Consider the following 49950-nt stretch of genomic DNA (forward strand, 5'->3'; position numbering starts at 1 on the left):
GCATATGGATTTCGACGTTTCGATCACTTTCGAGCAAAAATCTTATTAAATTTAAAGTATAAAGAAATCGGAGTTCATTTGGGCTAACGTGCTGAAAGATTAGTGCACCCCAACATTTGACTTAGAACCAATATATCAAAATATAAGTGACGGATAGAACTCTAGGGGCGACGGAAATAACCCGAGTGACGGAAAGAATCGTCGAAGCGACGGACGGAACCCCCAGAACGATGGATACCCCGACACCTCAGCTCCCCACGTTATGCTGAGAAACCTAATTATAATTTTCAAACTAATAAAAGGAAAAACAATCAATCTATTAGCCGTGATAAAATGAAATAGACAGGAGGCGCAAAGAATGAAAATATTTCATACAGCAGATTGGCATTTAGGGAAGCTTGTACAAGGCGTCTATATGACAGAGGATCAACATTTTATTTTACAGCAATTTATGCTAGCCATAGATGAGGAAAAACCGGATGTTATCGTTATAGCAGGTGATTTATATGACCGTTCGATGCCCCCTATTGAGGCAGTGAATTTATTAAATGATACTTTGGCGGAAATTGTGCTTGAAAAAAAAATTCCTGTGTTAGCGGTTGCTGGGAACCACGATAGTGCAGGCCGATTGAACTTTGGCAGTAGTTTAATGAGTGATAGTGGCTTACATATTAAAGGCCAATTTACGAAAGATCATGCACCGATAGTTTTACATGATGAGTATGGTGAAGTACATTTTCATCTCGTACCTTATGCAGAGCCGGCTTCAGTACGGACTATTTTAGAGGATGATTCCATTCGATCTCATCAAGAGGCGATGGAAAAAATTATCAAACATATTGGGCAAAGTTTAGATCCAACAAAACGTAATGTTTTTGTTGGACATGCCTTTGTGACGAAGTATGGTGAAGAGGAAGCGAATACGAGTGATTCTGAACGACCTTTATCAATAGGAGGCTCGGATTGCATAAATGCAGCGCTATTTAAGCCTTTTAATTACACAGCACTTGGACATTTGCATAAAGCGCATTTTGTGTCGAATGAAACGATTCGATATGCTGGCTCTCCATTAAAGTATTCATTATCTGAGCACTTACATGAGAAGGGTTTTTTAATAATTGAGCTGGATGCACAGGGAGAAGTCACTGCCACAAAACGAAAGCTTTTAGCAAGACGAGATTTACGTGTCGTAGAGGGCTTAATGGATGATTTATTACAATTACCACCAAGTGATGATTATGTATTTGTACGCTTAACAGATACTACGTCAGTAACTTCGCCGATGGAACGTATTCGTACCGTGTTTCCTCATGCGATGCATGTTGAGCGAAAAGTAATACGCCAAGAAGTACCACATGAAATTCAGGCGGTAGAGACAGAGAAAATAGAAGACATCGATTTATTCCGATCATTTTTTACAGATATAATTGGTGTACAGCCAGATCAAGATACAGAGCGTCTATTTACAGAGATGCTGCAAGAATTATTAGATGAGGAGCGGGAAACAGTAAAATGAAGCCTTTAAAGTTAACGATTACTGCATTCGGTCCATATAAAAATACAGAGGTTATTGATTTTCAACAGCTTGGTGAGCATCGCCTATTTGCGATTTCCGGAAAAACAGGTGCAGGAAAAACGACGATTTTTGACGCTATATGCTATGCACTTTACGGAGCAGGTAGCGGTGAAGATCGCCAAGATACTGCTATGCTACGAAGCGGGTTTGCAGATGAGGATGTGTATACTGCAGTGGAGCTCGTTTTTGAAATGCATGATAGAGTCTATCAAATTTTACGTCAACCAGGTCATATTAAAGCAAAAAACAAAAGTGTCACTGGCAAGAAAATTGAACTGGCTGAAATCAAAGGAGACAAGCTTGATTATAGTATTGTAGAAAAGCAGCAAACGCTTGAGGTAGATAAAAAGCTACAGGATATAATCGGCCTCACAAAGGATCAGTTTAGTCAAATTGTTATGCTGCCACAAGGTGAATTTCGCAAACTGTTAACCTCAGATTCTACGAATAAAGAAGTTATTTTGCGCAAAATTTTTAAAACAGATCGCTTTGGTGCGATGACAAAAAGGCTTCATGCGAAACGAAAAGAAGCGGAAAGTGATTTACTACGTTCTAAACAATTAAAAGAGCATCTTCTTGGTCAAATTGCAGGGGCTTTACCACAGCGTTCGTCATCTTTATTTACTTGCATTACTAATAATAGCGAAAATATGCATCAGCTGAAGAAGGCTCTGGAAGAAGAGCAAACCTATTATACGGAATGTATACAATTGGAACAGCAACGCTATAAAGAAGCTTATACACATCATCAAAAAGAACAAGAGTTTTATAGTATGGCGAAAACACTGAATGAGCAATTTGATGAGCAAACTAATCGTCAAAATCGTCTGCAAGCATTGTTACAAGAGCAAGATGTATATAGCGCAAAAGAACATGAAATTGCATTAGCAGAGAAGGCGGAGCGTCTTGTCATACTTGAGCAACAATGCATCGATTTACGTGCTGAGCAAAATCGTAAAGATCAATCTTTTCAGCAAGCAATGACAGAGCAGCATAACGCTGAAGCTCAGTTAAAGATAGCACAGGAACAGTTTAACGTTGAAGAGGCGAAAGAACCTGAACGTCAACACGTTCTACAACAGGAATTACAGCTGCAAGCATTATTACCGACATTCGAGGCGTATGAGAACAATCTGCAGCAAATGCAAATAGCTGAACAATATGTTGCAACAGCAAAGCTAGCAGTAGATGATAATAGCAAAATCGTAGAAACAGGACAAATGCAAGTTCAGCAACTAGCAAAAACAATTGATCAATATGAAAAACAACTTGAGCCATATGAAAGTTATTTAGAACAGCTACCGAAGCTAAAAGAGCAAGTATCATTACTAGCGCAAGTTGAAAAATACACGAGAGCAGTTGCAATTGCTGAGCAGGATGTAGCCACTACTAATGTCCATTATCAAGAAAGTAAGCAGGCTCTTCAAAAGCTGGAGCAGCAATGGATTGCGAGTCAGGCAAGTATTTTAGCACAGCAGCTTAAGGAAGGAGAGCCTTGCCCAGTGTGTGGTAGTACAACACATCTCGAAACGCATTCTGAGCAATTAGAGATGATCGAATTAGCACAAGTAGAAGCTTTACGAGGAAAGGCTACTACTGATGAGCGCAAGTTTTTAGAGAAAGAAGCTTTATTGAATTCTACTAAGCATCTTCTACAAGAGGCGCTAGAACAGTTAGAGACGAATGAAATTGATCGATCGAATCAAGAACAAATTGTAGCTTCCTTACAAAATATAGAACAACAAATTACAATCTTAAAAGTAGTGAGTAATCAATTATCTGATGTACGCTTGCAACAAAAGGATCATCGTGCACGACTGGAGCAGCTACAAGAAAAGCACATAAAACTAGAGCAATATTTAGCTGAAAAGACGAAGGACTTGACTAAGCAACAAGCAATTTTGGAAGAGCAGCAAAAGCATATTCCAGAAAATCTTACGACGCTACAAGCATTAAAGCAGGCGATTGCTGATATAGGTTCACAAAAGGTTGCACTACAAACTGCGTGGAATAGCAGCCAACAAAGTCTGCAATCTGCCAAGGAAGTAGCGAATAATGCTAAAATGACCGTAGAAATAGCAAAACAGGCTTTTGAGGAATTAAAGCTGAAAATGGATGAAAAGCGCGAGCAATTTTCAGTAAGTATGAAGGAAGCAGGCTTTGAAAGCTATGAAGAATTTGCTACTGGGAAGCGAAGCGTGTTGCAAATAGAAGCTTTACGAAAGGCTTGCAGTGATTATGCATTGCAAATCCACACATTACAAGTACAAATTGCTGAGGGAACGAAGCATCTTAAAGGACAAGAGAAACAAGATTTAACGGCGATGGAAGAAAAGTTAGAAATGCTTCGTGTAACATATGAGGAAGCCTTTAAAGTATTACAACAGATAGAAGGATTTGCGAAAGCTTGCGGAGACTTTATCGAAAAAGTTGAGGAGACCGAACAGGAGATTCGCTTACTTGAAAAAGAGGCGGGACGAGTGAAGGAACTTTATGCAATGTTAAATGGACAGAATGCTAAAAAGCTGTCTTTTGAGCGTTATATTCAAATCAATTATTTAGATAAAATTACAGAGGCAGCGAATGTCCGGCTTTATCATTTATCCAACGGTCAATTTGAGCTCAGACGTTCAGATCGATTAGAAAAGCATGCCAAGCAAAGTGGGCTAGGACTAGATGTGTATGATGCCTATACGGATCAATTACGAGATGTGAAAACATTATCAGGGGGAGAAAAGTTTAATGCGTCTTTAAGTCTTGCCCTTGGTATGGCAGATGTCATTCAAAGTTTTCAAGGTAATATCCGCATTGAAACGATGTTTATTGATGAGGGCTTTGGTTCTCTCGATGAAGAAGCGTTAAATAAGGCGATTGATACACTTATTGATTTACAAGATTCCGGACGCATGATTGGAGTCATTTCACATGTTGCAGAGTTAAAAGCTACAATGCCCGCTGTGTTGCATGTCGAAAAAACAATGAACGGTCATAGTCAAACATATTTTGAAGTGAAATAACAAAGAGGCGTATCTCCGTTATAGGGAAATACGCCTTTTTGTTATTTTTTAGTTACGTTGGGATTTGTTCCTTTTTTTGCAGCGATTACTTTTTTTACAATCGGAATTACGATAGGTGCTAATTTTACAGCGGTTTTAACAACTTTAGATACTTTCACAAAATAACAGCTCCTTAAGTACTATCTGTTCAAGGGTGAAATGCAACTTATCGGATTACGCGAACAGCTTGAATAATATTCCAAATAACGACCCCTAATGAAACGAGAATGTAAATTGCGAATGAAGCAAACCAAATGATAAGAAAAGTATTACTATCTGAATTTAAGTCAAAATTGGTGCTGAATGTTAAAGTTGAGAAGATAAAGACTGCAAATAATATAATTCCGAATGCGACTGGGATTAAATGTGATATTAGTGCTCGAATAGAGTGCCTCTTTACGTCGCTATCTTTTGCAACAAAATAAACGACTAATGGCACAATAAAGGGTGCGAATAAAATACTGAGATAACTAAAGGCAGATAAAATTTTTTGATTCTCCATAGTTGTACCTCCTTTTTTAATATTTACGCATGAAAAACAGTAAAGTTTCAAAAAATAATGTGGAAGAGGTTGTAATCGTAACGGTGTTTGCGTAAAATGAGGTTGTTCAAATAAATTAAGATGTAACGACCACAAGGGGAGCTGATGATGTCAGCTGAGACTGGGCACTTAATGCCTTGACTCTTTGAACCTGTAAGTTAACACTTGCGTAGGGATGTGGATAGAAACCGACACTTTTACGATGTGAGGCTCTGTCCTGGCATCGTTTTTTATCTTTTGATGCCTGATGGGGACATATTTGCCAACTGTTTTCTATTCCTGCTCTTGTATCCTACATCGGAACAAAGGAGAGAATAATTTTATGGACAAAAAAAGACTTTTAATGCTTGTGGAGATTGCGATATTCGCAGCGATTGGCCTTGTGCTAGATCAGGTTTCCTTTAAAGTATGGGCACAAGGTGGCTCTGTTAGTCTAGTGATGGTGCCAATAATTTTAATAGCATTCCGCTGGGGTCTTATTCCAGGTCTGACAACGGGATTGCTTATTGGTGTTATGCAAACAATGTTTGGCGCCTATATTATTCATTGGCTACAAGGATTGCTTGATTATGGTGTTGCCTTTACAGTAGTAGGCTTGGCGGCCGTTGTTCGCCGACCAGTGCTCGAGGCTGCAAAAGATTTAAACAAAAAGAAAATGGCGCTTTATATTATTGCAGGAACTGTATTAGCGGGCTTTTTACGTTATGCAGCACATACCATTGCGGGCGCTGTATTTTTCTCAGAGTATGCTGGCGATCAAAATGCATGGATTTATTCAATTATCTATAATGGAACATACATGCTACCAGCAACAGTTTTAACGGCAATTGTCGGTGTTCTGTTATTTACGGCAGCCCCTCAATTAATGCAACGAAAATCATAACGATTATGCCCTTCACCTAAGTGGAGGGTTTTTATTTTTATTAAATTGAATGCAGGATCAAATTGTTTTTAGCTCATTCCCATAACGTGAGGTTGATTTCCGTTCCGACTGGGCGCTTTCCTGGGGGCGTCCGATGAGCCGCTTTTGTTGTTGCTGTCGCTACGCTTTCACACAGATAAAACATTTGCTGCCGCTACGTTAGCACTACGCTTTCGCACAGAAAACATCCGCTACGCTGTAGGGTCTCGGGCCAACACGATGTTGGTCACGAAGGCGTTATCACAGGATGTGATGGTTTTAGCCTTCGTTCCTTTATTGCTGATCCCCAAGGAGTCGCCCAGTCGAAACGAAGATCAACTTATATACAATGTATACTTTTCAACAAATGTATTCCCCGACTTTCGGTGACAAGCCTGTTTTTTCAGCACTTGACAATCTAGGTTAGCATATAATATTTAGAGCGTTTAGCGTTTTATGTATAAAAAGTTATGTTATATTAAATAGTAGATATTAGATGAAAGGGACGTTAAAAATGATTGTAAAAACGCAAGAAGAGATTGAAGCCTTTAAAAAAATCGGCCGTATTTGTGCTGAAATTCGTGAAGCAATGAAGGCTGCTACAAAACCAGGTGTAACAACACTAGAATTAGATGAAATTGCAGGTCGTATGTTTGCTGAAGCAGGAGCGATTTCTGGACCTAAAGGGGAATATGATTTCCCAGGATACACATGTATTAGTGTAAATGAGGAAGTCGCACATGGTATTCCAGGTAAACGTGTGATTAACGAGGGAGATATCGTAAATATAGACGTGTCTGGGTCACTTAATGGCTACTTTGCTGATACGGGCATTTCATTTGTAGTTGGTGATGGCTATGAGGATAAAGAAAAGTTATGTCGCGTAGCTAAAAGTGCTTTCGACCGTGCGATGACAAAAGTAAAAGCTGGATCAAAATTAAACCAAATCGGTAAAGCTGTTGAGCGTGAAGCATATGCCAATGATTTAACAGTGATTATGAACCTAACAGGTCATGGTTTAGGTCGTTCTTTACATGATGAGCCAAATCATATTTTAAACTACTATGATGCTTGGGATTCTACAATTATGAAAGAAGGCATGGTGCTTGCAGTCGAGCCATTTATCTCAGCGAAAGCGGAGCATATTGTAGAGTCTGGTGATGGCTGGACATTCATTACGCCAGACAAATCATTAGTTGCTCAAATCGAGCATTCAATTATTGTTACGAAAGACAAACCAATTATTTTAACTTCTTTAGATGAACAATAAAAAAGCTAAAAATCCTGCTAACCAATTTATTTTTGGTAGGCAGGATTTTTTTTAATAAATAATATACCGACAAGTAGCACTCCACATAAAAACAAGGCTGCCGTTGTCACAAGTAGCTCATCAAAACCATTATGTAATGCTACCCCAATATAGGACCAGATAAATACACTTGGATAGATAATATCAAAATAATGGAATCGGATATGTAGCGCTATTGCTACCCCAAGTGTCAGTGAAATAACTGCCCAAAGTGGATTACTAAGGCCAAAACCATTCCATTGATAAGATGTTAGCGTTAAGCTTATATTTGTCATCAGGCTAAATGTAATCCATGCGAAGTAAATCGAGAAGGGTATACGACCTGAGAGTGAATTATTGCTGAGAGGGTACGTTTTGTACAATTTTAATAAATACAGTACTAAAATGAACGTACTGACAATTGACACGATATATAGTTCGTGATGCCAAACAACAATCGCTAACGCCTGCATAATACATATGCTACTAAAGAGAACAGTCTGTTTCATAGTTGTCTTTTTTAGATTCATGACTAACCAATAACCAAGTAACATGTAAACCCCAATCCAAATCACATAACTAACATTAAAAGGTGCAAATATTACAGGAAAACGATTTGAAATCTCTAAAGAAGATTGACCGTTTATTTTCATGAAATAGGATGAAAAGGTTAGGATGAGTGAGACAATATAAGTGATTGTCATCAAAAAAAATCGAGGCATGTTTTCCTCTCCCTTCGTGTTAAATTGTATAGGGAAAAGACAAATAAGTATAGGACTGTAACATTATATTTCATTATAACGGAAATTTCCAACAATGTATCGCGTTGTTTCGTTAAAAATATCTACAATTTACCATTTGAATAGGCAGTCATATATTTCTTTAGTACAATAAGAATATTCAAATGTAAGGAGTGAAGTTTTAATGACTCAAAATTTAAATGATCTAGATTTATCAGTTAAACTGGATAAGAAAATGTATAAAAAGAAATTAAAAGTACTCCAATATGAAATGTTAAATGCTCAACAGTTTTTATTAAACAATAAAATTGGGCTAATTTTAGTATTTGAAGGTATGGATGCTGCTGGTAAGGGTGGCGCTATTAAGCGTCTAATTGAACGTGCTGATCCACGTGGCTATGTCGTACACCCAATTTCAGCACCTCAGCCTCATGAACTGCGCTACAATTATTTACAACGCTTTTGGAGAAAGTTACCACAGCATGGACAAATCGCTATTTTTGATCGCTCGTGGTATGGTCGTGTATTAGTTGAGCGTATTGAAGGATTTGCAACAACAGAAGAGTGGTCTCGTGCATACGAAGAAATTAATAATTTTGAAAAGATTTTAACAGCAGGAGATTATATTGTTATTAAGTTTTGGCTTCAAGTATCTGATGAGGAGCAGCTTAATCGTTTCAAAGAACGCGAGGAGGATCCATATAAGTCTTGGAAGCTAACAGATGAAGACTGGCGAAATCGTGAAAAAACACCTCAGTATATAGAAGCTGCAAATGAAATGTTTGAGAAGACCGATAAGAAAAGTGCGCCATGGGTTCTAGTACCAGGGGACGATAAACAATATGCTCGTGTACAGGTATTGCAAGAAACATTAGCACATATTGAACGTGAGGCAAAAAAACGTGGCCTTCATTTATCGAATGTATTAGGTAAAGCACATTTAGAAGATGCTGAATCATCTAGTCTTGAATTGCTAGAAGAGAAGCCTAAAAAACAAAAACAAAAAATGAAATAATGTTATGGATGCTGTAACAACAAGACAAAATGTTTTAGTTGTAGCAGCATCTTTTTTTACATACAATAAAGTAAAACTGCAATCAGTGGTGTTTTTCCCACTGATTGTTAGTTGAACCAATCGGGCTTTTACGGTCAGTTAATGGTCTACTATGACGACAGAATTTTAGTTTAAATTTGTGAAAGACATTTACTGACCGTTAAAGCGGGGTAAAGTAAAACTGCAATCAGTGGTGTTTTTCCCACTGATTGTTAGTTGAACCAATCGGGCTTTTACGGTCAGTTAATGGTCTACTATGACGACAGAATTTTAGTTTAAATTTGTGAAAGACATTTACTGACCGTTAAAGCGGGGTAAAGTAAAACTGCAATCAGTGGGTGTTTTTCCTATCGGTTGTTAGTTGAACCAATAGTGGTGGTTTCATCCATTAATAAAATGCATTAAAACGTGTTGATAATTATCGGAAGGTTAGTGTGGAAAAATGGTGCTTAAAATTTGGAGATTATTGAGGAAAAAGGGTGAAAATGTGGTATCAATTCAGGGTGGGAAATGCTACATTCGCACATTTTATGAAAAAGATGCACAAAGTTTAACCGATCTCGTAAGTCGCAATAAATACTTTTGGTCTACATACGAACCGTTACAACGACCGGAATATTATACAATTAATGCTCAATATAAAAAAATTCAAGAAAGCTTATACTTAATGGACTCAAAAAGAGAATTTACTTTCGGTATTTTTGAGCCAGGTACAAATAATCTAATAGGACATATTGCTCTTTATGCAGTAAAACGTTTACCGTATTCCAGTGCGTTTGTTGGTTATGCGATGGATGAAATTTATATTGGAAAAGGGATCGTGACAGAAGCAGTTAATATGGTCGTGCAATTTGCTTTCGAGCAAGTAGGCTTACATCGAGTAGAGGCTTATGTTTCAACACAAAATAATCCTTCTATCCGAGTCTTAGAAAAGGCTGGATTTCAGCGTGAAGGTCTTTTAAGAAAGCTGCTGTACATTAATGGTCAATGGGTGGATCATTATATGTATGCACGTTTAGAGGGCCAATAAAAAGAAGCGTCTATCTTTCACTGTTTGAAGGATAGACGCTTCTTTTTTTACTATTGTTTGCTACCGTCTATGATTAAATCAAGGCGACCTGTATTTGGATCAATTACTAATCCATGAACAGGCACGTCTTTAACCATTAACGGGTGATTGCGAATTGTATCGACGCTTTTCTTTACACTTGTTGCTACGTCGCCAAAGCCACGTAAAAACTCTTTTAAATCAAGACCTGAATATTCTACTGTTTTGATAGTCTCAGGGTTAATCCCTCTAGCAACCATTTTACTTAGCATTGCTTCTGGGTCAACTGCACTCATACCGCAGTCGTAATGTCCAACAACATACACCTCATCTGCTTGTAGTTCATAAACAGCTACAAGTAAACTACGCATAATCGCACCAAAAGGGTGACTAACTAATGCCCCAGCACTTTTAACGATTTTTACGTCACCATTGCGTATATTCATAGCTTTAGGTAACAGCTCTACAAGACGAGTATCCATACAAGATAACACAACGATGCGTTTATCAGGATACTTTGTTGTAATAAAAGGCTCATATTTTTTTTCTTGAACGAAATCTTCATTAAACTTAAGAATATCTTGTAACATTGTCATGAAAGATTGCTCCCTTCCCTACAGAAACATTTTAGAGCAAAACGATGAATATGCAAATAATAATGACAATATTCACGCAATTTTTTTCAAAAAAAAAGAAGTTTAGTAATTTATTTAGTGAATCGAAATAATTGAAAATATAATTAATTTCTCCTTGGCGCAATTCAAAATCCGTGATATCAGCCGAAGATAAATAAAAACAGCTACTAGAATGTAGCTGTTTTCAATGAAATTAAAATTTTTCGTTTGGTTTTGGATCTACAGTTACTGAAGACTTAGAATCTAAACCAACTTGTAGGTAGTGGATGAAGAATGCCAATGCAATTAGTAAAACGGCTGAAAAGCCTAGTACAGTCGTAATGAACATAATAAAAGCTCCTCTCTACAAAAATAATCTACAATATTATCTAAAGTAATTATACAATAGGTTACTAGGAAAATCTAAGGAGAATTTATGACATCCATAACATACCTAGTCTAGACTAATATTAGTAGGGATAAATTACTTGAATTGCCCAGTTCCTAATACAGGAGACAGGTTCTTTTTACTCATCTTTAGTAATGATGTTTATATTCATTTGCCTAAAGTAATTATAAAGTCATGTGGCAAGCTTTGGTTTAAGTTATAGTCAATACCCATCGCTAAATGATTAGAGACATTTTCATCAAATAATCTATTAAAAATATAATAAATCAGACCGTGAAATGGGTGATTGGTGTGTGGTACTAAAGCTATTTTTAATATGTGCACTTTATCTGTTGAAATAAGTGATTTTAAAATTTCTTGTCCTTGCTCATCCTCGACGTTTTTTGTAGTGAAAGCAAAGCGACAGCTCTCAGCCTTTAGTTGGTGAAAGTAGTTTTTTGTGCAAGCATAAAGCCGAATCCGGTCACAATTATACCGAGGCATAATTGATTAAATATGGGAAGAAATCAAATGAGTCTTTCGGAGTGTTTTTGTAGTGAGTGTGAAAAAAGTATATTGCTTGATGAATCAATAATATATTGTTTTATATCATTTTTTTGTTATTTTTTAGTAATTATCTGAATTGGTTGTGGATTATCGTTCGAACAGCTTATATGGAGGTGTTGATATTTTTGGATATTTTATCCTAATTTTACGGCTAGTTCAGCATATTTTAGTAATTTTGTGTCGAAGGATGATAACAAATTCTTAACTTTTTTCAAATAAAGACAATTTAGTGTATTATTCTTAATTCAATATAATCAAATATGGTCGAAAAGTGAATAAAAAGTATTTATTACATCGAAAAATTTGTGAAATACATTTATACTATATTATGTATTTAAAATATGGAAAAAAGGACGAAATAAAGTTTAATAGGAGATTTGGAGGTTCAAGAATGGATATATCGTCGATTGTAGGGTTAATTGTTGCGTTTGTAGCGCTATTAACTGGAATGGTGCTAAAGGGTGTAAGTTTAAGTGCATTTTATAACCCAGCTGCCATTCTAATTATCATCTTCGGTACAATTTCCGCAGTAACAATTGCCTTCCCTGTGAAGGAGTTAAAGCGTGTACCAAAGCTATTTAAAATTCTTTTTAAAGAAACAAAATTAGCGGATGATATTGAGATTATCAAGATGTTTTCACAATGGGCTGATTTAGCTCGCCGTGAAGGTCTATTAGCGCTTGAGAGTAAAGCTTCAGAGATAGAAGACCCATTTTTAAAAAATGGACTTACATTAGCAATTGATGGTCAGAATGCGGACTATATTCGTGATGTCTTAACAGAAGAAGTCGAAGCGATGGAAGAGCGTCATGCTAGTGGTTCTGCAATCTTTACACAAGCGGGTACATATGCCCCAACTTTAGGGGTACTTGGTGCGGTAGTAGGGTTAATCGCCGCATTAGCAGATTTGAATGACATAGAAAAGCTAGGACATGCTATTTCAGCTGCTTTTATGGCTACATTATTAGGTATTTTTACAGGTTATGTTTTATGGCATCCATTTGCGAATAAATTAAAACGTAAATCTGCTATCGAAGTTAAGCAAAAAAGAATGATGATTGAAGGCATCCTTTCTGTCTTAGAAGGGGAGGCTCCACGCGTTATCGAACAAAAATTATCTTCTTACTTAACAATGGAAGAACGTCGTCAAATTTCTCATGAAAGTGGGGCGGGCGGCCTTGGCAAAGAAAGCTAAGAAAAAAAAGCATGATGATCATATTGATGAGTCTTGGTTAGTTCCATATGCAGATATTTTAACACTGTTATTAGCTGTCTTTATCATATTGTTTGCATCTAGTTCAGTAGACCAAGAAAAGCTAGAGAAAATGTCAGCAGTGTTTAATCAAGTATTTGATGGTGGTACAAGCTTTTTAGATCAGCCTGCACCGGTAAAAAGTCCGAATGCAGAAAGTGATCAAACACCACAACAAGCACAACAAAACTCTGCGTATTTAAAGGATCAGCAGGAGTTAGCTCAAATTAAAGATAGTGTTGATAATTTCATCGCTGTTCATGAGATGGAAGGTCAATTCGCAACAGCGATGACTGATGAGGGGTTACTTGTTACAATTCGTGATAGTATCCTGTTTGATTCAGGGAAAGCAGACATTAAACCGGAGTACATGACAATAGCAAAAGAGCTTGCAGATGTATTGGTATCTAATCCACCGCGTAGTATTGTTATTACTGGTCATACGGATAATGTTCCAGCTGGTCCAAACTTTTCTTCTAACTTACAGCTCTCTGCGTTACGTGCAGTGAACTTCGCAGAAATTTTATGGAAGAGTAACTCGAAGTTAGATCGTCGAAACTTTAGTACACAAGGTTTCGGTGAGAACCGCGCCATTGCACCGAATGATACTAAAGAAGGGCGTGCGAAAAACCGTCGTGTAGAAGTGTTAATACAACCACTCGTAACTGAGGATGGTTCTGCTACGAAAGATAAAAAATAGAAAAAAGCTATTAGCAAACGGTTTTGGTGTCCCATTGCTAATAGCTTTTTATTTACAAAATCCTATTTATTTGCGTAATGCTCCTAATTCAGCAACGATGGCTTGCATTTCACTAGGACTAAATGTGTTGCGCTTCATGACCATTTCGTATAAATAGACTAGATCTTCGTAATTAGCTTCATCAAAATTTTCCGATTTCATTGCATCAACATTAACCATGCGAAGCTTGTCTTTCATTTGATCCACCATATAAATAACGTTCTCTTTTGACGGTACTGATAAATCCATTATTTAAACCTACCTTTCGTAATCCTCGAAAATATCATTTCATTGAATAAAAAAAATGTCAACACTGTATTTGGGCATTGCTTTAAAAATAGACGGTTATTGGGTAGAATAAGGGCAGTGAACAGTTTAACTTCTTTCAGCGGGTGTCCAAACATTCGCTGAAAGAAGTTAAAGCCTCCGGCGGATGTCACGAAATCGGAAAGGAGTTCTTTGTGCTAGCACAAAGCCGATTCCGGACGCAATTATGCCGAGGCATAATTGATTTAATTATTCTAAAATACATTACTTAAGCAGGGGGTATTTAATATGGGACGAAGTAAATTATTAGCATCCATCGTAGTTGGTGCCACAGTTGGTGCTGCATTAAGCATGTTTGATCGTACAACGCGTGAGAAAACAATAGCTTCAACGAAAAAGATGAAAGAAGCAATCTCGTATTATGCAGCCAATCGAGAGGAATTACAAGTACTTGTTGAAGAAAAAGTATTGGCGGCTAAAGTACTATGTGAAAACGTATCAGAAAATGTCAACACAATTGTTGACAAAGTTGATGAATTTAAAGGATTACCTTCTACAATCGAAGGCATGATTAATGACACAAAATCAGCCTTTTCTTTACCAGATAAAGAATAGTTGTCGTACAGGAGGAAATTTGTATGGAAGAGAAAAAAGCATCGATATATACAGCTGTCGGTCTGGTGAAATCATTTGTCTCACCAGACGAAGACACTGTAGATGTGATGACATCAAGGGGCTTCATGCAAGATTTAATGCTACGCATACAGCGAGTGGAAATATCAGCTCTTGCAGCGGAATTGGCTTATTTCTTTTTACTGTCTTTTTTCCCACTACTAATTTTTCTAGTTACATTACTACCGTATTTGAATATACAGTCGACGCAAGTGTATTCATTTCTAGTGAATATAATGCCGGACGAGGTATACAGGCTTATTGAAAATACCTTAGATGAAATTTTAACAAGCCGTAATAGCAGTTTATTATCCGTCGGGATACTTGGGACAATTTGGTCCGCTTCCAAAGGAATTAATGCATTGATTAGAGCGTTAAATAAGGCTTATGATACAGAAACTAGGGGGAGTCTATTAGATCGAGGATTGTCCCTTGCTTTCACCTTAGCATTTGTTGTTGTTATTGCTGTCGTTCTACTTTTACCGGTTTTTGGGCAACAAGTGGGGCATTTCTTATTTTCGATTGTTGGTATTGAGGAGCAGTTTGAAATACTCTGGTATAGAATGCGCTGGTCGATACCACCTTTACTTATTTTTATAGTTTTAATGGGGATATATAGATTTATTCCAAATACAAAGCCTCGTTTGAATTTAAAGGGAGTGTGGCCAGGGGCATTGTTTTCAACTCTTGCCTGGGTGGCAGTAACATATGCTTTCTCTTTTTATATTAATAATTTCGCGAATTATTCCGCTACATATGGCAGTATTGGTGGCGTTATTATTTTAATGCTTTGGTTATATTTCACGGGAATTATTTTAATTTTTGGTGGCATTTTAAATGCGACGATGCAGAAAAAAGTATTGCAAAAAGAACTTATGAAGCAGGAGACACTAACAAATAGTTAGAAATATTGAAAAGAACAGCCTCGCTATCACGTTTTGTGATACGAGGCTGTTTGTTTTTTAGGCGTTTTTATTAAGCATACGTAAACCGTTTAAAATAACTAAAATGGTACTACCTTCATGTCCGATTACTCCTAGAGGTAAATCGACGACTTGTAAAAAGTTTGAGGCAATTAATAAAACGATCACGCCGATAGAGAAGAAAATGTTTTGTTTGATGATGCGTTGCATTTTACGTGATAAACGTACTGCATAGGCAATTTTTGATAAGTCGTTTTTCATTAAAACGACATCTGCTGTTTCCAAAGCAACATCTGTTCCTTCTCCCATAGCAATTCCGGTAGTTGCAGTTGCTAATGCGGGCGCATCATTAATACCGTCACCGACCATCCCTACAAATTTATGTTGAGAAAGAAGTCGTTTCATCTCAGTCACTTTTGTTTCAGGGAGACATTCTGCAACGTATTCTGTCACGCCTGCTTCCTTGGCAATTGCCTTTGCTGTTTTCTCATTGTCGCCTGTTAGCATGATCACATCAATACCTAGCTCTTTTAGTAATGATACTGCTTTTTTTGCTTCACTGCGAACGGTATCCTTTAAGGCTGCCAATGCGGCAATGCCATCTTTGTCACGAATAAAAATAACGCTTTTTCCTTCTGCGGCAAGGTTTTCTGCTGCACCATTTGCAAAATTATTTGCCTCATCTAGACCAACAAAGTCTGGTTTACCAACAAGATACTCGACTTCATTAACGTAACCTTTGATACCCCAACCTGGGATGTCTTCTATAGTGGCTTGAGCAAACTGTGTGATACCTTCTTTTCTTGCGAATAAAGTAATTGCTTGAGCAAGTGGATGGTTCGATTGTGCTTCAATACCTGCAAGGATTGCCATTGTATTTTCGCGGTCTAATCCTTCTCGAACGATAAAATCAGTAACGGTTGGTTTTCCTTGTGTTAAAGTACCTGTTTTATCTACCGCTAGTGCACGTAATGCACCTAGATGCTCTAAATGTAGGCCACCTTTGAATAGCACACCGTGTTTTGCACCATTTGAAATGGCTGCAAGAGTTGCTGGCATAATGGATGCAACAAGTGCACATGGAGAAGCAACTACTAGAAGTACCATTGCTCGATAGAAAGTTGTTGTCCAGTCCCAACCGAGTACAAAGTGAGGTAGAAACATCATAAGGGCAACGGTAAGTAGCGCAATTTTCACATAAGTACCTTCGAATTTTTCTATAAACTGTTGAGATGGAGATTTCTCACTCTGAGCACTTTGTACAAGCTGGATAATTTTTTGGAATAGTGTTTCAGAATTTGGTTTTGTCATTTCCATCGTAATGGCACCATTTAAGTTCACTGTACCTGCAAATACCTCGTCGCCTTCACGTTTTGCCACTGGAAGCGGTTCACCGCTTATTGCGGATTCATCGATAGAAGACTGTCCTTTAAAGATTACACCGTCTGCTGGTATACGTTCACCAGGTTTTACGAGCAGGTGATCTCCAAGTTGTAATGTAGAGACAGAAACTTTCATTGGTTCAAAGTTACCACGTACAAGCCAAGCTTCTTCGGGTTGTAAATTCATGAGTGCAGAAATTTCACGATGACTTTTATTCATTGCGTATGTTTCAAGAGCGCCACTTACAGCAAAAATGAAAATAAGAATAGCACCCTCCGTCCAATAACCGATTGCAGCTGAACCAACTGCAGCTAATACCATTAATAGTTCAACATTAAGCTCTTTATTTTCAATGGTTTCTTCGATACCTTCTTTTGCTTTAGCAAATCCGCCAACACAAAATGCAACAATATATAAAATAATAGAAGCTGTTGTTTGCCCGCTAGTATCTAAACGCCATGCAAGCAAAATAAACAAACCTGCTATAAGAGCAGCGATTAATTCAGCATGCTCCTTTATTTTCTCAATTATGTTGTTATTTTCTCGTTTAGTTTGTTCCACTTTTATCCCCCTTGATAATGAAAATCAATATCAAAACCTTTATAAATCAATATATATAAACAATATCGAATTGAAAATCGATTTCAATTAGCTCCTTTCCAATTTAGAATTATTATAACAAAGGTTTTTAGAAAAAGAAAGTAAGAAATTTGAAGGGATATTTTAAAGAAAGGGGATAAAAGCAGCCTGGAATTGAAATGGAGGTGATTATGAGGTTCTTTGAAATAATTTTGAACATAAGAAAAAGCACAGTTATTCATAGGAATATTCTGTGCTTCTCAAATTTGTGCAGTGACAATGCCATACCTTTAGGAATTACTGCATAAAGTAGGCTCATCACCATAACGTGGGGTTGATTTTTAGTTCCGGCTGTGCACTTCTTGAAGGCGTCCAATCTTCACTCCAATCAACTGACATACGTTTTAAATGTTTTACCCAATTTTTGGTGATGAGCCATAAATTATTTAATTATAAAATCGTTTTTGTAGTGTGTTGTCGTTATACTTACGCCACAGCTTAAAAACTATTTCTGCTATTCAACGTAACGCTTTATTAGAATACACGTTCTGCGTGTAGCGCAAGTTTTTCTAGTGATGATTTGTCTACGTCTGCGTGTAGTGATTTACCGTGAGAGTCCATAGTTACAACAGCCGTGAACTTCTCAACGTTTAAGTGCCACATTGCTTCTGGAATACCGAATTCCATTAGGTCAACACCTTCAACACCTTTAATGCAGTCTGCGTAGTATTGTGCAGCACCACCGATTGCATTTAAGTAAACGCCACCGTGCTCTTCTAATGCAGCAAGTGTTTTTGGTCCCATACCGCCTTTACCAATTACAGCGCGGATACCGAATTTTTTCATGATGTCACCTTGATATGGCTCCTCACGAATAGAAGTAGTTGGACCAGCTGCTTTTACTGTCCAGTTGCCTTCTCCGTCTTTTGCCATTACAGGACCACAGTGATAAATAACTTGTCCATTAAGATCCACGGGAGCATCGTGGCTCATTAAGTGATGGTGAATTGCGTCACGTCCAGTATACATACGACCAGTAATTGAAACAACGTCACCAACTTTTAGAGAGCGAATTTGTTCTTCGGTAATTGGTGCAGTAAGTTCCACTACATCTGTAGTAGTATCTTCTGTTGTTGCTACAACTTCATCTTCTTTAAATGTAATTTTTTCGCCTTCTTGGTAATGCCAGTTAATAATTTCACCAGTTTCAGGATTGATGTCCACAGCCATACGACGGTATGCCCAGCAGTTATAAGCTACTGATACGTAGAATGATGCAGGGATACGGTGCATAACACCAATTTTACAGCCAAGTAATGTTGCTTCACCACCGAAGCCCATTGTACCGATACCAAATGTGTTAGCAGTTTTCACTACATATTCTTCTAATTTAGCAAGATCAGAATTTGGATTTGTATCTTCCACATTACGGAATAACTGTTCTTTTGCTAAGTCGTAACCAGAAGAGCGGTCGCCACCGATACCTACACCGATGAAGCCAGCTGAACAGCCTTGACCTTGTGCTTGGTATACTGAGTGAAGGATACATTTACGGATACCATCTAAATCACGACCAGCGCGGCCAAGACCTTCAATTTCACATGGAAGGCTATACTGAATGTTTTTGTTTTCACAGCCGCCACCTTTAAGGATTAATTTAATTGTAATGTAGTCTTTTTCCCATTGTTCAAATTTCATAACAGGAAGACCGTCACCAAGGTTATTACCGCTGTTTGCGCCCGTTAATGAATCAACCGCATTTGGACGTAATTTTGCATCTGCAGTAGTATCGTTAATAGCTTTTTTAATAGCTTCTTTAATTTCTAATTGGTTTACACCAACAGGAGTATAAATTTTGAATGTTGGTAGACCAGTATCTTGACAGATTGGTGATACATTATCTTCTGCCATAATAATATTATTTGAGATTGTGTCTAAGCTCATTGCAGCACGAGTACCAGCATTCTCAGCTTCTTTAGCTTTCTTAATTGCACGACGTACGTCTTTTGGAAGATTAGTAGATGTTTCAGTGATTAAATTGTAAAGACTTTTCTCCAATGTTTGGATATTCATTTAGTATTGCCCCCCATAAAAATTTGATTATTTCCACGTTACATTATACTCTTTTCAACTAATGAAAAAAAGAGTTCAACTCATTGTAGTCGGAATTAAGGGCCTATTCTCAAAAAGAGGTAATTTACATGTGAAATTATGTTATCTATAGTTAAGCTGTTAGAAGATAATTGAAGCGGGGTCATAAACAATATCTTAAGGTTTTCCTGATCCGTTTTAGGGCGAAGCGGATCAAATCACCATAAAGATTGCTAGATTAGAACGTTTGTTCTGTAATAAAATTATAATTTACTTTAGGAGGTAATAATATGAAGTTACTTAATTTACCTGAAGCATTTGAACAATATAGGACAGTAATAGAGGAAACGATACAGCCTACGATATTTATTGAAACGGAAGAACGAAAAACATCTTTATTTGAAAGTAAGTTTGCGGGTGATCCGTATTTTCCACTATCAATGGAATATCCGAAAAGTCCTGAAGGGCAACCATTAAAATTACTAGCACAAATTAATTTTGCAGATGTACCTAATCGTTTACCGAATTTCCCTGAAGAGGGAATTTTACAGTTTTATATTGATGGTTATGATGATGTACTAGGGATGGACTTTGATAATGGTCAAAATCAGGAGGGCTTCCGCGTCATTTTCCACGAGCATATTGTCAATGATGAGTCGCAGTTAGTACAAGACTTCTCATTTGTTGAAGCGAAAGAAGAAGAATTATACTTTCCAGTGGAAAAAGAAATGACATTGTCTTTTGGAACAAGCTATGAACCATTATCAGCAAATGACTTTAGAAGTAAAAAACTATATGCGAAGATCCTTGCTAATATAGAAGACAATGATAATTTAGCAGATTCATTTTATGAAACCTTAAATAGTACAGGTCATAAAATGGGGGGATACCCATCCTTTACTCAGGGAGATCCAAGAGCTTATGGTGACTATACAGATTCAACAATTTTGTTACTTCAAATTGACAGTGTAGGGGATCATATTCTGTGGGGGGATGTCGGGGTCGGCAACTTTTTCATCACTGAAGATGAGCTGAAACGTAAGGATTTTAGTAAAGTTCTTTATAATTGGGATTGCTATTAACTTAAATAAAGGCTGTTTTTTTAAAGATTGTTGTTATTCAACTAACGGTGCATTTTAGTTGAAGAAGTACTTAAACAATGAGGGGTTAAATAAAAGTCACCCTAAAACAAGGAGTATATGAAAATGAGTATGGCAACCTATATTGGTTTAAATTTTTCAGTAAAACTTAATGAGTATTATACGGAGGATGAAGTTGAAATTGATTATGTTTTCTCGGATGCAGAAAATCGTAATGTAGTTAAACAGAAGCATTTTACTACGCCTTATATTTATGAAGTTTCTGAGAAAGGTAACCCTATTTGGCAAATGAATGAATATCAAAAGATTCATTCACCACATAACTACGAAAAATCCAAAAAGACTTTTCTCTATTTATGTCACTTACTAAAAGAGTTACTTCCACAAGGTGATTATTGTGAGGTTTATATTTGTTGGCTGGGTGAAGAAGATGAAGAGCGTGAGAGTGAGTTTAAAATTAATTTAAAAAATCCACAGATTGAAGCAATAGATATTTATGAAAAATACTTTATCCGAATAGAAAACTAAATGTTCAACTCAAAATAAAATCAGCCCTATTTTTTGTTAATTTACTAAACTAACGGGTAGCTTTACATAAAGATAGGATTCCACAGAGATCCCATCTTTTTCTTCTTCAACTCCCATGAAAGAACTTAATCATTTTTCATTTTCTGTGGTGAAGTGCTTGTTTTTGCGCTTCATGGATGGATAACGGGGCAGTTTAGTTCAATAAGCATCACTATTGTATTTAGTTATTTTTCCATATGTTGTATAATTTTACATAGTTGTATTTCTAATGAATTATTTTTGGAGGGAAAACACTTGTTATATTTAGCTTTATTTATTGGTGTCGTTTTAATTGTAATTACGAATAAGCTTACTCAAGCTTTTAAATTATCAAGCACTTTGGGGTTGCTTGGTCAAATCAGTGCGTCACTTGTAATCATAATGATCGGAAACCTCGAGGTTAGTCATATTAGTCTAGGTAATCACTTTGAATTAGGATATTTGACGGTTCCATTTACTTTATTACTTCTTGTAGGTTTTACAAATGTAATGAATATAGAAAAAGTTCAAAATCCTTCAATATTGCTGCTGCCATTCGTTTCTTTAGTTTTTTTCTCAATAGCAGCTTTCTTCATAGGTCATCCATTTGTTTTAATAACGGGGATTTGTTCCAGTTTAACGCTTATGTTTATTCTGCTATACGGCTATTTTACTGGTAAAGTATTTGTGGGGAGAACGCTTACTACATCAATAGGTTTCATAATAGCCGTGCTTTCAATATCCCTCATTGAAACATCTATTGTAACAGTTTATATTCCGTTATTTACTTTAGCACTACCATTCACTTTATATTATTTAATTCAAGATAAAATTACGAATGTACAATCAATTACAGTTAGCTTTTTAACAGCTATTTTATTTGGTGTATTAATGTACATAGTTCCTTTTAATACAATATGGTATTTCATTGTTGGGTTAACGAGTATTTTGGTTATCACTCAATTTTCACGTAAATATCGCTTTATTTAGAAACTAAACTTTTTATTAAACTAACGGAGTGCTTTACTTCAAGATGGGATTTCTGTGGAATCCCATCTTTTTTCTTCTTCAACTAACGGAGCAGAATAGTGACAGAAGATAAAGAAATATAAGGGGAGGATTTTTGTGGAAATAATTTTTATGTTTGTAGCAGGATTTATTGTTTTTATTTTAGCTGTAATAGTGATTATTAAAGGAGTAACGCATAGAATAAAAGGTCCAACTGATGATTTAAAAGAAGAAATTTCAAATCTTAAAAAGAGGGTCAATGACCTTGAAAGTGAAAAGAAAACCTAATTTTTTGTTCAACTAACGGAGTGCTTTAGTTGAAGAAAATAGCCAAACCAGAAGCAACAATCTTTGAGAAAACAGCCTAAATTTTAAAAGAGAATTAAACAGCAGCAAAAAGGCGTCTCCTAAAATTAAGAGACGCCCTCATTGTTTTATATATTATCTTTGTATGTAATGCACAGATCTAGCTGCCTGGTGGATGACGGACGGTCCAGAAAAATCAACACCTTAACCAGTAGCCCAGGATTTAAAAGATTTTTATGCTTTAAGTTTTTAGCTTTAATACGAAAGAACTTTGAAACGTAAACTTTGGACTTTTAACTTTAATCTTTGAGCTTTTATCTCCGATTATTTAAACTATCCATTGTAGTAAGACATGTTTCTGGTTTTAACTCGCACACATGTCTTGAAGCGCGAGCGACTTTTCGTTTTCTGTTTTCGCTAGGCCATGCATATTTAGTTAGGCTTGTACTTCAATAAATGTTGTTGCATTCGATTCCGATAATACTGCATCGACCTCTGATTCGAATTCTTCAATTCGATTACTTAACGCCTCAATTTTCTTTTTAACATTCATCGGATCAATTAACTCGTACTCGTTTCTTTTCATAAATGTATCCGTATGTAATTTTACTTCTTCTGGAGATTGTTTATCTTTATTTCCTAGTATATTAACTAAATACGTTTCTAGCTTTGCTGGCAACGCATCATTTTCTTTTGCAACCGTATTTATCGCTGAACGATATTGCTGTTGCATGACTTCTAACAGTTCCTTTTCATATTGAATGGACTGTTTGCGTTCAATTGCTTCTGCTACAGTCATTTCTTCTTTTCCCACTATTACTTTTGTTTTAGCATTAGACTCTACAACTAACGCCTTGATTCGGTTGCGATAATCAATTAAGCTAACTACTTTATCGTATGAGGCTTGCATTTGCTTTTCAGATTCTTGAATCTCTACACCATTAATTTTGCTATTGCTTTTACGATTAGCTAACACTGAACTAACTTCATTCGTTGCTGCTTCGATGCGGTGATTTAGCATCTTCAATTCTGTTAATGCACGGTGAATCGATATTTTTTTATATTCTGCCATATGTTAATCTCCTCATTATAATTAGTCATCTTAGTTAGTGTTCTTCTATTATATAGAGATTGAAATTCAAAGTCCAAATATTACTTATCTGCAAATATTATTTGATTTTATGTTTGCTTGTCTGTATAATATCTTTCTAGGTGCCAAACCTATGTGACTTGGACGAAACATCCTTGTCACGCAAAGAACGCCATAACAGCACGGATTTGCTGGGCGCTTTTTGTTTTATGAGCGGGAGATGAGCCCCGCTCTTTTTTTTGCACAAAATTCATTGCTCAAAAGTCTCCGAGCTGAGCGATTTTTCTGTTTCCGCGAGCGTTTGACTCTCTTCCTTTTGCTTCAAGCGATAATTTCAAAAGATAATGCCCCTTACATCGACACTGGTCGCTTATTTTTATTTCGCCCAAATACTAGTAAAACAATTGCTATAGCTAGCAAAAGCAGTGCCACTAATAAAAGGAAGCTGTAATTCACAAATTCTAAATAAACGCCTCCTAAAAATGGCCCTGTTAAGCTACCAATGCTAAGGGCAATACCGCAAAGCAGATTTCCTGTTGGCAGTAGTTCCTTTGGTGTTAAGTCAGCCATATAGGTAATACCTAATGAAAACATCGAACCGACCAATGTACCTGTAAAGAAAAATGCTACGGCTACTGCCATTTGTGAATGCTCTACAAAGCTTGCAATCCCAAAAATAATAGCACCTCCAAATGAGCCTATCATTAAGACATTGCGTCGCCCTACTTTATCCCCTATAGCTCCAAGGGGTACTTGTGTTAAAATTCCGCCAAATGTAAAGACTGATAAAATAATAGGAATCATATTCATGTCAAAGCCTTTACGTAAAGCATAAACTGGGAACAAAGCATTTAAAGTAGATTCTAAAAACCCATAAACAAATGGCCCTAAAAATGCAATCCATCCAAATACAATGGCTATTTTATAACGATGCCAGCCTCTTGCATGTAAATCTCCCGTTAAACGCTCTGGTTTTTCATTTTGTAAAAGGAATACAAAAGCCCATGCAAATAAACACATAATCGAGGACACAATAAACGGTAATGCCTCTGAAATTTGTATAAGTTTTACCATTAATGGCCCAACAGCAAAGCCAGTGCTGAAAGACAAACCGTAAATGGCCATACCTTTTCCTAAGCTTTCATGATCTGATGTGCTTGTAATCCACGTCTGGGTTGCAAAGTGTAATGCATGATCCCCTACCCCGATGAGTAAGCGGAGGGTAAACCAAAAGGTCACACTCTTCCATAAAGGAAATGCAAGTAGTGAGGCGAAAACAAGTGCACCGCCAATTAAAATAATTGGTTTGTAGCCCCATTTTCGTAATGGCTGTTCGATAAACGGTGAGATTAATAAAGTTCCTATGTATAGACCTGTTGCGTTCAATCCATTCAACGCAGAAGATACTCCATCACGTTCGAAAATAATTGAAATTAGTGGTAAAAGCATCCCTTGTGAAAAGCCCGAAATAGATACAATTAACACTAGAATGGCAAATCTTTTTTTGCTGTAATCTGAGAAGTATGTCATCTTTTCCTCCAACATCAAGTCAATCTTCCAAATAACAGCATACCAAAAAGCCTTAGCGCTCACCACATGTGATTTTACGCTAAGGCCTAACTAACACTTATCTCCATTTAATTGTATAAACACGAATTTCGGCTTTTACATTGGCCGAGTACTTGTTTAAACTCCCTCCTTTTCGAGTTAGAGTCTTTTTGGATTTTTTAAATCAGCTCCTTTACCTTTTCTTAATACTAATTTAACATACGGTTTCATTATTGTAAATATTCTGTCTATTGATTTCCGCAAAATAATCTCTAAGTCCTAGGTGTTTACCTAAACATTGAATTTTAGTCCCAAATCAGCTAAGATGAAGGGGATGAAATGAGGTGTATGTATGTCAAATCCAATCACTGATAAAAAACAACAAATGAATTACTTAAAAGAGCGTCTTGAAATATTTTTAGAAGTTTTAGATGCAATTGATCCTGAAACAACTGAATTAGAGGATATTGATCGTTTAATTCAAATGATGGATGATTTAGAAGACAAAATGGAGCAATTTAATGCTCGTGAACAATAACTGACGAAAGCAAGTGGAAGGGTCTAATTATCCACTTGCTTTTTATTTAGGCTGTTTTCTAAAAGATTGTTGCTGTTAAAACATAAAAACAGAGTTAATCTACAAAATGTGTAGAATCAACTCTGTTTTTATGTTTGATATTTCGTAAATCGAATATAAACTAAAGCACCCGTTAGCCATCCATGTAGCGCAAAAACCAGCGCTACATCACAGAAAATGAAAGATGATTAAGTTCTTTCATGGGAGTTTATAAGAACAGCGACGCTTCTTCAACTAAAGTTCTTGTTAGTTTAAGTTGAAGTACCGATTAAAAAATACTGATTTACAGCGTTATAAATTGTCTATATATGCACGTTTTTATTCATTAGCATATCTGTAGAATTTTCTGCAAATTCTTATTGTAGCTATGTTTATATAACTTTGCATAAAAAGCTGCATAATTAATGTTCATACAAAAAGCCACAAACTTCGATTTAACAACATTCAGGACTTTTTAATGTGTTTCCAAACTTTCATTTGGGAACGTTTATTGGGTTTGTTTTGTATACTTTATAAATCCTTAATGAACTAAAGTAATCTTGAATTTAATAAAAATAAAAACGCTTCTTAAACAATTACGCCCGATTGTTTAAATGCAACAATATACCAAACGATATTGGCAATTAGTGACATAACGCAAAGAACGATCACATATAGAAAATCAGAAAGATTATAAGTAACCATTCCCTTTACAAATGCCAGTCCAATTATTGAAAGTGATATAAGTAACCCTACTCCGCAAAAAACTGCCATAACATATTTCATTCCTTTAACTCCTACCCAATACAAAATTAAAGACAGAATATAAAAGACAAGAAACATTATAATATTCAGCCACATACCTAAAGAATTGAATCCACCAGGATCCGGAAAGGGAGATAGCGAAGCGGCAATCATTATAAAACAGAAAAGTAGCCCCGAAATTATGGTCATTAAGATAACACCATTTCTCATTCTACAACCTCCATAAGAATAATTTTTGGTAAGTTCACTTTACATATAGCACCTCAACAATCTGGCTCGATTGTTGAATAATGAAAAAGCACCCCTTTTCGTTCAATAATTTACATATATTAACTTATTCAACGCAATCGCAAATAACCCTTCTTATTGAACTAAACTGCCCCTTTAGTTCAATAAGAAAAAAAGAGCTGCCTATGCAACTCAATGATTTTCAAGTAAAGCACCCGTTACTTCAATATGTACATACTTTATTCTTTAAAAGGAAACAATACAATTTAGTAAGTAAACCGTAAAGAGGTGTAATTGAAGATAATAAAAAGATGTTAATTACTTTTATACTATTTCTTACTCTAACATCTATTCAAACAAAAACCGTTTCGTCATATAATTCAACTCAAGACTCTGAAGAACTTAGATTACAGGATATGCTTACTCCTTATATTGAAAAAGATTTGAATAGCTATTATTATCCAAATATTTTAAAGGATTTTTCAGCTAATGTAACTCCGTGGAAAATTGAAGTGATTGAAACAAAGAGAGTGAATAGTTTCCGTGGCTTTTTATTGCAAATTACATTTGAAATTGAACTTACAGATGGTGGACATTATATCCCTGTAGGGAAGGATCGCATGACCTATGAAATTTCTCCCAGACCTAGGTTAAATTAATAAATCACACGCACCTAAAAACATATAAGTATCCACCAGAATAATTACGTAATTAATACGGACTTTCTTTAACTAATCTGCGCCGTTAGCCATCCATGAAGAGCAAAAATAAGCACTTCACCACAGAAAATGAAAGATGATTAAGTTCTTTCATGGGAGTTGAATAGCAACAATCTTTTCGAAAACAGCCAAAATTTAAAAAGGGCGTCTCTCATTTTTTGAGGACGCCCATTTTCATTACTTATCCTTCAACACAAGCTTCGCCACGCACTCCACTTGCGCCGTCTGTGCAAACATATCAACCGGCTGAATATACTGCACATCATAAAACTTCGATAATTCGTTTAAATCCTTCGCCAAAGTTGATGGATTACATGATGTATAGACAAAGCGCTTCGGTTTTAGCTTCAGCACAGTGCGGATGAACTCTGGTGCTAGACCTGTGCGTGGTGGATCTACTGTAATAACATCTGGTGTAAATCCTTCCTTGCGCCATTTTGCTAATACGCTCTCTGCTGTGCCGACTGCGTATTTTGTATGCTTGAAGCCATGGTTTCGGGCGTTTTTACGTGCGTCCTGAATGCTTTCTGGGATAACGTCCATTCCACGAACTTCTTTTGCTTTGTCAGCTAGCCATAAACCGATTGTTCCAACACCACAGTAAGCATCAACTACTGTTTCTTTGCCTGTTAATGCTGCTGCTTTTTTGATTTCATCATAGAGATGAACGGTTTGTGTTGGATTTAATTGGAAAAAGGCACGAGCTGATAAATCAAAGGCTAATTCACCAAGCTCCTCATGAATCGTTTCCTTACCATCGAGGACAATCGTTTCATCGCCAAAGATTAACGATGTTTTCTCACGGTTAATATTTTGTGCGATCGATACGATACTTGGATCTATTTTTTTAATACGAGCAATTAGTTCCGCTTGATGTGGAATTTCCTTACGCGTTGTTACGAGCACGACTTGTGTTTCACCAGTACGAATTCCTGTACGTACAACAATCGTGCGCACTAAGCCATCAAGTGTACGACCATCGTAAATAGTAATATTCAGTTTTTGTAAAATTTTACGTGTTGCCACTGTAATTTTTGATGTAATCGGATGTTGGACAAGGCAGTCATTGATGTTCAGTAACTTGTTGCTACCTTCTGCAAATAGCCCTGCATAGACACGCTTACCCTCTTTACGTACTTGATATTGACTTTTGTTACGATAATTCCATGGATTATCCATCCCTAGAGTTTTGCGAACTTCAACTGTATTAGCTAAAGGCTTAGCATAACGTTCTAATGCTTGAATTACGATATCACGCTTTTCGATTAGCTGTTTATCATATGTCATATGTTGAAGCTGGCAGCCGCCACATTCGTTGTAAACTGGACATGGTGCTTCCTGACGATATTTTGAAGCTTTGCGAATTGTTAATATTTCTGCTTCGGCAAAGTTTCGTTGTGTTTTAGTCACTTGTGCTGTAATTTCTTCACCAGGAATAGCTCCCTTTACGAATACAACATTACGCTTATAAAAGCCTACTCCTTCACCGTTAATACCAAGTCTTTTTATTATTAGAGGAAATTTTTGTCCTACTTCCATTGTTGTTTGTTGTGTCAAGCGTTCCACGTCCCTGTTCTTTTAATATCATCTCCCCATTATAACTAAGGAGTAGACGATTGCAAAGCGACAGGAAGATCTTCATGTTCTAAAACTAAATCGTCAAGGGATAAAAATGTATAGCCTTGTTTTTTCGCCTCGGCAATAAACCTAGGAAGCGCTTCAGCGTTATCCTGCGCAACAGTGTGCATTAATATTACAGCACCAGGGTGTAGCTGTTCTATTAGTGCATTATACGCATAATCTGCGCCACGCCGTACATCCCTTTCCCAATCCTTAAAGGCAACAGACCAGAAAATATGACGGTAGCCTTCAGCATTTCCGACCTCTAATAATTTCGCATTAAATGTACCCTCAGGTGGGCGGAAGTATGTTGTACGTTTAATACCAGTTAAACCCCTCAACTTATCGTCAAATTTTTTCCATTCTGTACGCATAGCATCTGGCGATAATCTCGCCATATTTGGATGTCCATATGAATGGTTGCCGATTGTATGGCCATCTTTAACCATACGTTTCACTATATCGGGGGCACTTTCTAAATAATGACCAGTTAAAAAGAAGGTAGCTGGTGCTTTTTCCTTCTTCAATGTATCCAAAATGCTTTCCGTAAACCCATTTTCATAGCCGTTATCAAAGGTTAAATAAGCAACTTTTTTATCAGGCTTACCTTTATAAATAGCGCCATACTTCTCAAGGAGCTGATCAAGCTGTGCCCCAGCCTCAGCTGGTTCACCGTTTTTCGCTCGCTTTAATCCCCAATGGTATTCATCAGAGCCAGAAGCTGAAAATGGATTAAAGCTAATTGCCGCGGCAATAATAAAAGTAGCGATGACCGCTCCTACAATATGCTGTTTCCACATTAAAAACGCATCCTTTCTTTTTCATTAGAATGCGTATTTTTTAAAAAATTATCCTAGTCGATTAATACAATAAATCTTGAAGTGCTTCTTTTAAATGATGCGTAAAACGTGAAATAACCGCGAAAAAGAAACGAATACCCGTGTGAAACGTGAAACCCACAGGAAAAAGCAATGCCCACGAATCATGTTATAATGGTTAATAGTGAGGTGTTACTAATGCGTATTATTACGAAAATTGCACGTCAAAAAAACAATCCAGAACGTTATAATATATATTTGAACGAAGAATACGCTTTTCCTGTAGATGAGGCCATTCTCATTCAATTTGGATTAACGAAGGGAAAAGTGCTTGAGGAATTTGATATTCAGGAAATTGCCTATGAGGATGAAATTCGAAAAGCTTTTAATAAAGGGTTAAATTTTTTGTCTTATCAAATGCGCAGTGAGCATGAGGTCAAGAAAAAGCTTCTCGCGTTAGAATTTGGCGAAGCAGTTATTTTAGAGGCTATACAAAAGCTCAAATCATACGGTTTTTTAAATGATGAAACTTACTCCAAGGCATTACTAAATACGAAAAAAGTTACGATGAAAAAGGGACCTAAGGCAATTAGACAAGACCTTATGAAAAAGGGAATTGATAAAAGCTTACAGGATGAGGTACTTGCTACGTATAGTCATGCGGAACAAGTAAAACTTGCGACACAATTGACTGAAAAGGTCATTCGATCAGAAAAAAAGAAAACACCAACACAAATAAAAGCTAAAATTCAAGATTTTTTAATGCGAAAAGGTTATTCTTTTAGTGTTGTAGATGATGTGCTAAGTCAAATAGAGATTGAGCAAGTTGATGATGAATGGCAACAGCTACTTGAGGTACAAGGCGAAAAAGTTTGGAAAAAGTATTCATCGAAGTATACTGGTTATGAATTGAAAATGAAATTAAAGCAAGCGCTCTATCAAAAAGGTTTTCCTATAGAGGTTATAGATCGTTTTATTGAAGAGAAGGAGAATGAGGAATGAACGAAAAAAATTATGCTGCAATGTCAGAGCATGAATTACGTGAAGAAATAGCTATGATCAAGGAAAAAGCACGTAAGGCGGAGCAGCTAGGAATTATCAATGAATTCGCAGTTTACGAGCGTAAGGCTTTAATGGCAGCTGCTTATCTGGTTGATTTAGATACAATAATTCCTGGAGAAATGTATCGTATTGACGGCTCCGAAAATGAATTTTTCCAAGTGGATTATTTAAAAGGACGCTTTGCTTGGGGACATCGCTTAGGGGGCGAAAAATACCAAGAGGCTTTACCTGTTTCAATGCTATCTCCTGTAAAGGTGGGCAAATAAATGGATGAAAAAATTGAAAAACTAACTGCTGAATTACTTGCAAAAAACCCGCAAATGTCAGTAGGACGTGCACGAGTATGGATTGAGCTTTTATGGAGTGATTTTGAATCAACTTCTGCAAAAGCTGGCTACTCCTATCGTGGTGCTGATTACACTGAAAATTTAGTGCGTCAATTAATTACCAGCTACGGTGATAAACTGCATGCATTTGCAGGATGCAATCCCAAATACGCACATTTACTTGATGCTAGTGATGATATGGTGCAATAACAAAACCCTGACCAATATTTGGTCAGGGTTTGCTGATGTTTAATTACTTGCGCCAACTTGTAATTTTTTCTGGAGTTTATCTTCGGTAAAAATCCAACCTGTGTATGAAGTGATAATCTCATTGTCATCGTTTAAATGAGCGACAGCAACGAACGGATAGCGATTATCACTACGGTAACGCAGATCAATCAATCTTACTTCTGTTAAGCCATTATCGAGTTCTGAAATTTCCCAACGATACAATGGTGAGAATGACACGAAAGCAGCAAGATTGCGATCTTTCAATGCTATTTCGATAAGAGGCGTTTTCGGTAAAGGTTTTATTTCGAATTTATCATAAATGTTAACAGTACGCCCATAAGCGCGCCCAACGTAATAATGCGTTTTGGATTTAGCTGCAATTCGCCAGTGGAAGAATCGCATTGTAGGCGCTACAATAACATACTCTTCATCCTGTATGGTATTATGCACTGCGTTCTTTACAGCCTTTTGGACTGCAAATCGTAAAATGTAATAAACGATAATAATGAGATACATGATACTAAATGTCCAAACTGGATTTGCACCAAATGCCCAAAGTAAAATGCCAAGACAATGTAGTGTGAAAATAATTGGATCAAACGTATTAATGACACCAAGTGCAACCCATCTTCTAGAGAATGGTCGAAGTGCTTGTGTACCATAAGCATTGAAGATATCAACAAAGACATGAAGTGCTACAGCTAAAAATGTCCAAAGCCATAAATGAAACACATTTGCGTCTTGAATAATGATTGCCAAAACTGCTGTAATTAAGAGAGGCCAAATAGCTACTGCTGGTAATGAATGTGTAATTCCGCGATGATGTCGAATATAAATTGCGTTGTTGCGCAGTTTTAAAACAGTATCGACATCAGGTGCCTGTGAGCCAATAATTGTACCTGCCATTACTGCGGTAAAGGTCATAGAATGATCTGCTACAACGGGATCAACGAATGCAAGACCACCGAGGGCTATACCCATAACGAAATGTGTACCTGAATCCAAAAATATCCACTCCTTGTATGCATAAATCTAGAGTACAATTTGCATACATGTATATTTCAATAAATAAAAACAGTCGTGCTAAATTTTAAATCTAAAAAATTGACGGTTTTTGTCGTTTAGGACAGATGTTTTTTCTTAATTGTATACTCTTTTTACCATAAATAAAATCGTAAAGACGCTGGAGGTCACTGTGAATTATTCATATGTAACAGAATTTCGACAATCTTTAGTCGAATGGTTTAATGTTGAGAAACGTGATTTACCTTGGAGACATACTACGGACCCTTATAAAATCTGGGTATCGGAAGTGATGCTACAACAAACACGTGTCGACACAGTTATTCCTTATTACAATCGTTTCATGGAAAGTTTTCCAACATTAGAGTTACTCGCGGAAGCTCCACAAGAATACTTATTGAAGCATTGGGAAGGCCTTGGCTATTATTCCCGTGCACGTAACTTACAAGCAGGTGTTCGCGAGGTATTAGAAAACTACGGTGGGGTAGTACCCGATAATCGCCATGAGATTTCAAAATTAAAAGGCGTAGGTCCGTATACTGCTGGAGCTATTTTAAGTATTGCCTATAATAAGCCCGAACATGCAGTTGATGGCAATGTTATGCGTGTTTTAAGTCGTGTACTTACTATTCATGATGATATAGCAGCTCCAAAGACTAAAAAGATTTTTGAAGAGGCAGTTGAAGAACTGATCGATCCAGAAAACGCATCGTCCTTCAATCAAGGCTTAATGGAGCTTGGTGCACTTATTTGTACGCCAACTTCACCAAAGTGCTTATTATGTCCAGTTCGAGAATACTGTATCGCTTTTAATGAAGGCGAGCCTGAAAAATTACCTATCAAATCTAAAAAAGTAAAGATGAAGCATATCACATACGATGTGCTTGTATGTCAAGATGATAAAGGTCGAATTTTATTGGAGCAGCGCCCATCAGAGGGTTTACTAGCTAATCTATGGCAGTTTCCAATGCTTGAACACGGCAAAGATTCAATAGGTACTTTTATTAATGAGTACGCTATGAATGTTCAACCGCAACAGGAATTGTTAACGTTTAAACATGTTTTTTCACATTTAACATGGCATATAAATAGCTATTTTATGAAATGCAATTCAGCAGTAAAGGGCGAATGGCTGACTCGCGAACAAATAGAATTGTTACCAATGCCCGTTCCAATGCTGAAAATTTGGCAAGAAATGAAGATTAATCAAGAAAATAATATTTATAAAAATTTATGAGCATAAAACCATTCACCTCAGTACACAATAATGAACGTGGAGGTGAATGAATAATGAAAAAGCAAAACAACCAAAATTTACAACCGAATAAAAACATGCAACGTCAAAGTCAAGAATTTGGTTATGAAACAGACGTTACAGACGCTACTGAAGTGCAAAAGCAAAATGCTAAAGCAGAGCAGAAAAAAGCTCAAGCTTCAGGTAACTTCAATAAAACTAACCAAGATCTTGGTGAATAACACTTTGTAACTGCATAATTGCATTTACCTCTAAGGAGCTGTCTAAAATCGAAGAGATTTAAAAAAGACAGCTCCTTTTAAATTTTATTTAGTAAAATCTGATTGCTCAGGAAGTAAGGAGAATTGCTCGGGCAGCCAAGAAAACTGCTCAGGTAGGACAGAGAACTGATCTGGTAGCCGAGAAAAATTGCTCAGGTAGGACAAAGAACGCTCAGGTAGAGAAACCGCTCAAATTTCAAAAGAAAAAACCCCGATCCGATCTATGGGAATAAACAAATAATTCCAATCAAGTTGTTGTTATGATAAAATCCGCTTCAAATTAACGAAATTTTGTACAAATTTAAAAGAGCGCAGGGAAATTTGTGGTTTTCTAACTACACCTTTCGCGTACACATTGCTATAATATACTAGAGACTGCTAGATTTAGGTAGCATAGACGAAAAGGTGGGCTTCAAAGATGGCAATACCGGTAGAAGGAGAAACGATACAAATACATAGTTATAAGCACAATGGCCGTATCCACCGTGTTTGGCAAGAAACAACGATTTTAAAAGGAACGAAAAATATCGTTATCGGTGCGAATGAACGGACACTTGTGACAGAATCCGATGGTCGTACGTGGCTAACGAGAGAGCCTTCTATTTGTTATTTCCATGCGGAGCACTGGTTTAACATCATTTGCATGCTACGTGAGGACGGTGTGTATTATTATTGTAATCTAAGCTCACCATTTGTTTTCGATAATAATGCCATTAAATATATTGACTATGATTTAGACATTAAAGTTTTCCCTGATATGTCTTACTCACTCTTAGATGAGGATGAATATGAGCTACATCGTAAGGAAATGTCTTATCCAGATGTCATAGATAAAATTTTAAAGCGCAATGTCGATAAATTAATTAGCTGGATTCAACAAAAAAGAGGACCCTTTGCACCTGATTTCATCGATGCCTGGACAAGTCGTTATAAGTTTCAGCTCGATATGCAAGCAGATGACTGTTAGGAACACCTATTAGTTTTACTAATGGGTGTTTTTTATGTCTTAAACAATCAGATTGTAAAATAGTTAGTGATAAAGCTAAATTAACTGTACTTAAAACAAAATATTGCTATAATACGTTTGGGCATTCATTTGTGGATGTCTGTTTCTTTTTATATGTGAAGTGGCTCATTTGCTTAATTTACATAAGAGCGAGGCTTCTAAATAAGGATGTGATAATAAATTGGGTAGTATAAAGCGTTATATGAGATTTGTAAAACCATATACATGGGAAATTATTTTAACGATTTTGATTGGTATAGTGAAATTTGCGATTCCGTTATTTATCCCATTACTCATAAAAATTGTGTTAGATGATATTATTGCCGCAAATCATCTAACCGATGCAGAGAAGACAAAAGAACTGTTTTATTGGTTAGGTGGTACGATCATTGTATTCTTTATTATTCGACCACCGATTGAGTATTACCGTCAATATTATGCTCAACACGTCAGTAACAAGGTGCTTTTCGATATTCGAAAACAAATATATGCTCATTTACAGCGACTCAGTTTAAGATACTATGCAAATACAAGAGCTGGCGATGTTATTTCAAGAGTGATTAATGATGTGGAACAAACAAAAAACTTTATTATGACAGGCTTGATGAACGTTTGGCTCGACCTTGCGACAATTGTTATTGCGATCGGTATTATGCTTGCCATGGATGTTAAGCTTACGCTAGTAGCATTAATTGCGTTCCCATTCTATGGGTTTAGTGTGAAGTACTTCTTTGGTAAACTTCGATCTTTAACACGTAAACGGTCACAAGCTCTTGCAGGTGTGCAAAGTTATTTGCATGAACGTGTAGCTGGAATGAGCATTATTAAAAGCTTCACACTAGAAAAGCATGAGCAAAAATTATTCGATGAAGCCAATGGTGAATTTTTAGAGAAAGCGCTGGATCATACGAAATGGAATGCTAAATCCTTTGCAGTGGTGAATACAATCACGGATGTAGCACCTCTCCTAGTAATTGCTTATGCAGGTTATCAGGTTATTAATGGTTCTCTTTCAGTCGGGACGATGGTAGCCTTTATTGCCTATATTGAACGACTTTACGGTCCACTCCGTCGTCTTGTAAGTTCATCAACGATGTTAACACAATCATTTGCATCAATGGATCGAATGTTTGAATTAATAGACGAACCTTATGAAATTAAAAACAAGGCTAATGCGGTAGAGTTACCTCGCGTAAAGGGTGAAGTGCGCTTTGACAATGTGAACTTTCAATATGAAGAAGAGGGCTCACAAATTTTAAACAACATCAATTTTACAATTAATCCTGGGGAGACAGTTGCGTTTGTAGGAATGAGTGGTGGAGGAAAATCAACGATCATTAGTTTGATTCCTCGCTTTTATGACGCAACGAATGGCACCGTATGTATAGATGACTATGATGTTCGTGACGTATCTCTACATTCTTTACGCTCACAAATTGGAATAGTCCTACAAGATAATATTTTGTTTAGTGATTCAGTAAAGGAGAATATTTTAATGGGCAAGCCAGATGCTTCTGATGAAGAGGTCATTGCTGCGGCAAAAGCGGCAAATGCACATGATTTTATTATGGGCTTGCCAGATGGCTATGACACAAAGGTCGGGGAGCGCGGTGTGAAGTTATCAGGTGGACAAAAGCAGCGGGTAGCGATTGCTCGTGTATTTTTGAAAAATCCTCCTATTTTAATATTGGATGAAGCAACTTCTGCATTGGATTTAGAAAGCGAGGCACTTATTCAAGAATCCTTGGATGTACTTGCACATGAACGCACGACCATTATAATTGCTCACCGACTTTCTACGATTACACATGCAGATAAAATTTTGGTTATAGATCATGGACAATTAATTGAAAGTGGTACGCACGAGCAATTGATGCAAAAAGAAGGAACCTACTTTAATTTATTCCAGGTGCAACATTTAGATTGATATACCACGGTATAACAGAAAAAATTTGATTCACTAACAAATTCCATACCTAAATTTGAGTAATGAGTCAATAATCTAAAAATAGTCTTCCATTTAAACATAAACGGAAGGCTATTTTTTTGTCTTATTTATAAAATATTATCGATTAATAATACAATATTAATACGAAACTCGAACGATGTAGAAAATCTATGTTAATTGCAGAATAATAATGATTGAAAGAGCGATGTTTTTTGGTTAGAATTATCTGAAAATAGGGAATTAAGTGATAGTTAATGTAATTAAGTGAAAATATGGGTGGGATGGGGCGAATGATCATGAGAAAAAAGCTGCTAGAAATTAAAGGTTTAAAGACAACCTTTTTTACAGATGATGGACAAATCCCTGCCGTAGATGATATCGATTTTTCTGTTCATGAGGGAGAAATATTAGGAATTGTAGGGGAATCAGGAAGTGGAAAAAGTGTCACATCACTGTCCATTATGGGATTAATACCGTCACCACCTGGAAAAATAACGGGTGGAGAAATACTATTAGATGGCGAAAATCTCGTCACATTATCTGATAAACAAATGCAGAAAATTCGTGGGAAAGATGTGGCGATGATTTTTCAGGAGCCTATGACATCCTTAAATCCTTTGTTTACAATTGGCGATCAGCTAAAAGAAGCGATTTTAATTCATCATCCGAAATGGTCGAAAAAAGAAGCATTTGCAAGGGCAATTGAAATTATGAAACTAGTAGGTCTACCGCGTGCTGAGGAATTATTAAAAGATTATCCACATCAGCTATCGGGGGGGATGCGACAACGGGTCATGATTGCAATGGCGCTTGTCTGTGATCCGAAGGTATTGATTGCTGATGAGCCGACTACTGCATTAGATGTTACGATTCAAGCTCAAATCTTGCAGCTTATGAAAGATTTAAATATACGTTTAAATACGGCTGTTTTATTAATTACACATGATTTGGGCATTGTAGCAGAGACATGCGAGCGAGTTATTGTAATGTATGCAGGTCAGATTGTAGAGGAGGCACCTATTCAGGAGATATTCGTTAATCCAAAGCACCCGTATACACAAGGACTTATTAAATCTGTACCAGATATGCGTTATAAAAAGGACAACCTTTACTCTATACCAGGGAGTGTACCAAAGCCCGGAAGTATTCAGGAAGGCTGTCGTTTTGCAGCGCGTTGCGAATTTGCGATGGATCGCTGTGTACAAGAAACACCACCTTTATATGAAGCAACAGAGCAGCATAAATCGAGATGTTTTTTACTAGAGAAACAGGAGGTGGAGTACCATGTCGAAAGTGTTGTTGAAAGTTGATGGTTTAAAAAAATATTTCCCCATTCGGAAGGGTGTCTTGAACACACAAGTTGGAGACGTAAAGGCAGTGGATGATGTTTCCTTTGAAGTTTTTGAAGGAGAAACATTAGGTATTGTAGGTGAGTCCGGATGTGGTAAATCAACAACTGGTCGACTTTTAATGCGATTGCTTGAGCCAACAGAGGGCGAGATTGAATTCGCAGGTAAAATGATTTCTGAATTATCGAACAATGAAATGCGCAAAGCTCGTAGAGACATTCAAATGATTTTCCAAGATCCTTATGCTTCTCTTAATCCGAGGCATAATATTGGGAAAATATTGGAGGAACCTCTTATTGTTCATGGAATGGGCAATGCAAAGGAACGTAAACAGAAAGTTTTAGAGCTTCTCGAAATTGTTGGGTTAAATGAATATCATGTGAAACGGTATCCACATCAATTTAGTGGTGGTCAAAGACAGCGTATCGGTATTGCTCGTGCTCTAATGACGAACCCTCGTTTGATTATTGCGGACGAGCCTGTCTCTGCACTCGATGTGTCCATACAGGCGCAAGTATTGAATTTATTGCAAAACTTACAAAAGGACTTAAAGCTAACTTATATTTTTATCTCCCACGATTTAGGGGTTGTACGCCATATTAGTAATCGTGTAGGTGTAATGTATTTGGGGAAATTAGTGGAGCTGACAGCAAGTGAGGATTTATATGCTGAGCCACTTCATCCATATACTCAGGCACTGCTATCCTCGGTACCTGTTCCAGATCCTACGTTTGAACGTGAACAGCTCATTATTTCTGGAGATATTCCGAGTGCTTCGAATCCGCCAAGTGGGTGCACTTTCCATACGAGATGTCCATTTAAAAAGGAAGAATGTTCTCAAGTAGTTCCGAAAATGCAAGAAGTGAAACCGGGTCATTTTGTTGCTTGTCATCTATACCCCGCATTAACGGGCAGTAATTTATCTAAAGCATAGCGTTAGGTACAAGACTCCTTCCTAAAAATTCAACGAAAGTAAAGAAGCTAGGTAGGAGAGTAACTGCCCGTAAATGCCCGATTGGTGAAGACTAATAATCAGTGAGGATGAAAACAACCCCCACTGATTAAAGTTTCACTGTATGATGCAACCCAACATTCAATGATATAAAAAAACTTAGGGGGAAATTCAATGAAGAAAAAGAAGCTTTGGACTTTGGGTGTAATGTTTATCCTTGTTCTTTCGACAATCTTAGCTGCTTGTGGTAGCTCAGATACTAAGGATGCGGGTAGTAAAGATACTTCAAGTGGTGGCGATAAAGCTAGCAGTGGTGGACCAAAAATATTAGTTTATGGTCGTGGTGGTGATTCAGTAGCGCTAGACCCTGCAATTGTAACTGATGGTGAATCATTCACGGTTACAGCAAATATATATGAAACATTAGTGAATTTTGGCGAAAAAGATGTAACAATTCAACCAGGTTTAGCGAAATCATGGGAGCCTTCAGAAGATGGTTTAACATACACATTCCATCTTCAAGAAGGTGTAAAGTTCCATGATGGCACTGATTTCAATGCAGAAGCAGTTGTTAAAAATTTTGAACGCTGGAAAGCTGGTGCTGATAAACACCCTTATTACAGCTCCCAATTTGTAGTAGGTGACAAGCAAGTGATTGAATCGGTAACTGCTAAAGATGATCATACTGTTGTATTCAAGCTTAGCCAGCCACAGGCACCATTCCTGAAAAATTTAGCCATGTCTCCTTTTGCAATTGCTTCTCCAACAGCTTTTGAAGCAAATGAAGAAGGATTATCTGCAAATCCAGTAGGTACGGGTCCATTCAAATTTGTGAGCTGGGTACGTAATGATGCAATTACTATTGAGAAAAATCCAGATTACTATATTGATGGTTTACCGAAATTAGATAAAGTAATCTATCGTTCAATTCCAGATAACTCTGCACGTTTAAATGATTTAACAGCAGGAAACATTGATGTTGCGGATGGTTTAAGTCCTTCTGATAAATCTTCAATCGAATCGAATGCAAAATTACAATTAATCGAACGTCCATCTATGAATGTCGGCTATCTTGGACTAACGGTAACACGCCCACCGTTCGATAACGTAAAAGTTCGTCAAGCAGTAAATTACGCGATCGATAAACAAGCATTAGTAGATGCATTTTATGAAGGCTTAGCAGTGCCAGCGAAAAATCCTATGCCTCCAGTAATTTCAGGCTACAACGATGACATTAAAGGCTATGAGTATGATCCAGAAAAAGCTAAAGCATTATTAGCTGAAGCTGGCTATGATGGTAAAAAAATTCAGCTGTGGGCTATGCCTGTACCACGTCCGTATATGCCAGATGGCAAAAAAATTGCGGAAGCGATCCAAAAGAATCTAGATGATGTTGGAATCAAATCTGAAATTGTATCTTTTGAATGGGCTACGTATTTAGAAAAAGCACAAAAAGGTGAAGCAGATGCGTTCTTACTTGGTTGGACAGGTGATAACGGAGATGCGGATAACTTCCTTTATACTTTATTAGACGGGGATAACATTGGTTCCAACAACTATACATTCTATGACAACAAAGAATTACACAAACTTTTAGTGGCTGCACAAACTGAAATTAATGAGGACAAGCGTAATGGATTTTACAAGAAAGCACAAGAGATCATCTCTAATGATGCGCCATGGGTTCCACTTGCTCACTCTACTCCAATTTTAGCTGCTAACGCTAAAGTTACAAACTATATTGCACATCCAACAGGTTCTGACCGCTTAGCTAATGTAGATATGAAGTAGCCATAAAAGGGCTATCCTAACACAGGATTTAATTGAAGAGGAAAGTTTAAAGAATCTGCTTGCTTTCTGCGGGTAAGCCGTAGAAATCTAGCGGATTTTTTTTACAAGCTAGAGGTATTTTTTTCTGTATGAAAGACCAATCATCTAAACGATCAAACCGTTTGGTGAAGGCTGACCCTTTCTACAGTATAGGTAAAGACTTCAATGCTTTTATGCAAAAGTATATTATGAAAATAACAGAGGGGTGAAGAAGATGCTTCACTATATGGGAAGGCGTGTGTTTCAATTAATCCCAGTTTTGCTTGGAATGACTTTTATCGTTTTCATGTTAATTCGTGCAATTCCTGGTAATCCAGCGCAAGTAATTTTAGGACAGCAGGCAACGAAAGAAGCGGTCGAAGCGTTAAACGCAAGTTTAGGATTAAATAAGCCGTGGTATACACAATATTTTAGTTATTTAGGAGGCGTTTTTCAGGGTGATTTAGGAGTATCATTGCGTACTAAATTACCTGTATCAGAGGAAATTTTCCCATATTTAGCGGCAACAGCTGAGCTAGCGCTATTTGCCATGATCATCGCTGTGATAGTTGGAGTAAATGCAGGTATTATTTCTGCATGGTTCCAAAATTCTTGGTTTGACTATGTGGCAATGGTAGTTGCTTTAATCGGGGTGTCTGTACCAGTCTTCTGGCTCGGTTTAATGGAACAATGGGCTTTCAGTAATCAGCTCGGCTGGTTCCCGACATCAGGTCGAGAAGATGTGCGAGATCCAATAACCACCATTACACATTTTTATTTACTGGATACGCTAATACAAGGACGCTTTGATCAATTTACAGAAGTGTTAAAGCGATTAGTATTACCTGGCATAGCTCTCGCGACAATTCCAATGGCGATTATTGCAAGAATGACTAGGTCATCTATGCTTGAAGTAATGCGCTCTGACTATGTACGCACCGCTAGAGCAAAGGGGCAAAAAATGTTTATTGTCGTTTATAAGCATGCATTGAAAAATGCTGTTATTCCAGTACTAACAGTAATCGGTTTGCAAACAGGATTACTGCTAGGGGGTGCCATATTAACAGAGACAATCTTCAGCTGGCCTGGCATTGGTCGTTATATTTATGATGCCATTGGCTTCCGAGACTATCCTGTTATTCAATCAGGTATATTAATAATTGCTTTTATTTTTATCATGATTAATTTAATTGTGGATTTACTGTATACGGTGATCGATCCACGGATTAAATACAAATAGAGGGGAGAGCCGATAATGACTGGAGCGATAAATATAAAAACAGAAGCAGCACCAAGTCGTGAACGAGCGGTAGGTCCTTGGAGAGAAGGCTGGCGTAGTTTTAAAAAGAACAAAATCTCCCTAGTAGGTGCAGGCATTGTACTATTTTTTATTATACTTGCTATAGTTGGCCCGATGATTGCTCCAGAAGGGGTTAATGATCAAAATCTTTCGAAGCGTTTATTAGCACCATCAAGTGAGCATTGGTTTGGCACAGATGACTTTGGTCGGGATATTTTCTCTAGAATTATACATGGAGCAAGAATTTCTTTGTGGGTAGGCTTTTTTTCAGTTATTCTTTCTGTAATTGTAGGTAGCTTACTGGGCATTATTGCGGGTTATTATGGAAGATGGATTGATACGATTATCTCGCGTATTTTCGATATTATGTTAGCATTCCCTAGTATTTTACTAGCTATTGCGGTAGTAGCGGTGCTTGGACCATCTTTACAAAATGCATTGATTGCCATTGCCATTATTAACGTGCCGAATTTCGGACGCCTGATTCGTTCGAAAGTATTGAGTGTTAAAGAAGAGGAATACATCGTAGCAGCAAAGGCCATTGGAATGCGTGATTCACGGATTTTATTCTCGCATATTTTGCCAAACTCGATGACGCCAATCATTGTGCAAGGAACGTTAGCGATAGCGACCGCGATTATTGAAGCGGCAGCACTAGGCTTCCTAGGATTAGGAGCTCAAGCACCAGCACCGGAATGGGGAAAAATGCTAGCGGATTCCCGTATCTATTTATTAAAGGCGCCGTGGACGATGATTTTCCCGGGGTTAGCTATTATGTTAACGGTTCTCGGTTTTAATCTAATGGGGGACGGTCTACGTGATGCGCTTGATCCGAAAATGAAAAGCTAAAAAAGGGCGAAGGGGTGGATATAAGGCCAACCCTTCGCTCTTTTGTGCGCTTCAACTATTAGATAAACTCCTCTTCAAATTCCACATTAATTTCTTGGCCATGATGAGTTTGATACGACACAATGAGCGTATCTAAATGCTCTAGGTTTTCTTCGTAATCTAAAATACGCGATAAAATATAAAGCAAGTGATAACTCGAGAATTCTGTATCGCCTTCATCATGCGCATAAGTTATTTGTTTTATAAATATTTCCATTAACTCGTTACGCTGAACATAATCAATATGTTTACTCCACTCCGAATGCTCGGGCTTTAATTTCCCCGTATATTTCAGTAGTAGCTGTTCATGGTAAGTTAGCAGGAAATCAAGTCGTTCTTGAATCATTAAATGAAATTGCGTCGGTAGCTGCGCTAATTCATTTTCATGATTATGAAGACGATGAAGCAACTCTAAACTTTTCTTTGACGTTGTAATCATTTGACGATAAACAACTAATTTACGTGCTTTTACAAACTTTTTATTTTTAAAGTAACTACGCTCTTCCTTATAAAAATCATATAGTGTGTCAACTCGTTGCATACGAGACTTAAATTTGCTTAATGCTTCTTTTGTAGACGTATGCTCAGATGCCTGGCGAACAGCAAGTCGCGTCCATCGGATAATATCATCCTGTAAAAAGTAAATCTTACGGAAAAGCTTTACTTCATATTTTGGTGGTAGGAAGAACAGATTGACAACAAATGCTGCTAACACCCCAACCAATATGGTAACAAAGCGAATAAGACCAAATGTAAGAAAGTCATCTCCTTGAAACTCCATAATCGCTACAACTGTAACAAGTGCTAGAGACAACGATTTTTCAAGTTTAAATTTCAACATGATACCGATCGCAACAATGACTGCAATGCCGATTGCTACTACATGGTGACTAAAAAGCAAGCCGAAAATGACCGCGATGGTAGCTCCTATAATATTGGCCTGTACTTGCTCGACAATTGTTTGATAGGAACGATAAATAGATGGCTGAATCGCAAAGATTGCTGCAATTCCTGCAAAAACAGGTGAAGGTAGCTCTAGCAGCTCAGCAATAAATAGTGCAAACACGATTGCGACACCAGTTTTAAATACACGGGCACCTAATTTCATAGAAAATGGATGTCCTTTCTGTCTAAAATTTTAAGCTTCTTTACATTATAGAAGGAAGTGCTCATAAAATACATAGATTTGTATGTCATTTAAAGAAAAAGACGACCCACAAGGGAGTCGTCTTTAAAATTTAATCGTTATAGACACTGTTCTAAATTGCTCTTTTCGTTAGGTGTTTAGCCTTTGCATTTATAAATTACAATTGTGAAAACGCAGTATCTACCGCTTTAATTGTTTCAAGAATATCTGCTTCTGTATGCTCTGTTGTTAAGAACCAAGCTTCATATTTTGATGGAGCTAAATTAATGCCTTGTGCAAGCATTAATTTAAAGAAGCGTCCAAAGATCTCACTGTCTGAGTTTTCGGCTTGCTCATAGTTTTCTACTGTCACATCTGTAAAGTAAATTGTAAGAGCACCTTTAAGGCGATTAACAGTAATTGTTACATCATGTTTTTTGGCTGCAGCCAGGATACCTTCTTCTAAAATGGCTCCTAGACGGTCCATTTCGTCATAAATTCCTGGAGTTTGTAATACTTCTAGGCAGGCAATACCAGCTTGCATGGATGCGGGGTTTCCTGCCATTGTGCCTGCTTGATAGGCAGGTCCAAGTGGAGCAACTGTATCCATAATTTCTTTACGACCGCCGTATGCACCAATCGGTAAGCCACCGCCGATTACTTTACCAAGTGCAGTTAGGTCAGGTGTTAAGCCTAATAAGCTTTGAGCACTACCATAGTGGAAGCGGAAAGCAGTAATAACTTCATCGTAAATAGTTAATGCACCTTTTTCCTTTGCTGTGGCATGAACTAATTCTAGGAAGCCAGGGTTAGGCTCTACAATACCGAAGTTTCCAACGATAGGCTCTATTAAAATAGCTGCGATTTGATCGCCCCATTTATCCATTGCTGCTGTAAATGCTTCAGGGTTGTTAAATGGTACAGTAATTACTTCCTCTGCTGTTGAAGTTGTAACACCTGCTGAGTCTGGAGTACCTAATGTTGCGGGACCAGAACCAGCAGCTACTAGTACTAAGTCAAAGTGACCATGGTAGCAACCAGCGAATTTCATAACTTTTGTACGACCAGTATAAGCACGTGCAACACGAATTGTTGTCATGACAGCTTCTGTACCAGAATTATTAAAGCGTACTTTATCCATAGATGGGATTGCTTCTTTTAGCATTTTAGCAAAAGTAACCTCGTATTCAGTTGGAGTCCCAAACAAAGTTCCATTTTCAGCTGCGTGTGTAATAGCTTTTGCGATATGTGGGTGACCGTGACCAGTAACGATTGGACCGTAAGCTGCTAGATAGTCGATATAGCGGTTGCCATCAACATCCCAAAAATAAGCACCTTTCCCACGAGCCATTGCAACAGGTGAACCTCCGCCAACTGCTTTATAAGAACGAGAAGGGCTATTTACACCACCAACGATATGCTGTAGCGCTTCTGCGTGTACTGCTTCAGATTTTGTGTGATTCATATATATTGCCTCCTAAATCTTTATACTTCATCTATTGTAGACCTATCAGTGCAAGAAATCCAAAGAAATTAAGGGATATGATTTGTTTTGCTATTTAGAGTAAAATAGAGCGTACAGAGGAGGAGATTGATATGGCTTTAATAGAAGGTAAAAAAGCACCTGATTTTTCCCTTATAAATGAAAAAGAAGAAATAGTAAAGTTAGCGGATTTCAAAGGACAAAATGTTATTTTATATTTTTATCCTAAAGATATGACACCAGGCTGTACGACGGAGGCTGGTGACTTCCGTGATAAGCATGAGGATTTTAGTAAATTAAATGCAGTTGTACTGGGTATTAGTCCTGACGATCCCAAAAAGCATACCAAATTTATAGATAAGCATGGATTACCATTCTCGCTATTAGTGGATGAGGATCATGCCGTAGCGGAGGCGTATGGAGTCTGGGTGCTGAAGAAGATGTATGGACGTGAATATATGGGGATAGAACGTTCGACATTTTTAATGGATACAGAAGGAAATCTTATAAAGGCTTGGCGTAAAGTACGTGTAAAAAACCATATTGAAGAAGTATATACATATTTAGCAGAATGGGAGGCGACGCAATGAGAATTTATTTTACGTTTGAACCAAGACCAGATTTACGTGAGCCACTAGTAGCAGAATTTCCACAAGTTGATTTTATTTTTGAAAATGGCTTATCAAACGATGAGCTACAAAAAGCGGATGTGCTTGTTACATATGGTGAAGATTTAAATGATAAAGATATGCAGTATGCGGCAAAGCTTAAATGGATATTTGTAGCTTCAGCGGGGATCGAAAAAATGCCAACTCAGGCCATTGTTGAACGAGGGATATTAGTTTCGAATGTACGTGGCATTCATAAAACACCAATGGCAGAATCAATGCTTGCTCATATTTTGGCGATTAAGCGTGCGCTACCTTGGATGTATGAACAGCAGAAGAAAAGTGAATGGTCAAAAAAAGCGAAACAAACCGAGCTGCGAGATAGTACAGCACTTATTTTAGGACCTGGAGCTATTGGTTCGGAAGTAGGTCGCTTATTGCAAGCATTTGGTGTTGTAACAATTGGCTGTAACCGTTCAGGGAACGAAGCGGCATATATGAATGAGATGGTGAGCTTTGATCAACTAATCGAAGCTTTACCTAAGGCTGATATTGTTATTTCTGTATTACCTAAAACAGAGGAGACGACACATTTATTGAAAGAACAACATTTTATTGCGATGAAAAATGATGCCATTTTCATGAATTTTGGTCGTGGAAACTTAGTAGAGGAAAACGTTTTGATACATGCCATTCAAGCAGGCGAAATTGGTTATACTGTTTTAGATGTATTTGAACAAGAGCCTTTAGCTGAGAATCATCCTTTATGGACTTTACCGAATGTCATTGTGTCTCCGCATATTTCAAGTCACTCATCTCGCTATGTTGAACGCAGCTTAGAAATCTTTAAGCCAAGTTTAGAGAAGTGGTTACGTGGTGAAACAGATTTAGAAAATATGATGGATATTTCAAGAGGTTATTGAAGAAGCAGTCCTAATCAAACCGAAATGTGTATGATTGTTGACAGAAGTAAGAGTAATTCGATACACTAATTATAACAATTATAAATTAATAATCTTTATGGAAGAGGTGCATGACGATGTCTGAAACGCATTTACAGGATGCACTTGACACGTTAAAAACAACTGGTGTTCGTATTACTCCTCAGCGTCATGCTATTTTGGAATATTTAATTCAAACAATGGCACATCCAACTGCCGATGAAATTTATAAAGCACTTGAAGGGAAATTCCCAAATATGAGTGTAGCGACAGTCTATAATAATCTTCGCGTATTTCGTGAAGTTGGTCTAGTAAAAGAACTAACTTTTGGTGATGCTTCAAGTCGCTTTGATTTCGTTACAAACGATCATTATCATATGATTTGTGAATGCTGTGGAAAAATAGTCGACTTCCATTATCCTGGTCTCGACGAAATTGAACATTTTGCATCACAAGTAACAGGCTTTGATGTGCATTCGCATCGTTTAGAAATTTACGGCACTTGTCCATCGTGTAAAGATGTATCTGCAAAAGTACAATAAAAAATTCCTAGCTCTTTATGGGGGCTAGGAATTTTTTGTCTTATTATAAGATTGGTCGAACTCTTTTCCTTCTAGAGTTGGATCCAGCGTTAACGGTTCATTGCAGTACATACACATATCTACACGACCTAATATTTTTGTATACTTATGGCAATTAGGACATTCCACTTGAACAGCTTTTGTTGAGAGCAGTCCAATCCATGCATATACGACTGTACTACCAATAATACAAAGTAAACCAAGAGTCATGAAAATTAATACTAGAATAGGATTGTTTTTAAAGAAGATTCCCCCATACATAACTACAAAGCCGATAAAAATAAGTGCTAATGCGAATGAACGGATTTTATTAATTTTACTTTTGTAAGGTTTCATTTATCATCTTGCCTCCCAATCTAAAATCTACTATAACATATAAGAACAAAGTATTTTAGCTTTGATATTGTGGAAAGAAGGAATACTTTTAGAGTATGTCGAAATTTTAACGAAATCAATTTCGCTTGGCGTTATTGAGTACGGTGAAAATCCGTGACACCCACCGTATGAAGATAAAAGGTCACTAGCAAATAGAGGGGGACTGAACATGGAACAAGTTTTGCGTCCGATATACCAGGAACGTGCAAGTCAGTCGAATACATTAGGCGTTATTTTAGTGGGAAAACGCGAAGAAAAAAGTAATGTGACAGATACATTTGATACAGTCTTACTTATTATTGTAAAGGAAGCAGAAAAGCCAGTCTTTACGAAACATTACTTATATGAAGGAAATAAAGTAGCTTTACATACTGTTACTGAGAAAATAATACGAAAATGGCTACTTATTGGCTCAAATAAAAAAGTGGTCGATTGGATTTTCTTTGGTAGAGTATTATTTGATCGTAATGAATTTCTTCATAAATTAAAAATTGAATTACAGGAGTTTCCGTTTAGTGGTCGTAAAATCAAAACGGGCATTCAATTTTCAAAGTTAATTCGCCGTTACTTAGAAGGGAAAGAATACTTTGATAAGGGTAGCTATCTCGATGCTTATAATCATGTAGTAGATTCGTTACATCATTTGGGACGTTTATCCATCATTGATAGTGGACTTTATCCTGAAGTAACTGTTTGGGCACAGGTGAAAAAAATAGAACCAGCGATTTATAAATTATACGAGGAGCTTGTTACAAGTAATGAACCGATAGAAAAACGGTTAGAACTATTGTTTTTAGCAAGTGAGTTTTTAATACATTCACGTACTCGGGACGGCGCTCAACATATTTTAGAAGTAATGCAAACAAAAGAGACTTGGACAATTCAGGAATTGCACGATCATGATGAACTCATGAATTACTCAGTTGATTTAGAAGTGTTTGTAGAATATTTAGTGGACAAAGGCTATATTCAAATTGTACCTATTGTTGCGAAAAGTGAAATGATATTCCACCGTCATTATAAGGTAAATAAAGAAGCTCTAGAAATGGAGCAAGGACTGTAGTATGCTAGTAATCGAGGTATAAAAAAATACCTCGATATTTTTTATAAAAAGTTCTTGACTTTTAATTCGTTGATATTGTATTATATTAATTGTCGCTAAGACATAACAAAAACCTCAACAAATGAAAAAAACTTTTTTAAAAAAGTTATTGACACGAATTGAGTTAAATGTTAATATAAAGAAGTCGCTGAAAAACAACGACTACAAAATGAACCTTGAAAACTGAACAAGCAAAACGTAATCAATAAAGTTTTTAGTAGCTAACCTTGAGTTGGTGAACGAAACGAAATTTTGGACATCAAACATGATGCCAGCAAAACAATTTGAGCTAATCAAATTTCTTTTTATGGAGAGTTTGATCCTGGCTCAGGACGAACGCTG

48 protein-coding genes, 1 pseudogene and 1 riboswitch are annotated in these 49950 nt (G+C 37.0%); of the genes and pseudogenes, 32 read left to right on the plus strand and 17 right to left on the minus strand.

Going from position 1 to position 49950, the window contains the following annotated elements:
* The first annotated feature begins 358 nt into the window (after positions 1-358).
* Together ACIQLB_RS22930 and ACIQLB_RS22935 are read left to right on the plus strand one after the other, a co-directional pair.
* Positions 359-1516 carry an exonuclease SbcCD subunit D gene (locus ACIQLB_RS22930; RefSeq protein WP_400730939.1) on the plus strand — a complete coding sequence of 386 codons (1158 nt, stop codon included), beginning with the start codon at positions 359-361 and terminating at the stop codon, positions 1514-1516.
* Positions 1513-4593, plus strand: coding sequence for an SbcC/MukB-like Walker B domain-containing protein (locus tag ACIQLB_RS22935; protein WP_400730941.1), 3081 nt, complete (start codon positions 1513-1515; stop codon positions 4591-4593). The genes ACIQLB_RS22930 and ACIQLB_RS22935 overlap by 4 nt, the downstream gene beginning before the upstream one ends.
* Before the next feature lie 205 nt (positions 4594-4798).
* Here the strand turns inward: ACIQLB_RS22935 and ACIQLB_RS22940 are convergent, their stop codons facing one another.
* Positions 4799-5134: a magnetosome magnetite crystal formation protein family gene (locus tag ACIQLB_RS22940; protein ID WP_400730943.1), complete on the minus strand. Its 336-nt coding sequence runs from the start codon at positions 5132-5134 to the stop codon at positions 4799-4801.
* A gap of 124 nt (positions 5135-5258) precedes the next feature.
* Positions 5259-5366: riboswitch (TPP riboswitch) on the plus strand.
* A gap of 129 nt (positions 5367-5495) precedes the next feature.
* Between ACIQLB_RS22940 and thiT the strand changes: the two genes are divergently transcribed.
* Entirely contained in the window at positions 5496-6056 is a 561-nt protein-coding gene (gene thiT / locus ACIQLB_RS22945; RefSeq protein ID WP_400730944.1) for an energy-coupled thiamine transporter ThiT, read from the plus strand.
* A 532-nt stretch (positions 6057-6588) separates the two neighbouring features.
* On the plus strand, positions 6589-7344 hold the full coding sequence (map, locus tag ACIQLB_RS22950) for a type I methionyl aminopeptidase (protein ID WP_400730946.1): 756 nt from the start codon (positions 6589-6591) through the stop codon (positions 7342-7344).
* Between the two features lie 26 nt (positions 7345-7370).
* On the opposite strand, the gene ACIQLB_RS22955 is transcribed toward map, so the two are convergent.
* The gene (locus ACIQLB_RS22955) at positions 7371-8084 is read right to left on the minus strand and encodes a hypothetical protein (RefSeq protein WP_370049200.1); all 714 of its coding nucleotides are present in this window, start codon (positions 8082-8084) and stop codon (positions 7371-7373) included.
* Positions 8085-8286: 202 nt separating this feature from the next.
* Between ACIQLB_RS22955 and ACIQLB_RS22960 the strand changes: the two genes are divergently transcribed.
* Positions 8287-9117 (plus strand): polyphosphate kinase 2 family protein, encoded by an 831-nt coding sequence (locus ACIQLB_RS22960; RefSeq protein ID WP_400730948.1) that lies wholly within the window; start codon positions 8287-8289, stop codon positions 9115-9117.
* A gap of 481 nt (positions 9118-9598) precedes the next feature.
* Positions 9599-10186: a GNAT family N-acetyltransferase gene (locus tag ACIQLB_RS22965; RefSeq protein WP_053483054.1), complete on the plus strand. Its 588-nt coding sequence runs from the start codon at positions 9599-9601 to the stop codon at positions 10184-10186.
* A gap of 50 nt (positions 10187-10236) precedes the next feature.
* On the opposite strand, the gene ACIQLB_RS22970 is transcribed toward ACIQLB_RS22965, so the two are convergent.
* The 3 genes from ACIQLB_RS22970 to ACIQLB_RS22980 form a co-directional block, all read right to left on the minus strand.
* A complete protein-coding gene (locus ACIQLB_RS22970; RefSeq protein ID WP_400730949.1) occupies positions 10237-10800 on the minus strand; it encodes a beta-class carbonic anhydrase in 564 nt (187 codons plus the stop codon).
* A gap of 232 nt (positions 10801-11032) precedes the next feature.
* Positions 11033-11167, minus strand: a complete 135-nt coding sequence (locus ACIQLB_RS22975; protein ID WP_400730951.1) for a hypothetical protein — start codon at positions 11165-11167, stop codon at positions 11033-11035.
* Positions 11168-11374: 207 nt separating this feature from the next.
* On the minus strand, positions 11375-11710 hold the full coding sequence (locus tag ACIQLB_RS22980) for an aminopeptidase (RefSeq protein ID WP_400730952.1): 336 nt from the start codon (positions 11708-11710) through the stop codon (positions 11375-11377).
* 454 nt (positions 11711-12164) lie between these two features.
* Between ACIQLB_RS22980 and motA the strand changes: the two genes are divergently transcribed.
* Together motA and motB are read left to right on the plus strand one after the other, a co-directional pair.
* Positions 12165-12968 (plus strand): flagellar motor stator protein MotA, encoded by an 804-nt coding sequence (gene motA, locus ACIQLB_RS22985; protein WP_400730953.1) that lies wholly within the window; start codon positions 12165-12167, stop codon positions 12966-12968.
* Positions 12952-13725 (plus strand): flagellar motor protein MotB, encoded by a 774-nt coding sequence (motB, locus tag ACIQLB_RS22990; protein ID WP_400730954.1) that lies wholly within the window; start codon positions 12952-12954, stop codon positions 13723-13725. Before motA ends, motB begins: the two co-directional genes overlap by 17 nt.
* A 66-nt stretch (positions 13726-13791) precedes the next feature.
* Here the strand turns inward: motB and ACIQLB_RS22995 are convergent, their stop codons facing one another.
* Positions 13792-14013 carry a DUF1128 domain-containing protein gene (locus ACIQLB_RS22995; RefSeq protein WP_053483058.1) on the minus strand — a complete coding sequence of 74 codons (222 nt, stop codon included), beginning with the start codon at positions 14011-14013 and terminating at the stop codon, positions 13792-13794.
* Positions 14014-14319: 306 nt separating this feature from the next.
* Here ACIQLB_RS22995 and ACIQLB_RS23000 point away from each other — a divergent pair, with 306 nt between their 5' ends.
* Entirely contained in the window at positions 14320-14646 is a 327-nt protein-coding gene (locus tag ACIQLB_RS23000) for a YtxH domain-containing protein (protein WP_400730955.1), read from the plus strand.
* A 23-nt stretch (positions 14647-14669) separates the two neighbouring features.
* The gene (locus tag ACIQLB_RS23005) at positions 14670-15608 is read left to right on the plus strand and encodes a YihY/virulence factor BrkB family protein (protein WP_400730956.1); all 939 of its coding nucleotides are present in this window, start codon (positions 14670-14672) and stop codon (positions 15606-15608) included.
* A 57-nt stretch (positions 15609-15665) separates the two neighbouring features.
* Here the strand turns inward: ACIQLB_RS23005 and ACIQLB_RS23010 are convergent, their stop codons facing one another.
* Together ACIQLB_RS23010 and ACIQLB_RS23015 are read right to left on the minus strand one after the other, a co-directional pair.
* Positions 15666-17570, minus strand: a complete 1905-nt coding sequence (locus ACIQLB_RS23010) for a heavy metal translocating P-type ATPase (RefSeq protein WP_400730958.1) — start codon at positions 17568-17570, stop codon at positions 15666-15668.
* Between the two features lie 552 nt (positions 17571-18122).
* Complete coding sequence (locus ACIQLB_RS23015) at positions 18123-19661, minus strand: fumarate hydratase (protein WP_400730959.1); 1539 nt, start codon at positions 19659-19661, stop codon at positions 18123-18125.
* Positions 19662-19969: 308 nt separating this feature from the next.
* Between ACIQLB_RS23015 and ACIQLB_RS23020 the strand changes: the two genes are divergently transcribed.
* The 4 genes from ACIQLB_RS23020 (at position 19970) to ACIQLB_RS23035 (ending at position 22621) form a co-directional block, all read left to right on the plus strand.
* The gene (locus ACIQLB_RS23020; RefSeq protein WP_400730960.1) at positions 19970-20761 is read left to right on the plus strand and encodes a YwqG family protein; all 792 of its coding nucleotides are present in this window, start codon (positions 19970-19972) and stop codon (positions 20759-20761) included.
* Between the two features lie 123 nt (positions 20762-20884).
* Complete coding sequence (locus ACIQLB_RS23025) at positions 20885-21307, plus strand: hypothetical protein (RefSeq protein WP_400730961.1); 423 nt, start codon at positions 20885-20887, stop codon at positions 21305-21307.
* Between the two features lie 294 nt (positions 21308-21601).
* On the plus strand, positions 21602-22315 hold the full coding sequence (locus ACIQLB_RS23030) for an MraY family glycosyltransferase (protein ID WP_400730963.1): 714 nt from the start codon (positions 21602-21604) through the stop codon (positions 22313-22315).
* A gap of 135 nt (positions 22316-22450) precedes the next feature.
* Positions 22451-22621, plus strand: a complete 171-nt coding sequence (locus tag ACIQLB_RS23035; RefSeq protein WP_400730965.1) for a hypothetical protein — start codon at positions 22451-22453, stop codon at positions 22619-22621.
* Between the two features lie 454 nt (positions 22622-23075).
* On the opposite strand, the gene ACIQLB_RS23040 is transcribed toward ACIQLB_RS23035, so the two are convergent.
* On the minus strand, positions 23076-23711 hold the full coding sequence (locus tag ACIQLB_RS23040; protein WP_400730967.1) for a hypothetical protein: 636 nt from the start codon (positions 23709-23711) through the stop codon (positions 23076-23078).
* Positions 23712-24080: 369 nt separating this feature from the next.
* A complete protein-coding gene (locus tag ACIQLB_RS23045) occupies positions 24081-25259 on the minus strand; it encodes an MFS transporter (protein ID WP_400730969.1) in 1179 nt (392 codons plus the stop codon).
* Between the two features lie 370 nt (positions 25260-25629).
* Between ACIQLB_RS23045 and ACIQLB_RS23050 the strand changes: the two genes are divergently transcribed.
* Positions 25630-25815 carry an SE1561 family protein gene (locus tag ACIQLB_RS23050; protein WP_197143548.1) on the plus strand — a complete coding sequence of 62 codons (186 nt, stop codon included), beginning with the start codon at positions 25630-25632 and terminating at the stop codon, positions 25813-25815.
* A 606-nt stretch (positions 25816-26421) separates the two neighbouring features.
* Here the strand turns inward: ACIQLB_RS23050 and ACIQLB_RS23055 are convergent.
* Positions 26422-26808 carry a DUF5391 family protein gene (locus ACIQLB_RS23055; RefSeq protein WP_400730972.1) on the minus strand — a complete coding sequence of 129 codons (387 nt, stop codon included), beginning with the start codon at positions 26806-26808 and terminating at the stop codon, positions 26422-26424.
* A gap of 329 nt (positions 26809-27137) precedes the next feature.
* Between ACIQLB_RS23055 and ACIQLB_RS23060 the strand changes: the two are divergent.
* Positions 27138-27529: pseudogene (locus tag ACIQLB_RS23060) on the plus strand (DUF3888 domain-containing protein).
* Positions 27530-27722: 193 nt separating this feature from the next.
* Here ACIQLB_RS23060 and rlmD read toward each other — a convergent pair.
* Positions 27723-29102 (minus strand): 23S rRNA (uracil(1939)-C(5))-methyltransferase RlmD, encoded by a 1380-nt coding sequence (gene rlmD / locus ACIQLB_RS23065; RefSeq protein WP_400730974.1) that lies wholly within the window; start codon positions 29100-29102, stop codon positions 27723-27725.
* Between the two features lie 44 nt (positions 29103-29146).
* Positions 29147-29965 carry a polysaccharide deacetylase family protein gene (locus ACIQLB_RS23070; RefSeq protein WP_400730976.1) on the minus strand — a complete coding sequence of 273 codons (819 nt, stop codon included), beginning with the start codon at positions 29963-29965 and terminating at the stop codon, positions 29147-29149.
* A 216-nt stretch (positions 29966-30181) separates the two neighbouring features.
* Between ACIQLB_RS23070 and recX the strand changes: the two genes are divergently transcribed.
* From recX to ACIQLB_RS23085, 3 genes are read left to right on the plus strand one after another with little or no spacing between them, the layout of a single operon-like run.
* Positions 30182-30985 (plus strand): recombination regulator RecX, encoded by an 804-nt coding sequence (gene recX / locus ACIQLB_RS23075; RefSeq protein ID WP_400730978.1) that lies wholly within the window; start codon positions 30182-30184, stop codon positions 30983-30985.
* Positions 30982-31311 (plus strand): YfhH family protein, encoded by a 330-nt coding sequence (locus ACIQLB_RS23080; RefSeq protein WP_053483069.1) that lies wholly within the window; start codon positions 30982-30984, stop codon positions 31309-31311. Before recX ends, ACIQLB_RS23080 begins: the two co-directional genes overlap by 4 nt.
* Complete coding sequence (locus ACIQLB_RS23085; protein WP_400730981.1) at positions 31312-31581, plus strand: YfhJ family protein; 270 nt, start codon at positions 31312-31314, stop codon at positions 31579-31581.
* 39 nt (positions 31582-31620) lie between these two features.
* On the opposite strand, the gene ACIQLB_RS23090 is transcribed toward ACIQLB_RS23085, so the two are convergent.
* On the minus strand, positions 31621-32607 hold the full coding sequence (locus ACIQLB_RS23090; RefSeq protein ID WP_400730983.1) for a metal-dependent hydrolase: 987 nt from the start codon (positions 32605-32607) through the stop codon (positions 31621-31623).
* 190 nt (positions 32608-32797) lie between these two features.
* Here ACIQLB_RS23090 and mutY point away from each other — a divergent pair, with 190 nt between their 5' ends.
* The 9 genes from mutY to nikC all read left to right on the plus strand — a co-directional run bounded on the left by mutY (position 32798) and on the right by nikC (position 43353).
* Positions 32798-33862 (plus strand): A/G-specific adenine glycosylase, encoded by a 1065-nt coding sequence (mutY, locus tag ACIQLB_RS23095; RefSeq protein WP_400730985.1) that lies wholly within the window; start codon positions 32798-32800, stop codon positions 33860-33862.
* Between the two features lie 53 nt (positions 33863-33915).
* Complete coding sequence (locus ACIQLB_RS23100; RefSeq protein WP_400730987.1) at positions 33916-34101, plus strand: gamma-type small acid-soluble spore protein; 186 nt, start codon at positions 33916-33918, stop codon at positions 34099-34101.
* Positions 34102-34558: 457 nt separating this feature from the next.
* The gene (gene ntdP, locus ACIQLB_RS23105; protein ID WP_400730989.1) at positions 34559-35107 is read left to right on the plus strand and encodes a nucleoside tri-diphosphate phosphatase; all 549 of its coding nucleotides are present in this window, start codon (positions 34559-34561) and stop codon (positions 35105-35107) included.
* A gap of 220 nt (positions 35108-35327) precedes the next feature.
* Positions 35328-37073: an ABC transporter ATP-binding protein gene (locus ACIQLB_RS23110; protein ID WP_400730991.1), complete on the plus strand. Its 1746-nt coding sequence runs from the start codon at positions 35328-35330 to the stop codon at positions 37071-37073.
* A 317-nt stretch (positions 37074-37390) separates the two neighbouring features.
* Positions 37391-38404, plus strand: a complete 1014-nt coding sequence (locus tag ACIQLB_RS23115) for an ABC transporter ATP-binding protein (protein ID WP_400731013.1) — start codon at positions 37391-37393, stop codon at positions 38402-38404.
* The gene (locus ACIQLB_RS23120; protein ID WP_400730993.1) at positions 38379-39377 is read left to right on the plus strand and encodes an ABC transporter ATP-binding protein; all 999 of its coding nucleotides are present in this window, start codon (positions 38379-38381) and stop codon (positions 39375-39377) included. The genes ACIQLB_RS23115 and ACIQLB_RS23120 overlap by 26 nt, the downstream gene beginning before the upstream one ends.
* 192 nt (positions 39378-39569) lie before the next feature.
* Positions 39570-41186, plus strand: a complete 1617-nt coding sequence (locus tag ACIQLB_RS23125) for an ABC transporter substrate-binding protein (RefSeq protein WP_400730995.1) — start codon at positions 39570-39572, stop codon at positions 41184-41186.
* A 253-nt stretch (positions 41187-41439) separates the two neighbouring features.
* Complete coding sequence (locus ACIQLB_RS23130) at positions 41440-42444, plus strand: ABC transporter permease (RefSeq protein ID WP_400730997.1); 1005 nt, start codon at positions 41440-41442, stop codon at positions 42442-42444.
* A gap of 15 nt (positions 42445-42459) precedes the next feature.
* Positions 42460-43353, plus strand: coding sequence for a nickel transporter permease (gene nikC / locus ACIQLB_RS23135; RefSeq protein WP_400730999.1), 894 nt, complete (start codon positions 42460-42462; stop codon positions 43351-43353).
* Between the two features lie 58 nt (positions 43354-43411).
* Here the strand turns inward: nikC and ACIQLB_RS23140 are convergent, their stop codons facing one another.
* Together ACIQLB_RS23140 and ACIQLB_RS23145 are read right to left on the minus strand one after the other, a co-directional pair.
* Positions 43412-44500 carry an FUSC family protein gene (locus ACIQLB_RS23140; RefSeq protein ID WP_400731001.1) on the minus strand — a complete coding sequence of 363 codons (1089 nt, stop codon included), beginning with the start codon at positions 44498-44500 and terminating at the stop codon, positions 43412-43414.
* Between the two features lie 196 nt (positions 44501-44696).
* Positions 44697-45983, minus strand: a complete 1287-nt coding sequence (locus ACIQLB_RS23145; protein WP_400731003.1) for a glutamate-1-semialdehyde 2,1-aminomutase — start codon at positions 45981-45983, stop codon at positions 44697-44699.
* 131 nt (positions 45984-46114) lie between these two features.
* On the opposite strand from ACIQLB_RS23145, the gene bcp reads away from it, so the two are divergent.
* From bcp to perR, 3 genes are all read left to right on the plus strand, one after another.
* A complete protein-coding gene (bcp, locus tag ACIQLB_RS23150) occupies positions 46115-46591 on the plus strand; it encodes a thioredoxin-dependent thiol peroxidase (protein WP_400731005.1) in 477 nt (158 codons plus the stop codon).
* Entirely contained in the window at positions 46588-47532 is a 945-nt protein-coding gene (locus tag ACIQLB_RS23155) for a D-2-hydroxyacid dehydrogenase (protein ID WP_400731007.1), read from the plus strand. The genes bcp and ACIQLB_RS23155 overlap by 4 nt, the downstream gene beginning before the upstream one ends.
* Before the next feature lie 116 nt (positions 47533-47648).
* Positions 47649-48092, plus strand: coding sequence for a peroxide-responsive transcriptional repressor PerR (gene perR, locus ACIQLB_RS23160; RefSeq protein WP_142510785.1), 444 nt, complete (start codon positions 47649-47651; stop codon positions 48090-48092).
* Between the two features lie 24 nt (positions 48093-48116).
* Here the strand turns inward: perR and ACIQLB_RS23165 are convergent, their stop codons facing one another.
* Positions 48117-48467: a YgzB family protein gene (locus ACIQLB_RS23165; protein ID WP_400731010.1), complete on the minus strand. Its 351-nt coding sequence runs from the start codon at positions 48465-48467 to the stop codon at positions 48117-48119.
* 208 nt (positions 48468-48675) lie between these two features.
* Here ACIQLB_RS23165 and ACIQLB_RS23170 point away from each other — a divergent pair, with 208 nt between their 5' ends.
* The gene (locus ACIQLB_RS23170; RefSeq protein ID WP_370048221.1) at positions 48676-49569 is read left to right on the plus strand and encodes a nucleotidyltransferase-like protein; all 894 of its coding nucleotides are present in this window, start codon (positions 48676-48678) and stop codon (positions 49567-49569) included.
* Positions 49570-49950 lie beyond the last annotated feature (381 nt).

The sequence above is a fragment of the Lysinibacillus sp. NPDC092081 genome (assembly GCF_044755845.1).
Classification (GTDB): Bacteria; Bacillota; Bacilli; order Bacillales_A; family Planococcaceae; genus Lysinibacillus.

What these genes read in the sequence shown, in the direction of transcription:
- ACIQLB_RS22995 (WP_053483058.1), bottom strand. Translation starts at nt 14,013, where the DNA reads ATGGATTTATCAGTACCGTCAAAAGAGAACGTTATTTATATGGTGGAT.
- ACIQLB_RS23115 (WP_400731013.1), top strand. Translation starts at nt 37,391, where the DNA reads ATGAGAAAAAAGCTGCTAGAAATTAAAGGTTTAAAGACAACCTTTTTT.
- ACIQLB_RS22955 (WP_370049200.1), bottom strand. Translation starts at nt 8,084, where the DNA reads ATGCCTCGATTTTTTTTGATGACAATCACTTATATTGTCTCACTCATC.
- ACIQLB_RS22960 (WP_400730948.1), top strand. Translation starts at nt 8,287, where the DNA reads ATGACTCAAAATTTAAATGATCTAGATTTATCAGTTAAACTGGATAAG.
- ACIQLB_RS23155 (WP_400731007.1), top strand. Translation starts at nt 46,588, where the DNA reads ATGAGAATTTATTTTACGTTTGAACCAAGACCAGATTTACGTGAGCCA.
- ACIQLB_RS23085 (WP_400730981.1), top strand. Translation starts at nt 31,312, where the DNA reads ATGGATGAAAAAATTGAAAAACTAACTGCTGAATTACTTGCAAAAAAC.
- ACIQLB_RS23125 (WP_400730995.1), top strand. Translation starts at nt 39,570, where the DNA reads ATGAAGAAAAAGAAGCTTTGGACTTTGGGTGTAATGTTTATCCTTGTT.
- ACIQLB_RS22970 (WP_400730949.1), bottom strand. Translation starts at nt 10,800, where the DNA reads ATGACAATGTTACAAGATATTCTTAAGTTTAATGAAGATTTCGTTCAA.
- ACIQLB_RS22975 (WP_400730951.1), bottom strand. Translation starts at nt 11,167, where the DNA reads ATGTTCATTACGACTGTACTAGGCTTTTCAGCCGTTTTACTAATTGCA.
- ACIQLB_RS23045 (WP_400730969.1), bottom strand. Translation starts at nt 25,259, where the DNA reads ATGACATACTTCTCAGATTACAGCAAAAAAAGATTTGCCATTCTAGTG.
- ACIQLB_RS23080 (WP_053483069.1), top strand. Translation starts at nt 30,982, where the DNA reads ATGAACGAAAAAAATTATGCTGCAATGTCAGAGCATGAATTACGTGAA.
- ACIQLB_RS23015 (WP_400730959.1), bottom strand. Translation starts at nt 19,661, where the DNA reads ATGAATATCCAAACATTGGAGAAAAGTCTTTACAATTTAATCACTGAA.
- ACIQLB_RS23120 (WP_400730993.1), top strand. Translation starts at nt 38,379, where the DNA reads ATGTCGAAAGTGTTGTTGAAAGTTGATGGTTTAAAAAAATATTTCCCC.
- ACIQLB_RS23165 (WP_400731010.1), bottom strand. Translation starts at nt 48,467, where the DNA reads ATGAAACCTTACAAAAGTAAAATTAATAAAATCCGTTCATTCGCATTA.
- ACIQLB_RS23140 (WP_400731001.1), bottom strand. Translation starts at nt 44,500, where the DNA reads ATGAAATTAGGTGCCCGTGTATTTAAAACTGGTGTCGCAATCGTGTTT.
- ACIQLB_RS22930 (WP_400730939.1), top strand. Translation starts at nt 359, where the DNA reads ATGAAAATATTTCATACAGCAGATTGGCATTTAGGGAAGCTTGTACAA.
- ACIQLB_RS23070 (WP_400730976.1), bottom strand. Translation starts at nt 29,965, where the DNA reads ATGTGGAAACAGCATATTGTAGGAGCGGTCATCGCTACTTTTATTATT.
- ACIQLB_RS23020 (WP_400730960.1), top strand. Translation starts at nt 19,970, where the DNA reads ATGAAGTTACTTAATTTACCTGAAGCATTTGAACAATATAGGACAGTA.
- ACIQLB_RS23130 (WP_400730997.1), top strand. Translation starts at nt 41,440, where the DNA reads ATGCTTCACTATATGGGAAGGCGTGTGTTTCAATTAATCCCAGTTTTG.
- nikC (WP_400730999.1), top strand. Translation starts at nt 42,460, where the DNA reads ATGACTGGAGCGATAAATATAAAAACAGAAGCAGCACCAAGTCGTGAA.
- ACIQLB_RS22980 (WP_400730952.1), bottom strand. Translation starts at nt 11,710, where the DNA reads ATGCCTCGGTATAATTGTGACCGGATTCGGCTTTATGCTTGCACAAAA.
- ntdP (WP_400730989.1), top strand. Translation starts at nt 34,559, where the DNA reads ATGGCAATACCGGTAGAAGGAGAAACGATACAAATACATAGTTATAAG.
- ACIQLB_RS23145 (WP_400731003.1), bottom strand. Translation starts at nt 45,983, where the DNA reads ATGAATCACACAAAATCTGAAGCAGTACACGCAGAAGCGCTACAGCAT.
- ACIQLB_RS23000 (WP_400730955.1), top strand. Translation starts at nt 14,320, where the DNA reads ATGGGACGAAGTAAATTATTAGCATCCATCGTAGTTGGTGCCACAGTT.
- motA (WP_400730953.1), top strand. Translation starts at nt 12,165, where the DNA reads ATGGATATATCGTCGATTGTAGGGTTAATTGTTGCGTTTGTAGCGCTA.
- ACIQLB_RS23170 (WP_370048221.1), top strand. Translation starts at nt 48,676, where the DNA reads ATGGAACAAGTTTTGCGTCCGATATACCAGGAACGTGCAAGTCAGTCG.
- ACIQLB_RS22940 (WP_400730943.1), bottom strand. Translation starts at nt 5,134, where the DNA reads ATGGAGAATCAAAAAATTTTATCTGCCTTTAGTTATCTCAGTATTTTA.
- map (WP_400730946.1), top strand. Translation starts at nt 6,589, where the DNA reads ATGATTGTAAAAACGCAAGAAGAGATTGAAGCCTTTAAAAAAATCGGC.
- ACIQLB_RS22935 (WP_400730941.1), top strand. Translation starts at nt 1,513, where the DNA reads ATGAAGCCTTTAAAGTTAACGATTACTGCATTCGGTCCATATAAAAAT.
- recX (WP_400730978.1), top strand. Translation starts at nt 30,182, where the DNA reads ATGCGTATTATTACGAAAATTGCACGTCAAAAAAACAATCCAGAACGT.
- perR (WP_142510785.1), top strand. Translation starts at nt 47,649, where the DNA reads ATGTCTGAAACGCATTTACAGGATGCACTTGACACGTTAAAAACAACT.
- thiT (WP_400730944.1), top strand. Translation starts at nt 5,496, where the DNA reads ATGGACAAAAAAAGACTTTTAATGCTTGTGGAGATTGCGATATTCGCA.
- ACIQLB_RS23050 (WP_197143548.1), top strand. Translation starts at nt 25,630, where the DNA reads ATGTCAAATCCAATCACTGATAAAAAACAACAAATGAATTACTTAAAA.
- ACIQLB_RS22965 (WP_053483054.1), top strand. Translation starts at nt 9,599, where the DNA reads ATGGTGCTTAAAATTTGGAGATTATTGAGGAAAAAGGGTGAAAATGTG.
- ACIQLB_RS23055 (WP_400730972.1), bottom strand. Translation starts at nt 26,808, where the DNA reads ATGAGAAATGGTGTTATCTTAATGACCATAATTTCGGGGCTACTTTTC.
- ACIQLB_RS23040 (WP_400730967.1), bottom strand. Translation starts at nt 23,711, where the DNA reads ATGGCAGAATATAAAAAAATATCGATTCACCGTGCATTAACAGAATTG.
- ACIQLB_RS23005 (WP_400730956.1), top strand. Translation starts at nt 14,670, where the DNA reads ATGGAAGAGAAAAAAGCATCGATATATACAGCTGTCGGTCTGGTGAAA.
- ACIQLB_RS23100 (WP_400730987.1), top strand. Translation starts at nt 33,916, where the DNA reads ATGAAAAAGCAAAACAACCAAAATTTACAACCGAATAAAAACATGCAA.
- ACIQLB_RS23025 (WP_400730961.1), top strand. Translation starts at nt 20,885, where the DNA reads ATGAGTATGGCAACCTATATTGGTTTAAATTTTTCAGTAAAACTTAAT.
- bcp (WP_400731005.1), top strand. Translation starts at nt 46,115, where the DNA reads ATGGCTTTAATAGAAGGTAAAAAAGCACCTGATTTTTCCCTTATAAAT.